Source organism: Kamptonema formosum PCC 10802 (genome assembly GCF_000332335.1).
Taxonomy (GTDB): Bacteria; Cyanobacteriota; Cyanobacteriia; order Cyanobacteriales; family Oscillatoriaceae; genus Oscillatoria.
Genome location: NZ_KB235948.1, coordinates 3,016,587 through 3,074,257 on the forward strand (window position 1 = coordinate 3,016,587; position 57,671 = coordinate 3,074,257).

At 53.8% G+C, this 57,671-nt stretch carries 47 protein-coding genes, 1 tRNA gene and 3 pseudogenes (1 of these 51 only partly in view); 26 read left to right on the forward strand and 25 right to left on the reverse strand.

The genetic code is table 11. The features are described from left to right. From OSC10802_RS54360 to OSC10802_RS0112945, 4 genes and pseudogenes are all read left to right on the forward strand, one after another. Positions 1 to 705 (forward strand): annotated as a pseudogene (locus tag OSC10802_RS54360) (hypothetical protein); the annotation flags it as partial. A gap of 161 nt (positions 706 to 866) precedes the next feature. Continuing rightward, the gene (locus tag OSC10802_RS0112935; RefSeq protein ID WP_017717190.1) at positions 867 to 1,433 is read left to right on the forward strand and encodes a hypothetical protein; all 567 of its coding nucleotides are present in this window, start codon (positions 867 to 869) and stop codon (positions 1,431 to 1,433) included. 199 nt (positions 1,434 to 1,632) lie between these two features. Continuing rightward, positions 1,633 to 2,019 carry a C6orf136 family protein gene (locus OSC10802_RS0112940; RefSeq protein ID WP_017717191.1) on the forward strand — a complete coding sequence of 129 codons (387 nt, stop codon included), beginning with the start codon at positions 1,633 to 1,635 and terminating at the stop codon, positions 2,017 to 2,019. 43 nt (positions 2,020 to 2,062) lie between these two features. After that, a complete protein-coding gene (locus OSC10802_RS0112945) occupies positions 2,063 to 3,250 on the forward strand; it encodes a TRC40/GET3/ArsA family transport-energizing ATPase (protein ID WP_017717192.1) in 1,188 nt (395 codons plus the stop codon). A 409-nt stretch (positions 3,251 to 3,659) separates the two neighbouring features. Here the strand turns inward: OSC10802_RS0112945 and OSC10802_RS39980 are convergent, their stop codons facing one another. The 5 genes from OSC10802_RS39980 to dnaA all read right to left on the reverse strand — a co-directional run bounded on the left by OSC10802_RS39980 (position 3,660) and on the right by dnaA (position 8,183). Beyond that, positions 3,660 to 4,010 carry a DUF5615 family PIN-like protein gene (locus OSC10802_RS39980; protein WP_232731670.1) on the reverse strand — a complete coding sequence of 117 codons (351 nt, stop codon included), beginning with the start codon at positions 4,008 to 4,010 and terminating at the stop codon, positions 3,660 to 3,662. A 34-nt stretch (positions 4,011 to 4,044) separates the two neighbouring features. Beyond that, positions 4,045 to 4,293, reverse strand: a complete 249-nt coding sequence (locus tag OSC10802_RS39985) for a DUF433 domain-containing protein (protein WP_369797117.1) — start codon at positions 4,291 to 4,293, stop codon at positions 4,045 to 4,047. An 81-nt stretch (positions 4,294 to 4,374) separates the two neighbouring features. Next, positions 4,375 to 4,518: a hypothetical protein gene (locus OSC10802_RS49695; protein WP_017717194.1), complete on the reverse strand. Its 144-nt coding sequence runs from the start codon at positions 4,516 to 4,518 to the stop codon at positions 4,375 to 4,377. Positions 4,519 to 4,818: 300 nt separating this feature from the next. Beyond that, positions 4,819 to 6,009, reverse strand: a complete 1,191-nt coding sequence (gene dnaN / locus OSC10802_RS0112970) for a DNA polymerase III subunit beta (protein ID WP_017717195.1) — start codon at positions 6,007 to 6,009, stop codon at positions 4,819 to 4,821. Positions 6,010 to 6,803: 794 nt separating this feature from the next. Beyond that, a complete protein-coding gene (gene dnaA, locus OSC10802_RS0112980; protein WP_017717196.1) occupies positions 6,804 to 8,183 on the reverse strand; it encodes a chromosomal replication initiator protein DnaA in 1,380 nt (459 codons plus the stop codon). Positions 8,184 to 8,404: 221 nt separating this feature from the next. Here dnaA and OSC10802_RS0112985 point away from each other — a divergent pair, with 221 nt between their 5' ends. Then, on the forward strand, positions 8,405 to 9,646 hold the full coding sequence (locus OSC10802_RS0112985; protein WP_017717197.1) for an HhoA/HhoB/HtrA family serine endopeptidase: 1,242 nt from the start codon (positions 8,405 to 8,407) through the stop codon (positions 9,644 to 9,646). Between the two features lie 187 nt (positions 9,647 to 9,833). Here the strand turns inward: OSC10802_RS0112985 and OSC10802_RS0112990 are convergent, their stop codons facing one another. Beyond that, positions 9,834 to 10,280: a hypothetical protein gene (locus tag OSC10802_RS0112990; protein ID WP_017717198.1), complete on the reverse strand. Its 447-nt coding sequence runs from the start codon at positions 10,278 to 10,280 to the stop codon at positions 9,834 to 9,836. Positions 10,281 to 10,466: 186 nt separating this feature from the next. Here OSC10802_RS0112990 and def point away from each other — a divergent pair, with 186 nt between their 5' ends. Beyond that, on the forward strand, positions 10,467 to 11,000 hold the full coding sequence (gene def / locus OSC10802_RS0112995; RefSeq protein ID WP_017717199.1) for a peptide deformylase: 534 nt from the start codon (positions 10,467 to 10,469) through the stop codon (positions 10,998 to 11,000). A gap of 237 nt (positions 11,001 to 11,237) precedes the next feature. Here def and OSC10802_RS0113000 read toward each other — a convergent pair whose 3' ends face one another. The 12 genes from OSC10802_RS0113000 to OSC10802_RS0113070 form a co-directional block, all read right to left on the reverse strand. Then, positions 11,238 to 12,587 (reverse strand): GH1 family beta-glucosidase, encoded by a 1,350-nt coding sequence (locus OSC10802_RS0113000; RefSeq protein ID WP_017717200.1) that lies wholly within the window; start codon positions 12,585 to 12,587, stop codon positions 11,238 to 11,240. Positions 12,588 to 12,669: 82 nt separating this feature from the next. Then, on the reverse strand, positions 12,670 to 13,041 hold the full coding sequence (locus OSC10802_RS0113005; protein WP_017717201.1) for a sulfite exporter TauE/SafE family protein: 372 nt from the start codon (positions 13,039 to 13,041) through the stop codon (positions 12,670 to 12,672). A 197-nt stretch (positions 13,042 to 13,238) separates the two neighbouring features. Further along, complete coding sequence (locus tag OSC10802_RS0113010) at positions 13,239 to 13,499, reverse strand: hypothetical protein (protein ID WP_017717202.1); 261 nt, start codon at positions 13,497 to 13,499, stop codon at positions 13,239 to 13,241. Between the two features lie 298 nt (positions 13,500 to 13,797). Continuing rightward, the gene (argS, locus tag OSC10802_RS0113015; RefSeq protein WP_017717203.1) at positions 13,798 to 15,555 is read right to left on the reverse strand and encodes an arginine--tRNA ligase; all 1,758 of its coding nucleotides are present in this window, start codon (positions 15,553 to 15,555) and stop codon (positions 13,798 to 13,800) included. Between the two features lie 390 nt (positions 15,556 to 15,945). After that, positions 15,946 to 16,278 carry a hypothetical protein gene (locus tag OSC10802_RS0113025; RefSeq protein WP_017717205.1) on the reverse strand — a complete coding sequence of 111 codons (333 nt, stop codon included), beginning with the start codon at positions 16,276 to 16,278 and terminating at the stop codon, positions 15,946 to 15,948. Positions 16,279 to 16,769: 491 nt separating this feature from the next. Beyond that, on the reverse strand, positions 16,770 to 17,933 hold the full coding sequence (locus OSC10802_RS0113030) for a DUF1822 family protein (RefSeq protein WP_017717206.1): 1,164 nt from the start codon (positions 17,931 to 17,933) through the stop codon (positions 16,770 to 16,772). Between the two features lie 5 nt (positions 17,934 to 17,938). Further along, positions 17,939 to 19,174: a sigma-70 family RNA polymerase sigma factor gene (locus OSC10802_RS0113035; RefSeq protein WP_026098430.1), complete on the reverse strand. Its 1,236-nt coding sequence runs from the start codon at positions 19,172 to 19,174 to the stop codon at positions 17,939 to 17,941. A 1,731-nt stretch (positions 19,175 to 20,905) separates the two neighbouring features. Continuing rightward, entirely contained in the window at positions 20,906 to 26,206 is a 5,301-nt protein-coding gene (locus OSC10802_RS0113050; RefSeq protein ID WP_017717209.1) for an nSTAND1 domain-containing NTPase, read from the reverse strand. 443 nt (positions 26,207 to 26,649) lie between these two features. Further along, a complete protein-coding gene (locus OSC10802_RS44320; protein WP_017717210.1) occupies positions 26,650 to 27,441 on the reverse strand; it encodes a glycosyl hydrolase 108 family protein in 792 nt (263 codons plus the stop codon). Positions 27,442 to 27,641: 200 nt separating this feature from the next. Further along, positions 27,642 to 27,992 carry a hypothetical protein gene (locus tag OSC10802_RS39995; RefSeq protein ID WP_017717211.1) on the reverse strand — a complete coding sequence of 117 codons (351 nt, stop codon included), beginning with the start codon at positions 27,990 to 27,992 and terminating at the stop codon, positions 27,642 to 27,644. A 652-nt stretch (positions 27,993 to 28,644) separates the two neighbouring features. Continuing rightward, positions 28,645 to 29,184, reverse strand: coding sequence for a Dps family protein (locus tag OSC10802_RS0113065; protein ID WP_017717212.1), 540 nt, complete (start codon positions 29,182 to 29,184; stop codon positions 28,645 to 28,647). Between the two features lie 358 nt (positions 29,185 to 29,542). Further along, entirely contained in the window at positions 29,543 to 30,427 is an 885-nt protein-coding gene (locus tag OSC10802_RS0113070) for a YihY/virulence factor BrkB family protein (protein ID WP_017717213.1), read from the reverse strand. Positions 30,428 to 30,493: 66 nt separating this feature from the next. Between OSC10802_RS0113070 and OSC10802_RS0113075 the strand changes: the two genes are divergently transcribed. Further along, a complete protein-coding gene (locus OSC10802_RS0113075; protein WP_232731671.1) occupies positions 30,494 to 31,288 on the forward strand; it encodes an SDR family oxidoreductase in 795 nt (264 codons plus the stop codon). A gap of 26 nt (positions 31,289 to 31,314) precedes the next feature. Here OSC10802_RS0113075 and OSC10802_RS0113080 read toward each other — a convergent pair whose 3' ends face one another. After that, the gene (locus OSC10802_RS0113080; protein WP_017717215.1) at positions 31,315 to 31,725 is read right to left on the reverse strand and encodes a hypothetical protein; all 411 of its coding nucleotides are present in this window, start codon (positions 31,723 to 31,725) and stop codon (positions 31,315 to 31,317) included. Positions 31,726 to 31,982: 257 nt separating this feature from the next. On the opposite strand from OSC10802_RS0113080, the gene OSC10802_RS49700 reads away from it, so the two are divergent. From OSC10802_RS49700 to OSC10802_RS0113130, 8 genes are all read left to right on the forward strand, one after another. Then, positions 31,983 to 32,186 carry a hypothetical protein gene (locus OSC10802_RS49700; protein ID WP_155967676.1) on the forward strand — a complete coding sequence of 68 codons (204 nt, stop codon included), beginning with the start codon at positions 31,983 to 31,985 and terminating at the stop codon, positions 32,184 to 32,186. Positions 32,187 to 32,249: 63 nt separating this feature from the next. Then, positions 32,250 to 32,804, forward strand: coding sequence for a 1,2-dihydroxy-3-keto-5-methylthiopentene dioxygenase (locus tag OSC10802_RS0113090; protein ID WP_017717217.1), 555 nt, complete (start codon positions 32,250 to 32,252; stop codon positions 32,802 to 32,804). Positions 32,805 to 33,016: 212 nt separating this feature from the next. Next, positions 33,017 to 34,174, forward strand: coding sequence for a RuBisCO large subunit C-terminal-like domain-containing protein (locus tag OSC10802_RS0113095; protein WP_017717218.1), 1,158 nt, complete (start codon positions 33,017 to 33,019; stop codon positions 34,172 to 34,174). 115 nt (positions 34,175 to 34,289) lie between these two features. After that, the gene (locus OSC10802_RS0113100) at positions 34,290 to 34,919 is read left to right on the forward strand and encodes an HAD-IB family phosphatase (RefSeq protein ID WP_017717219.1); all 630 of its coding nucleotides are present in this window, start codon (positions 34,290 to 34,292) and stop codon (positions 34,917 to 34,919) included. An 88-nt stretch (positions 34,920 to 35,007) separates the two neighbouring features. Further along, positions 35,008 to 35,637 (forward strand): methylthioribulose 1-phosphate dehydratase, encoded by a 630-nt coding sequence (gene mtnB, locus OSC10802_RS0113105; protein ID WP_017717220.1) that lies wholly within the window; start codon positions 35,008 to 35,010, stop codon positions 35,635 to 35,637. Positions 35,638 to 35,864: 227 nt separating this feature from the next. Next, the gene (locus OSC10802_RS0113110; RefSeq protein ID WP_017717221.1) at positions 35,865 to 36,905 is read left to right on the forward strand and encodes a patatin-like phospholipase family protein; all 1,041 of its coding nucleotides are present in this window, start codon (positions 35,865 to 35,867) and stop codon (positions 36,903 to 36,905) included. Positions 36,906 to 37,062: 157 nt separating this feature from the next. Next, positions 37,063 to 37,353: a hypothetical protein gene (locus OSC10802_RS49705; RefSeq protein ID WP_155967679.1), complete on the forward strand. Its 291-nt coding sequence runs from the start codon at positions 37,063 to 37,065 to the stop codon at positions 37,351 to 37,353. A 608-nt stretch (positions 37,354 to 37,961) separates the two neighbouring features. Next, a complete protein-coding gene (locus OSC10802_RS0113130; RefSeq protein WP_017717224.1) occupies positions 37,962 to 38,210 on the forward strand; it encodes a hypothetical protein in 249 nt (82 codons plus the stop codon). 5 nt (positions 38,211 to 38,215) lie between these two features. Here the strand turns inward: OSC10802_RS0113130 and OSC10802_RS0113135 are convergent. Continuing rightward, positions 38,216 to 38,287, reverse strand: a tRNA-Thr gene (locus OSC10802_RS0113135). Positions 38,288 to 38,330: 43 nt separating this feature from the next. On the opposite strand from OSC10802_RS0113135, the gene OSC10802_RS0113140 reads away from it, so the two are divergent. From OSC10802_RS0113140 to OSC10802_RS44325, 4 genes and pseudogenes are all read left to right on the forward strand, one after another. Then, positions 38,331 to 38,699, forward strand: coding sequence for a transposase (locus tag OSC10802_RS0113140; protein ID WP_017717225.1), 369 nt, complete (start codon positions 38,331 to 38,333; stop codon positions 38,697 to 38,699). Between the two features lie 77 nt (positions 38,700 to 38,776). Continuing rightward, a pseudogene (locus OSC10802_RS56450) lies at positions 38,777 to 38,860 on the forward strand (RNA-guided endonuclease TnpB family protein); the annotation flags it as partial. Positions 38,861 to 38,875: 15 nt separating this feature from the next. Then, positions 38,876 to 39,067, forward strand: a pseudogene (locus tag OSC10802_RS54365) (RNA-guided endonuclease TnpB family protein); the annotation flags it as partial. A gap of 182 nt (positions 39,068 to 39,249) precedes the next feature. Further along, positions 39,250 to 39,528: a zinc ribbon domain-containing protein gene (locus OSC10802_RS44325; protein ID WP_017717226.1), complete on the forward strand. Its 279-nt coding sequence runs from the start codon at positions 39,250 to 39,252 to the stop codon at positions 39,526 to 39,528. A gap of 242 nt (positions 39,529 to 39,770) precedes the next feature. Here the strand turns inward: OSC10802_RS44325 and pyk are convergent, their stop codons facing one another. Further along, the gene (pyk, locus tag OSC10802_RS0113150) at positions 39,771 to 41,561 is read right to left on the reverse strand and encodes a pyruvate kinase (RefSeq protein ID WP_017717227.1); all 1,791 of its coding nucleotides are present in this window, start codon (positions 41,559 to 41,561) and stop codon (positions 39,771 to 39,773) included. Between the two features lie 872 nt (positions 41,562 to 42,433). On the opposite strand from pyk, the gene OSC10802_RS0113160 reads away from it, so the two are divergent. Then, positions 42,434 to 43,393 (forward strand): ribonuclease Z, encoded by a 960-nt coding sequence (locus OSC10802_RS0113160; RefSeq protein WP_017717229.1) that lies wholly within the window; start codon positions 42,434 to 42,436, stop codon positions 43,391 to 43,393. A gap of 3 nt (positions 43,394 to 43,396) precedes the next feature. Here OSC10802_RS0113160 and OSC10802_RS40005 read toward each other — a convergent pair whose 3' ends face one another. Together OSC10802_RS40005 and cobU are read right to left on the reverse strand one after the other, a co-directional pair. Further along, positions 43,397 to 43,948, reverse strand: coding sequence for a hypothetical protein (locus tag OSC10802_RS40005; RefSeq protein WP_017717230.1), 552 nt, complete (start codon positions 43,946 to 43,948; stop codon positions 43,397 to 43,399). A gap of 734 nt (positions 43,949 to 44,682) precedes the next feature. Next, positions 44,683 to 45,270 (reverse strand): bifunctional adenosylcobinamide kinase/adenosylcobinamide-phosphate guanylyltransferase, encoded by a 588-nt coding sequence (cobU, locus tag OSC10802_RS0113170; protein ID WP_017717231.1) that lies wholly within the window; start codon positions 45,268 to 45,270, stop codon positions 44,683 to 44,685. 370 nt (positions 45,271 to 45,640) lie between these two features. On the opposite strand from cobU, the gene OSC10802_RS0113175 reads away from it, so the two are divergent. The 4 genes from OSC10802_RS0113175 (at position 45,641) to OSC10802_RS49710 (ending at position 49,157) form a co-directional block, all read left to right on the forward strand. After that, a complete protein-coding gene (locus OSC10802_RS0113175) occupies positions 45,641 to 46,585 on the forward strand; it encodes a glycosyltransferase family 2 protein (protein ID WP_017717232.1) in 945 nt (314 codons plus the stop codon). 115 nt (positions 46,586 to 46,700) lie between these two features. Next, a complete protein-coding gene (locus tag OSC10802_RS0113180) occupies positions 46,701 to 47,639 on the forward strand; it encodes a glycosyltransferase family 2 protein (protein ID WP_017717233.1) in 939 nt (312 codons plus the stop codon). A 471-nt stretch (positions 47,640 to 48,110) separates the two neighbouring features. Continuing rightward, positions 48,111 to 48,683 carry a hormogonium polysaccharide biosynthesis acetyltransferase HpsU gene (hpsU, locus tag OSC10802_RS0113185; protein ID WP_155968777.1) on the forward strand — a complete coding sequence of 191 codons (573 nt, stop codon included), beginning with the start codon at positions 48,111 to 48,113 and terminating at the stop codon, positions 48,681 to 48,683. 306 nt (positions 48,684 to 48,989) lie between these two features. Then, positions 48,990 to 49,157, forward strand: a complete 168-nt coding sequence (locus OSC10802_RS49710) for a hypothetical protein (protein ID WP_155967682.1) — start codon at positions 48,990 to 48,992, stop codon at positions 49,155 to 49,157. Between the two features lie 100 nt (positions 49,158 to 49,257). Here the strand turns inward: OSC10802_RS49710 and OSC10802_RS0113190 are convergent, their stop codons facing one another. Then, positions 49,258 to 50,643 carry a proton extrusion protein PcxA gene (locus OSC10802_RS0113190; RefSeq protein WP_017717235.1) on the reverse strand — a complete coding sequence of 462 codons (1,386 nt, stop codon included), beginning with the start codon at positions 50,641 to 50,643 and terminating at the stop codon, positions 49,258 to 49,260. 505 nt (positions 50,644 to 51,148) lie between these two features. Here OSC10802_RS0113190 and OSC10802_RS0113195 point away from each other — a divergent pair. After that, positions 51,149 to 53,503, forward strand: coding sequence for a hypothetical protein (locus OSC10802_RS0113195; protein ID WP_017717236.1), 2,355 nt, complete (start codon positions 51,149 to 51,151; stop codon positions 53,501 to 53,503). Here the strand turns inward: OSC10802_RS0113195 and OSC10802_RS0113200 are convergent. Next, positions 53,496 to 54,845, reverse strand: a complete 1,350-nt coding sequence (locus tag OSC10802_RS0113200) for a serine/threonine protein kinase (RefSeq protein WP_017717237.1) — start codon at positions 54,843 to 54,845, stop codon at positions 53,496 to 53,498. The genes OSC10802_RS0113195 and OSC10802_RS0113200 overlap by 8 nt on opposite strands. An 875-nt stretch (positions 54,846 to 55,720) precedes the next feature. Here OSC10802_RS0113200 and OSC10802_RS0113205 point away from each other — a divergent pair. Continuing rightward, positions 55,721 to 57,671: the beginning of a hybrid sensor histidine kinase/response regulator gene (locus OSC10802_RS0113205; protein ID WP_017717238.1), read on the forward strand. 4,073 nt of this gene lie beyond the right edge of the window; the window shows 1,951 of its 6,024 coding nt (coding positions 1-1,951); it begins with the start codon at positions 55,721 to 55,723; the stop codon falls past the right edge of the window.

Sequence of the window (57,671 nt, forward strand, 5' to 3'; positions counted from 1 at the left end):
TACGCTGTCAGTTCCTTCGCCCAAGTTCCGGGTTCGGCGCAGGTGGGAGTCAGTTCCTTCGAGACGGTTCCGACCTCCTATGCGGTGAGTTCCTACGCCGGGGTTCCGAGCTCCTACGCCGTCAGCTCCTACGCCGGGGTTCCGAGCTCCTACGCCGTCAGCTCCTACGCCGGGGTTCCGAGCTCCTACGCCGTGAGTTCTTACGAGATGGCTCCGAGCTCCTACGCCATGAGTTCTTACGAGATGGCTCCGAGCTCCTACGCCGTGAGCTCTTACGAGATGGTCACCGGCTCTGGCCAAATGATGTCCGAACAGGGCCTGAGCTCCTATGTCTTGGCTTCGGGACTGGGAATGTGGGCCATTCCTACGGTGTCCGGTCTTACCATGTCCGGCATTGGCTTCGCTGCCTCGCAACCGCCGATTCGCCCTCGCCAGTTCTGGCTGATTGCTGATGCTGAGCTGATTGTTTACGGCGCTACCGAACCTGATGCTACCGTGACGATTGGTGGGCGTCCGATTAAGCTGAATCCCGATGGCACCTTCCGCTTCCAAATGTCCTTCAAGGATGGACTGCTCGACTACCCGATCATGGCAGTGGCCGCTGATGGCGAGCAAACCCGCTCGATCCACATGCAGTTTACCCGCGAAACCCCATCACGGAATACAAACACCAAGGAAGAAGCTGTCCTGGAATGGGTGGGCTAAAGGGAATCAAGGATGAAGGCTGAATTCATTCATCCTTCTCCATTTCCACTTTTTCACCTTCCCCCGACTTCTGTCGGGGGATTATTATTGGAGCTATCAGCTATCAGCTATCCAAGCGTCACACTTCCATCTTCCTGTAAAATATAAAGCCTAAAATGCCTATGACTCCTGAAGAAATCTCCCACACATTACAGGAAATGTTTGGGGCTGCGGTTGAGATTCCGGCACCCGGTTCTTGGCAGGTAGAAACTGATAAGTTTCGCCTGTTAGTCTTGCTCTCCGAGGACCAGTCTTGGCTGCGGGTTTTGCTGCCGATTGCCCCCGTCTCAGAAGCGCAACCGTTTCTGGAACAGCTGATGGAAGCGAATTTTGATGACACGCTGGAAACTCGTTACGCCCTGCACCAGGGGGTGCTGTGGGGGGTGTTTCAGCACAGCCGGTCGAGTCTAATTCTAGCTGACTTTTCTGCCGCGCTCAGCAAACTCTTGTCGCTGCACGAGCGGAGGCTGTCTGACAGCTTCAACCGGCTGGTGGAAGATCGCATCCGCCAGATTGTCCGCACTGCGAAGCTTCAGGGGCAATCTCTGGAAGCGACGCTCCAGACTTTAGAGCGGTTCTATCAAGAAGGACTGATGGGCGATATGCAGCAGGGGGCTTCGTCTCGTGAAGCAACCCTGGCGGCTTGGCGGTATCAACTGGAACGGCTGTGGTCAGAAGAGGAACCCTAAACAATTTTAGTTTTTACCTTTTAGGTTTTCAAAAAAGGCTTACCCGTTCTCTAGTTACCCAAAGCGTTTTGGGTAATTCTCTGTTTTCCCTTGGCGCTCCTTCACAGCCGAGGTTGGCAAAAGTTAACATCTCCATTCTAACCGCTACAGGAAAGTGTCAAGCCTACAATCAGCGCGGCAGAACCTGCAAAATTGCCAAATGGACATCATCGAGATTCTCAAACAGGACTATCAGCGATTTCCAGCTGACCAGACTTACAGCATTTATGCTGAAGATGTCTACTTTCAAGACCCGATGAACCGGTTCCGAGGTATAGAGCGCTACCGGCAAATGATAGGGTTTATCGGCACTTGGTTTATTGATATTAAGCTGGATTTGCGCGACATCCGCCGCACCGGCAATACCATTGAAACCCGATGGACGCTCAGCTGGACTGCGCCGGTGCCCTGGAAACCCCGCATGGCAATCCCGGGCCTTAGTGAGTTAAAACTCAACGCACAGGGACTGATTGAAAGCCATATCGATTACTGGGACTGCTCCCGGGCAGACGTCCTCAGGCAGCTGTTGCCGGTGAAAAATCGCTAAAGTAAATAAATGTAAAGAATTTTCAGGCGGGGGTTGACTGTCCATGCGTTTAATTTTGATGACCGGCAAAGGGGGGGTGGGCAAGACGTCTGTGGCCGCTGCCACCGGCTTGCGCTGTGCGGAGTTGGGCTACAAGACGCTTGTCCTGAGCACAGATCCGGCTCACTCCCTGGCAGATAGCTTTGACATGGAACTTGGCCACGATCCGCGCCCCGTTAGGAAAAACCTCTGGGGAGCGGAACTGGATGCCCTGATAGAATTGGAATCGAACTGGGGAGCGGTCAAGCGCTACATTACCCAAGTCCTGCAAGCTCGGGGACTAGATGGCGTTCAGGCTGAAGAACTGGCAATTTTACCGGGCATGGATGAGATATTCGGCTTAGTCCGGATGAAACGTCATTACGACGAAGGGGAGTACGACGTTCTGATTATTGACTCGGCTCCCACCGGCACGGCACTGCGACTGCTGAGTTTGCCGGAAGTCAGTGGCTGGTATATGAGGAGATTCTACAAACCGCTGCAAGGCATATCGGTGGCGCTCAGACCTCTGGTGGAGCCGATCTTCAAACCGATTGCCGGTTTTTCTCTGCCGGATAAAGAGGTGATGGATGCGCCCTATGAATTCTACGAGCAGATTGAGGCCCTGGAAAAGGTGCTGACGGACAACACCCAAACTACGGTGCGGTTGGTGACCAATCCTGAGAAGATGGTGATTAAGGAATCTTTACGCGCCCACGCCTATTTGAGTCTGTACAATGTGAGTACGGACTTGGTGGTGGCCAATCGGATTATTCCTGAGTCTGTAACCGATCCGTTCTTCCAGCGCTGGAAGGAAAATCAGAAGCAGTACCGGCACGAGATTCACGAGAATTTCCGCCCGCTGCCGGTGAAGGAAGTTCCCCTGTATTCTGAGGAGATGTGCGGTTTGGAGGCGCTCGACCGGCTGAAGGAGACGCTGTATCCGGATGAAGATCCGGCGCAAGTTTATTATAAGGAAACCACACTCAGGGTGGTGCAGGAGAAGAATCAGTACAGTTTGGAACTGTACTTGCCGGGTGTGCCTAAAGGGAATGTCCAGCTGAGCAAGACGGGGGATGAGTTAAACATCCGGATTGGGAATCACCGGCGCAATTTGGTGCTGCCACAAGCGCTGGCGGCTTTGCAGCCGGCGGGGGCGAAGATGGAGGATGACTATCTGAAGATTCGCTTTGCGGATGCGGCTAGGGTTTAGAGCTGATGCATGAAAGTAATTGTTGAGCCTGAAAGGGGTCCAGAAACCGGGTTTCTTGAAGAAACCCGGTTTCTTGTGCCTTCACTTTTTCAAGCTAAATTAGTTCTTAGGCTTTCGCCTCCTGACCGAGATGTTGACAGACTCGGTTGTTTATGCTATGAAGGATATTGTAAAATATTGCCAATTTTCAGGAAGTAGAATTGCGGTTTTCGGCGTTGCCCCTGAGTGAGAAAGGGGTGACGCCTTTGAGGTTTTTGGGGGAGTTATTTGGGGGGTGAGGCGAGGGTGCCGGTAGAGCCGGTGTGGGCATTTTATGCCATGCCGGTGCTTACCTCTAAACTTGCAGCCCTAAACTGCAGATGATTAGCCACAGCAACCAGTTCTTCCTCAACCTCAATCATAAAGCCAATTACTCAGAAATTCTACCTGATTCTGCATTTCCTCCGCTGACGCACGCCGCAATTAACCTCAGGATGCCTCTCATCTGAGTTCCTATTGAGTAACCCTGTTGCGACAAAATAATGCCGGCGTGGGATTGTCCCTGTTCAAGCAGAGTGGTGTGCAGCCGGTAAAAATCCCTGATATTGAAGCTGTAAATGACACGATTATTCGCTTGCGCCCAATTCAGCTGTTCTTCATCACTGCGTCTGAGCATTCCGGCTTCGGCGACAGTAATCACATCCACACTGCGAGCGCGCAAACCTTGCAGCAGTGCTTCCCGTCTCGCGTCTTCATCCAGGTACAGACAAATAGCGCTCATGGTTGCTGAACCTTTTTTTTACTGTGCAGTGCCGCTAACCGCAAATATTCTGCCTCTTCCTCCGCCAAATCTGCTTCAATCTCATTGCGGTTGGCGTGGCAGTAAGCCAGCGCTGCGTAAACCTGTGCCAGCGTGGTCCCATCTCAGAGACAATCTCTTCCGCGTGCAAACCTTGCTTGTACAAAACAGCAATACGCCGGACTGATGTGCCGGTGCCGGCAATGATAGGACGCCCCCCGCGCAGTTGGGTATCTCTTGTAATCAGTGTGCCGATATCCACCACAGTTGCCAAGGCTTTTCCCTCCCGTATCTGTTCCGCTCAGATATTCTATTGTAGCATGTTCATCGCATTTGAGGCAGCGCTTTAGATAAATTTTACAGTTAGGGCTGTGAAATTCTGCCGGTCGCCCATAAGAAAATCGGCTTTCAGAGATTGGCAGTAGGGGCGCGGCACCGGCAAGCCCCTGGATTCGGGGATCATAGCGGTTTTCAGTTGGATGAAGTACATACCAGAAACCCGGTTTCTAAGAAACCGGGTTTGTCAGTACCTCACTCAGATGAAAACCGCTATCAGCTATGAGAGAATCAGTTTAGACTAAAGCCCTCACTCAGCAGGCAGCAAAAGTTCTCTCACCGGCAAGTCCGCACATCTTGGCCGGTTTGCGCGCTTCAGCCGGTGCGACGAGCGAGCGCAATCTCTTGCCATAAAAAAAGCCCGCCGGCGCGGGCTAAAGTTTGTGTAGCTGCCGGTTTCAAACGGTGGGGCTAAAGCCCAACTACAAACGGTGAGCCGGCTGCAAAGATTTGGTCACGCTCTTAACTGCACCGGCATCACCAAAAATGTCTGTTTCTGACCGGAAAGAGGTGTCAGGATCACCGGACTTGTCATGTCATTGAGCTTCACCGTCACTTCTGAACTGGACATGGTTTTCAAAATATCCATCAGATATCTCACATTGAAGGCAATTTCTTTCGGCTCATCTCCCGAAATCTCTGCCGGCAGTGCCTCGCGCCCGCTGCCAACATCCTGAGCCTCTACAGACAAATAAATCTGCTGGCTGTCGCTGTCAACAGTACACTTGACAATATGGTTTTTTTGGTCAGCCAGCACTGCGATGCGCTCCAAAGCGCTCAGAAGCCGCCGGCGCTCCAAATTGATTTCGCTTAAGAACTGATTGGGAATCAGCATCCGGTAATTCGGGTACAGCCCCTCCAGTTTTCGACTGGTCAAGCGCTGAGAGCCCAACTCAAACACAATTTGACCCCCATCCAAATGGAGAGCGACAGGTTCAGGAGACTGTCGCATCCCTATCATCCGTTCGAGTTCTCGCAACGCCCTTGCGGGAACCGTCACTTCCAATTCTTCTACCTTGCTGCCCTCCTCATACTCTTCCTCCTCGTCTTCACTGGCGTTGGTAACTGTTTCCACCACAGCTAGCCGGTGCCCGTCTGTAGCGGCAAATTCTATGCCGTCTTGCTGGAGTGTCAGGTGCACGCCGGTGAGCACCTGTTTTGTTTCATCCGGACTGCTGGCGAACAAACAGCCCCGGACTCCTTCAATTAACGCTTCTGCCGGCAGATAAATGGCTTCGCCCTCTTCAATCACCGGCAGTGCTGGAAAATCTGCCGCTTCCATTCCCCGCACGGTGTAGCTTCCTGAAGTCGAGGTCAGGGTGGCAATAATGCTTGTCTCCGCCCCTTCGCTCTCTCCATCCTCCGCTCGGTCTTCCAGGGTGATTTGTCCCTCCGGCATTCTGGAAACGATCTCGTTCAAAATTTTGGCCGGCAGAGTGATTTCCCCACTCTCCTCCACTTGTGCGGCAAAACTGGTGCGAATCCCAACAGAAAGGTCAAATCCAGTTAGCTGAACCTGCTGCGTTTCTTCATCAGCGGTTAAAAGCACGTTTGCAAGCACTGGATGGGTTGGGCGAGAGGGAACGGCTCGACTGACCAGTGAGAGATTGGTACTGAGGTCACTTTGGGCACAAACCAGCTTCATAACCTTTCTTTGGACTTGTTGAACGGACTGCACGCGCTTCCGGGCAAAAATTGCCTGGAAGCAAATCCTAGCATGTAGGGCGGGCGTCGGGCGTGAGGATTTTGGATGCTCGGATTTTGGATGCCCGGATTTTGGATTTTGGATTGGGCATGGGGCATGGGGCATGGGGCATTGGGTCACTTAAGCTGTTGCGCATTTAATTTGCTCTAGCTACATCTATGTATCGCTGGCATGATTTCGTAATAACGGCGCTAGGGAGGCTATGTTTATTTTATGCAAAAAGCAACTTAAAAGCCTAACCGCTTGTTAGCGTCTCTCCTAAGCCCTAAGCCCTAACCCCCAACCCCTAACCCCTAATGAGATGTGCTGTGGAAACTGTGGAAAAAGTTTAGAAACCGGCTTGTTGCGTAAGTTTCAGCCCTTCCCTTCCTGTGGAAAACTTGTGGAAAACCTGGCAGGCTTTTCCACAGGCCAGGGTAGATCGTTGAGGTTTTCCACCGAAACTAGGGGGTTTTACACAGATTTTCCCCAGCTTTTTCCACAGGTGCCGCCAGCGTTACTGATTCCGCACACTCAACATGTTAAGTTATTATACTTTGAATCTGCTTGTTTTAGGAAGGGGCAGAGCCTCCATAGTTGCGTTAATTGGTATAGCCTGGGGACGAGGTGATAGAGATGGATAGAGTAAATTAAATGCGCAATAGCTGAATTTCTATCCAGAACACCGGCGGGGCGAAGGGCGGAAAGCCCCTACCCTCGCTGTCCTAACGAGCCCTATACAGCCGGACGCTGTATCACGACTGGTTTTGGGAGCGACTGGCAAAGTTGATGCGGTCGCTCAGCTGGCGCAGGGTTTGCGCCAGATTCGAGTCCGTTTCCTTGAGCTGGGCAATCTTTTCGCAGCTGTAGAGCACGGTGGTGTGGTCTTTGCCGCCAAACTCCTCGCCAATCTTGGGCAAACTCAGCTCCGTGTGCTGGCGCATCAGATACATTCCAATCTGGCGAGCTTGGCTGATTTCCCGCCGGCGGGAGCTCCCTTTCAAATCCTCTATAGAAACATCGAACATATCCACAACAGCCATCATAACGGCTGCCGGTGTGGCTTCCACCTTTTCTGTTGGGGGGTTGACAATCGGGGCAATATTCTCCACCGTCATCGGCAACCCGGAAATGGAAATATACGCCACCGCCCGAATCAAAGCGCCCTCCAGCTCGCGAATGTTGGAGGTGTAATTAGAGGCTAAATATTCTATCACATCTCGCGGCAGGCGCATATTCTCGCACTCTGCCTTTTTTTGCAGGATTGCCATCCGCGTTTCCAAATCAGGGCGCTGGATATCGGCAATCAGCCCCATCGAGAAGCGAGAGCACAGCCGCTCTTGCAGGCGCGGAATCAGGTTTGGCGGGCGGTCGGAGGCGAGAACGACTTGCTTGCCGGCTTCGTGGAGGGTGTTGAAGGTGTGGAAAAACTCTTCTTGGGTGTATTCCTTGCCTTCAATAAACTGAATGTCGTCCACCAGCAACACATCACCGGCGCGGTAGTGCTCCCGAAAGCTCTGCATGCTGTCCTTGCGAATGGCGGCAATCAGGTCATTAGTAAATTGTTCGGTGGAGACATAAAAAATCTTGGCGTCGGGGTCAATCTCCAAGCGATAGTGGGCAATGGCCTGCATGAGGTGGGTTTTTCCCAAACCGACGCCCCCGCACAGAAACAGGGGATTAAACTCCCGTCCGGGAGATTCCGCTACCGCCAGAGCGGCGGCGTGGGCCATGCGATTGTTGGGGCCGACGACGAAGCGGGAGAAAACATACTTGGGGTTGAGGTCGGTCGGTCGGGGCCGGTGGCTGTGGGCCTGTTCGGAGAGGGCTGCCGGTGGGGATGGCCAGCGGAATTCGGCCTCACCGGCACCGCCGGCAAGCTCTCCCTGGACAGTGGTGATATAAATGTCCACGGGATGCCCCAGAATGTCCTGCACGACGCCGGCAATGGTTTTGACGTAATACTTCTGCAACCAATTGCGGGCGAAGGGGTTGGGGGTGCGAATCACCAGACAATTATTTTCCAACTGCTGGGCGCTGGCTGTTTTGATCCAAGTCTCAAAAGTGGGCCGGCTCAGCTGCAGCTGCAGGCGTTCTAGGACTTGATTCCAGAGACTTTCAAGGGTAATGGCCACCGCTCACCTCCGTGAACCGTCCGACAAAATGAGTTTAACAAAGACTTTACTGAACGGCGCACAGGACCGGCAGAGGTCTTGGGCCCGCCTCGCCATGCTGCCCCGGAGTTCTCATTTAACTATAATAATAAAGTCAAGGCAAACAGCGCGCCCGCCCCCGGGCCAGAATCGAGTCAGGCACATTTGTTCTCGGAAAAGCAAGGCAGCTGAAAAGGGGTGTCATGGATATTCCCGGAAAAACCGATAAAGACGGCAAATTCTCTTGGAAGCAACCGGCAATTTACCTGTTGCTGGTACTGGTGGCAGCAAGCGGAACGTTTCTGTTCGCTCGCTTCCTAAAAGCCAATCCCTGGCTGCTCTCCCCAGACGCTCGCGGGCCACAACCCCTCAAGACTGAGCCGAGAAACCGCTCAAACAGTGCCAGGATTGCCCAACTGCTGCCACTGAGCCCCGGGAACAATTTTATTGTGGCCGCAGTGGAAAAGGTGGGACCGGCGGTAGTGCGCATCGACGCTTCCCGAACCGTGGCCCGCAGGCGGCCAACCAGGTTTGAAGATCCCATGTTCCGGCGGTTTTTTGGCCGGCGGGTGCCCGAAGAGCGCCTGGAGCGAGGCAGCGGTTCTGGCTTTATCATCAGTCCCAACGGCGAGATTATCACCAACGCCCACGTGATTGATGGCGCTGACCGGGTGGAGGTGACGCTCAAGGACGGTCGCAGCTTCACCGGCAAGGTGCTCGGGACAGACCCGGTGACCGATGTGGCGGCGGTTAAGATTGATGCCACTGACTTGCCGGCGGTGACCATAGGCGATTCCGAACAGCTGCACCCCGGAGAGTGGGCGATCGCGATTGGCAACCCCTTGGGTTTGGACAACACCGTCACCGCCGGCATCATCAGCGCCACCGGTCGCTCTAGCAACCAAATCGGCGTCCCTGACAAGCGCGTTGGCTTTATTCAAACGGATGCGGCGATTAATCCGGGGAACTCCGGGGGCCCGCTTCTCAATGCTGCCGGTGAGGTGATTGGCATGAATACGGCGATTATCAGCGGCGCTCAAGGGCTGGGTTTTTCCATCCCGATTAACACCGTTGAGCGCATCGCCGAGCAGCTGATTGCTAAGGGAAAAGTTGAGCATCCTTTCTTGGGCATCGAAATGGTGACTCTGACCCCCGCAATTCAGAAAGAGATTAACGCTGATCCCAACATTGGCATGCGCGTGGAAGTTGAGGGGGGCGTGTTAATTCGCAGGGTGATTCCCGGATCGCCGGCAGCTCAGGCGGGTGTGCTGGCGGGCGATGCGATCCAAAAGATTAACGGTCAGCCGGTGGCTGCGGCGGAAACCGTTCAGCAGATTGTGGAAAATAGCAGCGTCGGTGCCCGGTTGCTTTTGCAACTCAACCGCAGCGGTAAAATCCTCAATTTAGAGGTGCGACCGGGCCCGATGCCGGTGCTCCCTGAGTAGCCCGGGGAAGCAGAAAGCAGGGGCAGAGGAAAAATTGTAATGATGAGCAGTTAACCGAACATGCTATAGCAGTTCTAAATGATTTGCGCAACCGCGCTTGGCCCAGACCCCCGGTTTCTTAAAGAAATCGGGGGTCTGAAATTTCCACGAAGGATTTAGACGCACTATATAAAGACCGGCTCTTTTATCAGGGTTCATGAGAAGCGCTCCAGGGATTGGGGAGCTTTAGGTTTTGCCATTGAGTCTGTAAGGAGGTGAGATCCGCAGCGCTGGGAGCGAACTTCAACCCACCGAAGAGCAAAGCCGCCAAAAGAACTGCAATGCAGGAGGTCAGATAAACAGGGCGTGACATCCGTGCCCGGTCTTGCTGCTGCCTGTTGCCACGGAGACTGTCCCAGCGTTTGGCTCGCACCGTCACTTCCGTTTTAGCAACGCTGATCAGTTCCAGTTGGCCCAACTCCCTGAATGCCTTGAGAATCTCGCGCTCACTGTAGGGAAAATCCCTAAACTCCGCACTCCAGGCTTGAAAGTCTCGCAAGTCCAGTTTTATAATATTATTATTTTTAGTGGAAACTTTCTGAACAATCCACTGATACAGTAGACCAGCACACGGGGTCAGATTTTCTTGTAGCATTCGCGTTAAGGGAACTCCGTCTTCCCAGTATCATAGGGCTTATATATCTTTCCCACTGAGCTGACGCCAAGCTGCAGGTCTGGCAAAAGTTGTAACAATTCGTAAGATAAGAGGCAACTGCGCCGTGCCGGTGGCACTTCCCCAACACTCTTGTCTGTTAATGTTATAATCTAGGAGTGATGCCCCATGACTGAAATACTGCCCATCTCGCAACTGGGCAATCCAGTGCTGCGCCGGCAAGCGGTGCCGGTGGAGCGCGTCAGCGACTGGCGCATTCAAAAGCTGATTGATGACTTAATCGCAACCGCCGGCAAAGCCAATGGCGTCGGGATTGCTGCGCCGCAAGTGGCGGAATCTCATCGCTTGTTTATCGTCGCGTCTCGCCCCAGCCCGCGCTATCCCTCCGCGCCGGTGATGGAACCGACGGCGATGATTAACCCTCGTATCCTCGCACACTCAACTGAGGTCGTCAAAGACTGGGAAGGCTGTTTGAGCGTTCCGGGAATTCGCGGGCTGGTTCCCAGATATCAGGCGATAGAGGTGGAATACACCAGCCGGGAGGGCAAGCTCTGCCGGCAAGTCCTGGCAGATTTTGTCGCCCGAATTTTTCAGCACGAATACGACCATCTGGATGGTATTGTGTTTTTAGATCGGGTGGGGAGCTCCCAGGAACTGATGGCTGAACAGGAATACCAGTTGCGGATTGTTCAGAAGCAGTAATATCGGCTGAAGAACCCCACCCCCCAACCCCCTCCCCGCAAGCGGGGAGGGGGAGAAAGAGGGAGAAAGAGATGGGGGTTACATAAACCCGCCCCCACCACACTTGTCAAGAAACCTGATTTCGGAGGAGGGAACAGATTTCCCTTGAGCAGACAAAACTCAGCAAAAAAAAACGATGAATGAAACAATAAGCCAGAATTTCAGAAAGCAGGGTGCGCCGCAGCGATCTTTAAAACTTTACTCCTGAACCGCGTTACCGGCAATCACCTCACTGTACCAGAGAGCACTCTGCTTGGGAATGCGCTCCTGCGTTTCGCAATCAACCCGCACCAAGCCGAAGCGCGGCGCGCAGCCGTGAGCCCACTCAAAGTTATCCATCAGACTCCAAACATAATATCCGCGCACATCGACGCCTTGCTGAATCGCGTCGTGCGCCGCCATAAAGTGATCCCGCAGGTAATTCACGCGCCCCCAGTCCGCCACAAAACCGCTGGCGTCGGGGGTGTCTTTGAGAGCGCAACCGTTCTCGGTGATGTATATTTTGGGGCTGCCGAAGTTTTCTTTAATATCGAGCAACACTGCCAATAAACCGGCAGGATTGACGCCCCACCCCATCTCAGTTCGTCCCCAACCCGGTGCGGAAACCGGCTGGGAAACGTGCTTGAGCAAACCGCCCCACTGGGCAAAAGATATGGTTTCGGTGGTATAGTAATTCACGCCCAAAAAGTTCACCGGCTGCCTGATTATCTCCATGTCGCCTTCTTGTATTTTTGGCGCATGGGAGCCAATCCAGTCGAACAGCATTTCCGGGTAACTCCCTTTGAACAGCGGCTGCAGGAACAGTGCGCTATTGTTCTCGTATACGCGCTGCGCTGCGGCGCGGTCCGCCGAGCTGTCGCTTGCCGGCAGGTAGTGGCCAAAGCTGAGCACAATGCCAATCTCGCCAGATCCGCCTTCCGCGCGAAACGCCTGAACTGCTTTGCCGTGCGCCAGCAGCAGGTGATGCGCCGTCTGGTAGGCTTGGGAATAATCGGCAATTCCCGGCGCAAAAATGCCGTAGGCGTAACCGAGGAAGGCGAGCACCCACGGCTCGTTGTGGGTGGACCACATGGCCACGCGGTCGCCGAGCCGGCGGAACACCACACGCGCATACTCGGCAAACCAGTCGGCGCTGTCGCGGTTTGGCCACCCACCGGCATCTTGAATCGCTTGGGGCAAATCCCAGTGGTTGAGGGTGGCGCTGGGGGCAATACCGGCTTCCAGCAGCTTGTCAGCCAGCCGGTCGTAAAAATCCAGCCCTTTTTCGTTGACATCTCCGCGCCCTTGTGGTATAATGCGCGGCCAGGAGATAGAAAAGCGGTAACTGTTCAGCCGGAGTTCTTTGATCAGGGCGACATCTTCCGGCATGCGGTGATAGTGATCGCAGGCGACATCGCCGGTGTCGCCGTTGAGGATAGTGTGCTGCCGGTGGGTGAACCGGTCCCAGATGCTTTCGCCCTTGCCATCTTCATCCCACGCCCCTTCAATTTGGTAGGCGGCGGTGGCTGCGCCCCAGAGGAAGTTTTCGGGAAATTTTCGCAAACTCATAGCAATTTGAGATTTGAGATTGGCGTAACGTTCAGAAGTCTGAAACCGGATTTATTGGAGAAACCCGGTTTCTAAATCTCAGTCACCTAAAGAATAAATACCGAGTCCCAATGACCAGGAGAAAGATGCCGTAGAGTTTTTTCATCGTCTCGCTGCTGATGTAGGGCTGATTGGCGAATATCGCCCCGAAAAGGTTGCCAATGACCAGACCAAGAGCAATCACCAGGGAATACTTAATATTGAGGTTGCCCTTCTGATAGTAGACAATGGCGGCCAGAATGCCAATGGGCAAAATCTGAGCGGCAACAGAAGTGCCGGTGGCGAACTTTTGATCCATGCCCAGCAGAAGCACCATTGCCGGCACCATAATTGCGCCGCCACCAATGCCGAACATACCGCCGGCAACGCCGGCAACTAAACCGATGAGGAGGAGTGAGAGTAAAATGTTAGGCATGCGTAAAGTTTCAATTTTTTCAGAAGGTGAAAAATGACAGCCAGCCAGGTGTTATAGAGCGGAAGTCTGGGATTAAAAATCGAGGAAAAGAAACCGGATTGTTCTGACCGGCGTTCTAGTGGCAAAGGGGAGGAAGGGGGGGCAGCCACCTGGGGAGCCCCTACTTTTTGGCAGTGCCCCAGAAAGGATAAAATAGTTTAGGAAAAATTCTCCTCCTCCAAATAGTCTTCCTCAAATTCTTCTTCCTCTTCAAATCCAAATCTTTTGGCGACGGCGGGATCGGAAGTGAAGAAGTGAGCGTAGTCGTCCTCAGCGCCTCCCTCCAGAACAACGCCGGCGGAACGCATCGCGCGCAGATCCTCGACTGCGGCTTCCAGCCCGTCTATCATATCGTCAATGGTTTCCGCATCAGTCGTCAAAAACTTGTTGCGCCAAGTCAGGTAGTATTTGGGACTCATTAGCTACTCCTTTCAATCAATTGACATTCTAGGGGTTGGGCTTATAGCCCGCTGAGTTGACACCGGCTCGCAGATTGCCGGCGCACCGTTGGTAGTTGGGCTTTAGCCCCAAGGTTTGTAGTTGGGCTTTAGCCCCACGGCTTGTAGTTGGGCTTTAGCCCCACAGTTTGTAGTTGGGCTTTAGCCCCGCCGGTGCACCCTGGAGAGGTTGTCAGGGGCACCGGCAGGCGCGGGGGGGCACCGGCAGGCACGCTTTCCTGCCCCTATAGACAATATGGCATGCAACGCCAAAGAGGAATCACATCCGGTCGAGGACTTGAATTCCCAACAGCGACAGTCCCAGCTTCAGGGTTCGCGCCGTCAAATCGCACAGCGCCAAGCGGGATGTGCGCTGCGGTTCATCCGACTGCAAGACGCGACACTCCTCATAGAACTTATTGAACTTCTGGCTGAGTTCAAACAGATACTGGCAGAGGCGATTGGGCAGCAAATCATCCTCAACCTGGGCGATAACTTCGCTCAGCTGCAATAAATGCTTCGCCAGTACGAGTTCGGTTTCCTCCCCCAACAGAATTTTGGCGTCCGATCCCAGACGGTCGAAATCGATGTTACCCTGCCGGCTGATCCCCCGAATCCGCACATAGGCATATAACATGTAAGGAGCCGTATTGCCCTGCAAAGCCAGCATCTTGTCGTAACTGAAGATGTAATTGCTGTTGCGGTTTTGACTCAAGTCGGCATATTTTACTGCACTGATGCCAACAACCTTGGCAACTTCAGCGATAAATTCCTCCGACTCCTCGCGCCCTTCTTCCTGGAGTCTGGCTTCCAAATCCGCACGCGCCCGCCCGACGGCTTCATCCAGCAAATCCCGCAACCGCACTGTTTCCCCAGAGCGAGTTTTCAGCTTCGTGCCGTTTTCTCCGAGCACCAGCCCAAAAGGAACGTGCACGACTTGCACGCCTTCAGGAATCCAGCCGGCGCGTTTTGCCACTTGGAAAAACTGGGCGAAGTGAGTGGACTGACCGGCATCGGTGACGTAGACAATCCGCTTTGCCCCGTCTTGCTGGATGCGGTAGCGCAGCGCTGCTAAATCTGTCGTGGCGTAGTTGTAGCCGCCATCGGATTTTTGCACGATCAGCGGCAGGGGCTGTCCCTCTTTGTTGGTGAAGCCTTCCAGAAAAACGCACTTTGCGCCTTGATTTTCCACCAGCAAGCCGGTTTTTTCCAAATCTTCCAGCACTGCTGGCAGCAAGGGGTTGTAGAACGATTCGCCGCGCTCTGTCAGGCCAACGTTGAGGATGTCATAAATGACTTGAAACTCGCGGCGGGATTGCTCGCAAAGCAGCTGCCAAGCGCGGCGGGTGTCTTCGGCCCCGGCTTGCAGTTTAACTACTTCTTTGCGGGCGGTTTCTTGGAACGCTTCATCCTCATCAAACCGCTTTTTTGCTTGTTTGTAAAAGCTGACTAAATCGCCTAAATCGAGGGCGTTAGCTGTGGTGAGCGCTTCTGGGTGAACTTCCCGCAGGTAGGCGATCAGCATGCCGAACTGGGTGCCCCAGTCGCCGACGTGGTTGAGGCGCAGCACGTCGTGACCTTTAAATTCCAAGATGCGGGCGATGCAGTCTCCGATAATGGTGGAGCGCAAGTGCCCGACGTGCATTTCTTTAGCAATGTTGGGGCTGGAAAAATCCACCACTTCCCGCTGCGGCGTTTTTGCCAAAGGCACTCCGAGGCGCTGATCAGCTCCCACAGCCATCAGCTGGCTTTCCAGATATGCCGGTTTGATGGTAAGATTGATAAATCCGGGGCCGGCGACTTCTGGAGGGGCGCACAAATCGCTGACATTGAGATGTTTAACCAGCTGTTCTGCGATGGCGCGAGGAGGTTTCCCCAATTTTTTGGCTAGGGACATGGCCGCATTGGACTGGTAGTCGCCAAACTTGGGATTGCTGGCGGGGACGAGCATGGGATCGGTGCCGGTCATTCCGTCGCCAAAGGCGGCGGTGAAGGCTTGGTCAAAGCGAGCTTTCAGCTGTTCGAGGGTGGAGTTCATGATGCGAGTCGGAAGGCTAGACCAAAGAGCGGTTAGCGTGCGGGTCGTGCTTATCTAATGTAGCAAGCTTTCGCCGCAAACATCAAAGCTGCCTCACCCTGCAAGGGGGGGCAATCGGGTAGCCGGCGCGCCAAAGGCTAGTGCCGGTGGCAGAAAAGGGCGAACTCCACCTTATTTATTATCTTTTTTTTGCCGTTTATCTGACCTTGAAAGCCCGGCTGTTATTAAAGTTCGGCTGGTTTAAATTTGTCCAAAGAGCGTTAAATATTTACGGCTCGTCGGGAAGCTGGGTCGCTCTCGCTCTCCGCTAGAATAGGGGCGGGGTTCCCCCGCCGGGAGAGCCTTCATAAATTCGGTTTCTCTGGCAGGTATGCGCAATCCCTTATATTATTAGACAACAAGTTTGATAAAGCCCCGGCGCACGCCGTAAAGGAGGCGGTTTATAATCGCGTGATGCTCTTCGGAAATTGAGTCGTTTAAAAGTACAGCCCTAATCCGCTGCCGGTCGATGGGAGTGAGAAAGCCAGAGAGAAGGACTTGGCCAAATAGATCCTCTAGAGAGAGGGCAGATTGCTGTTTTAGATAGGGAAAGGTGCGAACGGGATTTTGCATGAGCATAAGATTCACCTCTTTCAACTCGTTGCTACTTTTATCTTGTCGCGCCGTTCCTGCAATGACATCAGCAGAAGTGCTAATTTTGGTTGAGCGCTTGTTCCGCAGCATCCCTATCCGTACAATCCGGGAAACACTATCCGTAAAATTACGTAAATCCGCCGGCACAGTTGCGTGTGGCGAGTCGCCCTGACGCCGGTCAGGCGAAGTGTTTGCTGCGCTCCACCTGTGCGGCGCAACCCGTTAATATTCAGTGCGCTCTATTGCCCTGAATGCTGGCTAATTTATAAAGGAAATATTAAATTTGCCTGCGCTGCCGGCAGGCGCAGCTTTCCAGGAATTTGACCGTCTGTAGGGCTTTAGCCCAACTACGAACTTTGGGCTTTAGCCCAACTACGAACTTTGGGCTTTAGCCCAACTACGAACTTTTGGGCTTTAGCCCAACTACGAACTTTGGGCTTTAGCCCAACTACGAACTTTTGGGCTTTAGCCCAACTACGAACTTTTGGGCCTGGGATATCGCGTTTCTCCTTTGGATGGACTACTGCCCAGAAACCCGGTTTCTTTAAGAAACCGGGTTTCTCAGTCCCGTTCTATGCAATTTAGAAGCGCAAGATTTCTCGGTCGTAATTTTCGGGAAACGGTTCTGTCTCCCACACTAATCCTTCTCCCGGAGCCAAAGACACCTCGATGTAAAGCTCGTCTCGCGCCAGTTCTGCCACATCTTCATTATTGTCAAAGGCTTGCAAGTCTTCCGTTAAAATTCTTAACTTAAAGCCGCCTGGAATTAATCCACCCGGAGAGGTATTTCGCAGTTGAAAGCGCCAAACCGGCGGGTCGGAATCATCTACAGGAAAGACGCGCAATTCATAGGACTGACCGGCAATGAGCAGTGGGCGAGAGACGGCCCGCTCTGCCGGTGATTCTTCTCCTCTAGATCCTGCAACATTTGCCTGAAGCTCAAGGAGTCCCCAGCCGATATTTTCGGCTAGGTATGAAACCCCAGAACTCAGCCAGTTTTTGACAGACCGCTGCTCTGGCAATCCCAGACGCCGTTCGTACAGCTGCTGTCGAGTGCCGCCATGTTCCAGCAAGGCTCCCCACAGTTCAAAAGGGACGGCCAGTCGAGGCTCATAAATCTCAGGATTGCCCAAACGCAGGAGCAAGTTTTCGGCTTGGTTTTGCGGTAAAATAGGCAGAGGTGCGAGCGCCGCACGGGTTGTTTCTTGCGGACACAGCTGGCGCGCCACCCACAGGACATTCAGGTCGAGAATTAGCTCGTCGGACGGCAAAGAGTAGGTGCGGTCGCGGCTATCGTAGGTGCCGGCTGTTTTCAAGTGTTCGTGAGTGGTATATCCCCAAAGGAGCACACCTCCTTCATCCGGATTGACTTGCGCTGCTATATAATAGTCAGCCGCCCAACTGGGAATATCTACCCATTCTTGCGGGACGCGCAATTCGCTCAAGTCGATGGTATCGGTAGGAATGAATACCAGTCGAGCGTTATCTAATTCAATAGCCGTTCCAGTGACGGCTTGCCAAAAACTGAGCAGCGCTGCCCGAGATGGCCAAGGCTTGGCTGCCGGTGCGTACTCCTCTTGCACCCAGGGAAGCACGGCACTGAGGGTGAGTTGATTGAGATAGGCATTCCAGCGACAGTTTGGCCAGACAAAAGATTGACTTTGCGGCCAAGCGCGAGTTATATCTTCGCGGGCCAACTCTAGCCAGACTTGGGTGGGTTCAAAAATAAGCGTCTCCTCACTCATAAGAGCTACTCCATTTCAGAGGACAGTTCAGGTGGCCTGTAGTGGGAATTGAGCCAGCCTTCTAGAATTTGGCTGATATCTTTTAATAGGTTTGAAGCCAGAGAAATATGCAGGGCATTTTGGCTCCACTGCGCCAGCGCCAGCAGCAGGGTTTCCCTGGATTTGGTAAGCCGGCGAGAAACAGTGTACTGCTTGATTTCCAGCTGACGGGCTATCTGCTGTTGAGTTAAGCCTTCACCGTAGTAAAGTTGCAGCAAGGTTTGTCCTTGACTGTCGAGACTGTTGAGCGCGGCGGTTAAAGCCGCACGCATCTGGGTTGCCAGCGCCAATCGATTCTGTTCTTCTTCCCGGTCAATGATTTCGGTGAGTAAAGATTCTGAGAGACTGTCTGGAAGATCGGAGAGGAACTCATCAGAATCGTCTCCAGACGTAGGCGCATTTAGGGAAACCTGAGCCGGATATAGATAGGAGCGAGCGGCTTTGGCGCAAGTCAGCAGCCATTTTTCCAAGAGATCGGCGCTGCACTTGGGAGCGGATGGGCTGAGTTCGTTCAGGCGCTCTTTGTTGTAAAGATTGGCAATCGCTTCCTTTGTGGCGCTATCCGGTGGGGGGAGTTGGCGAGTTGCAGTGGCTTGCGCCGGCGCGTACAGGGTTTTGAAGCATTTCCAGGCTAAAACGTAGCTAGCAATTTCTTCGCCTGACCGGCCAGCCTGCTGTAAAGATTCCACCAGCCGCTTCTGGCTGAGCCGGCGCAATAGGGCCCAATTCGTGGAAACATCGACCTCCTGGCGCTGTCGCAGCTCGTTGCGCAGCGCACTGCTGAAAATGGCGCTGGCATAGTTTTTCAGGCTGTATCCCTGCGTTGGGTTAAATCCCTTGAGGACAGTATCGACCGCAGAGATGGCCATCTGGAAACAGTCAGAGAGCGCGTAGTGGGTGCTGGCCAAGGTGGCCGAGGTTTTTTTGGCCGTCCAGTAACAGGATTCTTGCAAGTAAGCCGTCAGGTGCGAGCGTGCGAGAGTTGTGCCGGCATGTCCCGCCTGAGGTGCCGGTTGAGCTTTCCACAGTTTGTGCCAGTACAGCGCCCAAAAATTTTCCTCTTTTTCCGACCTCTGCAATTGCTCTAGGCAGTTTTGCATACTCCGGCGCAGTTTCGGGTCGCTGGCCCAGCCGGCGGGCAGCTCGGCGTTAAATTGCAGGAACGTGGAAAACATGTCAATCAGGCTCTGACGGGGACGCATATATCACACGCTTCGGGTTGAGTACGTTACACAATTACCGGATGAACCCCACCCCCCAACCCCGTCCCCGCAAGCAGGGAGGGGGAGGTGAGAGGGGGTTAAGTGCATAAGGAAGCAAAAGCAAACCTATGAACTGGATGAAGGGGTTGTTTCAATCCCGTTCCCGGGATTCAGCTGGCCAAAAATCTTCTGCTTCTACCCCCTGGTGAAATCATTGTCGCATTGATATGGGCTTCTTTGCGCAACCGGGATGCTCCCGAACTGTTCACTCAAATATAGTACAGCGGACAGCCAAGACTCATCCAGGACAGTTGCGTCCAAGCCGCCCCGCCCGAAGCGCCCCTCCAACTGGAGGGTGGACTGAGGGAGTTGCGGGGGGAGAGTCAGATTCCTCCAAACTGGGGTAGCCCCTGGAGACTGCGGAAGAGGTGACTGGGTAATGGCCCAGAGCCTCAATCCCGCTCTCCCCAGCAGAGGCCAAGCTTCCCCTGAAGCGCTCGCGCCCCTCCTCCCAGGGAGGTAGAAGGGAAATACCTCTTCAGGAGGGAGTCAACTGGATAGTGTTGCGTGCCGGTGTATTAAGGATCTGCCAAAAATGGGAAATGGTGCATATGCCAAACCTAACTGATAGCCTTCTTAATAATCAAGTTCAAGAAACAACAGAAAATCCGTGTCCCCCAGGAAGTACAGACCCTCCATGCAAAAGCGAATAATCTCAGAAAAAAACAAACCAAAACCCGTGATTAATGACAGGTAATGCGCTCTGCAAGGGTGAGATTATAGCGCCGCAAGCTATATTTTTATAATTCCCCTCTGCCCGATGCCCTATTCTCTCATAAAATTAAGTGAGAGGGCACAACGGTAGCCCCCAGCCCCTGGAGGGATGGCGGGGGAATCGCAGACAGCGACGTCTCAGTTTGAGCCAGTCGCTTTCGAGGGAACCCCGCTCATCGCGGAGAGTTCTATGTCCCTGGAGACTGCGGAAGAGGTGACTGGGTAATGGCCCAGAGCCTCAATGCCGCCCTCTCTAGCGGAGGCCAAGCTTCCCCTGAAGCGCTCGCGCCCCTCCTCCTGGGGAGGTAGAAGGGAAATACCTCTTCAGGAGGGAGTAAACTGGATAGTGTTGCGTGCCGGTGTATTAAGGATATGTCAAAAATGGAGAATGGTGATATGTCTAACCAAACTGATAAAGGGGCTAAAAATCAAGTTCCCGCAAAGGACAACTGCGATCCAGGCCGTACAGATCAAGGATATCTAGTAATGCCACCTAACCCAAATGCAAATGACGACTGTTCTCCAGAGCGTACAGAGCCATCATATCGAGTATCAAACTTACAGGGTTCTGAGCCTTAAAGTTTAAGGCCATGAAAGTCCAGGCGTATTTCAAGTGTGCTCTTATAGCACTGGCTATATTGTTCTAAATGACCTCAGCCAGATGCCCTCTTCTCTGAGAGAATTAAGTCTGAGTGCAAAACGGAACAGCGAGAAACCAGGTTTCTTTAAGAAACCTGGTTTCTGTCTCTGGCCATGTCCAGCTTAATTATGCAGGCCCATTCTAGCTGAGGCTTCTCCCTCTGATAGCAGAATTTAACTTTGACTCCAAAGCTCTAATTTTTTAATAAAGCCTTAAGTTATCGAATCGTCCTTTCAGAGTCAAAGTTTCCGCTTGTGAGTTCGCCCGACTCTGTTTCATTTCGGAAAAGCTTATAATGTAAGGGCTTTATAGATTTGTCACTGAGGCGAGCGATTAGCTATCAAACCGGAACAGAGTTGGCGATCCTCTGGGCTGACCTTGGGATTGGTCTGAAGATAATCGCCCAGCCAATCGCAGGCACGTCTTAAAAGAGAATCCAGCTCCAAGGGCTGTAATTGCGCAGTGTCAATGTTCCAGATTTTTACGGTGTCGTTCAAACTGGCCGTGGCGAACTTCTTGCCATCTGGACTGAAACTTATGCTAATCACCCCAGCTTGATATCCAGACGAGAAGGTTCTTAGCAACTTACCGTCATTAATTCTCCAGAGGTAGACCTTTCCGTCTTCATCGGCTGAGGCTAGCGTTTTTCCATCTGGACTGAAACGCGCGTCCCAGACGATATTTTTAGGTTCTGAAAAACTTTGAAGCTGGTGCCCGTCGCTCATTCTCCAAAGCTTAACAGTTTTGTCATCACTGCCACTGACGAGCGTATTGCCGTCGGGACTGAAACTCACACTATTGACCCGCTCGCTATGTCCCCGGAGAGTGTTTAGCAGTCTGCCATCGCGGCTCCAAAGTTTGACTTTTCCGTCATTACTAGCCGAGGCGATGGTCTTGCCGTCGCGACTGAAACTGACACTCTTGACTGGGCTATTTACCAGGAAAGTGTGGAGTAAATAGCCGTCTTTCGTCCTCCAAAGTTTGACAGTTTTGTCATTACTAGCCGAAGCAACCATCTGACCGTCGTGACTGAAACTCACACTATTGACACCGGCGCTATGCCCCCAGAGGGTGCGGAGTAAAGAGCCGTCGCGACTCCAAAGTTTCACAGTGTTGTCAGCACTTCCTGAGGCGAGGGTATTGCCGTCGCGACTGAAACTGACTCTATAGACTGCACCAGCATGCCCCTGGAGGGTGCGCAGTGGTTTGCCATCGCGGCTCCAGAGTTTGATGGTATTGTCCTGACTGGCTGAAGCGAACTCACGGCTATCAGGACTGAAACTAACACTATAAACCTTTTTACCATGCCTGACCGAAAAGTTATCGATCATCTTCCAGAGTTTAATGGTTGTGTCCATACTAGCGGAGGCGATCGTCTGACCGTCAGGACTGAAACTCGCGTCTCTGACCTCAGCGCTATGCCCCTCAAAGGTGCTTAGCGGGCTAGAATCGCTTATTTTCCAGAGTTTTACTGTCCGATCTCGACTCGCTGAGACAAGGATCTGGCCATCGCAGCTGAAACGCACGCTATTGACTTCATCCGTATGCCCTGTCATGATTCGCACTGGGGAGCCATCACTACTTCTCCAAAGTCTGACGGTTTTATCAGCACCGGCTGAAGCAATCAACTGGCCATCTGGGCTGAAACTTGCGCTCTTAACCCAACTGCTATGCCCTTTAAGGGTTTTGATCAGCTTCCCGTCGCCAGTCCTCCAAAGTTTGATGGTGCCATCATCACTAGCGGAGATAATGGTCTGGCTATCGGGACTGAAACGCGCACTATTGACATAGCCGTCATGCCCTTCAAGAGTTCTGATTAGGTTCCCGTCGCTAGTCCTCCAGAGTTTTATGGTTTGATCAGCACTAGCTGAAACAATGATTTGGCCATCGCGACTGAAACTCACACTATTGACTCCTTTTGTATGCCCTGTAAGAGTTATCAGCAGCTTGCCGTCGCTAGTATTCCAGAGTTTGATGGTTGTGTCACCACTCGCCGAGGCAACAATTTTGCTATCAGGACTGAAACTCACTCCCCAGACTCCGGCGCTATGACCGGTTAAAGTTCTGATAACCTGACCGTTACTAGCCCACAGTCTGACGGTTTTGTCTCTACTGGCGGAAGCAATCATTTGGTCGTCAGGGCTGAAAGCCACGCTATAAACCTCATCACTGTGGCCTTCTAATCGGTTGCGCTCTTGAATGTCATAAACTACTTTTTCAAGAACTCTTACTGTTTCGCCTTGAGTATCTTCGGGTACAGATACTAATAGATTCCCAAACCTTTTCATCCGCTCGATCTGTCGCCCTGCCTTGACACCGGCAGCGAGGGCATCCAGTTGCTTGTGCAATAAAAAATTGTTCTCAGACAGAGGATTTAATGCCTTGATCTCTTCAAGCTTAGTTTTTAGGCTTTGCTGAAAAGCAAAACCGCCCAACCCCAAAGCTCCCACGGCAAGAACACTAATCACCGCGACAGCGGTTCGAGCCTGTCTGAGTCTTCTTCTGTCCTCGAATTGCTGCCGCTTTTTTTCCTCCAAACAAGCTGCAACAAACAGGAGGACATCTTCCGATAGCTCGTCGGTATAATGGACGTACATATCCTCGGCTTCCTCCAAACGCACTCCCGGCAACAAAAAATCTGACTGTCGCCCGTTCTGTTTCCACTGTAGGGCTGACTGCGCCAGCTGGCGCTGCACTCTCAAACGATCGCGGTTTTCCTCCAACCACCACCGCAAAGTTGACCAGTGGCGAATCAATATCTCGTGAGCCACCTCTACGGTCACTTCCTGTTTCATTTTTTGCAGGATCTGGTCTTCTGGCTCTACCGGGGTGGCGTCCGCATCTCGGCTGCTGCCAACCACTGCCTCCTCCGATTCTGCGCTCATCACTATGAGCTTGGCCGCAGTTAAGGCTTGCAGCGTTTTTTCTACCAAATCGGGTGAATATTTCCTCACAGCCAGTTCGGATTTGAAGGCTCGCCGGCGGGTATCTTCTTTCCCCTCGCCTAGCTGTGTCAGCGCCAGAAAAATCCACTGAGCGCAGTCTCGGGCTTCCGCATCTAAACTGTCATAAACGGCTTGCGCCTTTCGCTCTAAGGCTCCTTGCAGCCCGCCAATTTTTTGGTGATACGCCTCAAGCGTCAACTCGCCCCCCTGCCGGCAGTCCCACAATTGCTCTAAAACAAACTGCAGCACGGGTAAGTCGCCGGGTGAGCGGTTGAGTTCCTGCAACAGCACGTTCACGAGTGCCGGCTCGACCTTTAAGCCCACTTTCTCGGCTGGCTTGACAATGGCTCGGCGATAGTCATCGGCTGTCAGGTAAGGCGGGACTAATATGCTAGACTGCTGTAAAAGTCCAACCAGTGCCGGCACTTCCAAGCAAGAGGTGATAAAATCCGCTCGCAATACCAGCACTAATTTAAAGCGGTCGCCGGCAGAATCCAAGGCTCCCAAAAGAATGTCTAAAAACACCTGCCGGTCGGATGCTGTCGCTAGGGTAAAAACTTCCTCAAACTGGTCGGCAACCAGCACCACCATTGGTTCGGGGCGCGAGCGCAACCAGCAGACGAATCCTTCCACTCCCTGATACAGCATGCCCTCCAGTTGCATCTGCTCTCTGGCGCGTTCTTCTTCGGTTCCCGCGCCCGCCAGCCGGCAAGATAGAGCCTGAAGGGGACGGGCACCCGGACGAAAGCTTTCGACCCACCAGGAATCGCTTCCTGGCAACTGCACTCCCTGCTGCAGCTGGGCAATCAATCCCGCATGAACGACAGAAGATTTGCCGCTTCCAGACGCCCCGACTACTGCTAGAAAAGCTCGGCGATTCAGTTCGCTGACCAGGTGCTGGGTGAGAGTTTCCCGTCCGTAGAAAAATTGTGCGTCTTCTTCCTCAAAAGCTTGCAACCCCATGTAAGGGCAAACCCCCACATCACCGGCTGCTGTTTCGCCCTCTCGCCACCCGATTTTTCCGGGAATAACTTCAATCACGCCCTTTGCGCCGGAGAGCCAGATGTGCAGCGAGATCCCTGTCCCCGCCAGATTGATTTGCAATCGGGAAATCCAGCCGGCTACCGGCAATCCCACTTGCCGGTCGGCGGTTTGCAGCGTTTCCAGCAATGCTTGGGCAAATCGTTCTGGGTTTTCGGCGGGTGCTGCAGCTGCAATTAACAACTGTCCCCCTTCGGGTTTGAGTTGCAAATCTTCTAGCCAGTCGGAGAGCGAACTGGCTCCAGGACAGTCCAGTATGACGATTTGTTGAGCTGTTTGTGACCGGCGCAATTCTTGTCTCAACCAAGAGCTGCTGAGTCGCACCTCTTCTGATAATACCATCCACACTTCCCCTTCCAGAGTCCGCTCAATCCGCCCTCGAAAGTACAGCAAAGCTGTTTCTGTGTCTGCAACTGCTGGCGTGTGACGCGATTCGGCTTCGGACTGCGATTCTCCCGCAACAGCGACGTGCGAGCGCAGGCAATTTTGGATAGCGGCTCGCACTTCTGAGTGCGTTCTTGCGTGCCGGTGCCAATACTCCAGTTGAAAATTTCCCGCTTGGCGCAGCAGTTTACTTAAGGCCAGGGAATTCTCGCCGCCGGACAGTCCTTCTACGACCACTGCCAGTCGTGAGGGGTTTAAATTTGCGCTGGTGGGTTTCAATCCCAGAATCAGCTCCCCCACTCCTTCTACAATTCGTTTGGGAGTTTGTAAGGGATATTCCGGATACAGCTTAGTTTCGCCGCGACTGCGCTTTTGCTGATTGATCAGTCGCAGTTGCTGGTTCGTCTTGTCGATGTATTGCAGGGTCTTGTGATAGACATATTTATAAAGTCCATCGGCGTCAATGACGCCCTGCTGGTCGGCAGCTTCACCCAGCAGCCCCCGCATTAAGTAGTAAGTAAACACTCCATGCCCCAATTGTGGAAATTCCCACGATCTCTGGGTGCGATCGCAGGAAAGCAAAGCATAAAACCCCTGACTTTGAGCCGCCCGTTTCTGCAAAACGTCTACCAATTGAGAGGACGGATTGAGCAGAGAAGCGCCGGGATTGATTTCGGCTTCTCTTTCCCCCCTGGAACCTGCCAGCATCGAGCCGCTACTCTGGGCGGAATCGCTCCTCTCCACCGGCTGTCCCCGCAACATCATGCTGCCACTGTGACAGGCATCCAGCCAAATTAATTGCTGGCTGGCTTTACAATTCCCCAACAGGTTTAACAGTTCTGGCAAGCTCAGACCTGTATTGAGCGGGTCGTCCTTCTGAGTGTCTTGCAGGCACAAGATCGCCTGCTGACTTTCTCTGTCTAGCAACCCGTGCCCGGAAAAATAAAACAGGACGGTATCTTGTGCCTTGGCTGCCGAAACAATTTGCTTGAGACTGTTGTGGACTGCCTCTAGCCTTGGGGGAAGTTCCGCAAAATCGTGATGAATAATAAGCTGCTTTTGAGGAAAGGCCAGCGTGGCTTCGGCTAAGGCTTCGCCTAACCCCTGACAGTCCAAAGCTGAATACTCTAAAGAAGGCAAGCTTTCGTCCTGGTAGTGGTTCGCACCTACCAGGAGAATCCACAGCTTGGCTTGGCCTGTTTTTAATCCCTGCGCTGACTGACTCGTCCTGACGCTAACTGGAGACATTGTATCTCAAGGTAGATAAATTTTTCTTGGTCAATTAGCTGCCAACTAAAAACGGGACAAAAAACCGTTTTTTTCCGGCAGCATCTCATTTTCCCATTCTCCCGGAGGCACCGGCTCCACAGAACAGGGAAGCCGAAAAACCTTTCTTCGGGAGTCCGGGCTGAAGGCAAGACCGGCCTGGCTTAAGTGGGTGGCCGCTGGCTCTGATTGTACCTCACAGAAAAGCTTTCAGGAGCGAAGGCTTGTCTGCGATTTTTCTATCTTAACACATTATATGGGAAATCCTTTCCCTTGGCAAGTGGCAAGATGAAATTCCCTCAAAGCCTCTCGCTGGAGGAATGTCCCAAGGTTGGGCTGATCGCTTATTGAGAATGGTGTCAGTACGCAATCCTGCCCCAAACTTTAAGCGTTAGCTGCTATTACGAAATTCCAACCGGCTCGACTTACAGATTGAGAAGAAATTCTCTCAAATTTTCAGCCCGATTCAGCCAGCCGGCCAAAAAAACCTCTTGCTCTGGATTATTTTTAACCCATTGCTTGTGGTAACGGATTCTTCCTTCAATCATCTGTAGGGCGATTTCTTGGCTGTTGCTAGACAGCCAAGCCATTTCAGTTTCGGTTCCAAAAATGCCGTCAGCGGTAACACCTAGGGCTTCCTGCAAAAACTGGATGGCACCTTTGACGCCAAACATAACTGCTGTATCAAACTGCACTACAGCTAGAGGCGTTTCCATTAACTCAGCATGAGAGCGCTGCCAATACCGCTTGGAATATATCTCGTAAACCTCCCCATCTGTAATAAATTTCACACTTTCATAGGGGAGGTTATTGCTGCTTCTGTATGAATTGTAAGTAGCTTGTGTAATCCCCTTATTCGTCGGCCCACCCAGATCGATGGGATGATTGACATAGCCCCCTTCCCACTGCAAAGTAAATTTCAGGGCAATTTCCAGAGCGCTATTTTCATCAGTCTTTACTGTGGGGGATAATTCAATCAACTTCTTGGCGAAAGTAGGGCCAAACAAACCCGTCTTACCGTTGTCGAGGAAAACGTTTTGGCTGAAACCGATTATAGCTGCCTGGGTTAGGGGGTCGAAGGACCCATCAAGTTTCGACTCCTTCAACAAACCAATTTCACTGAGTCGCTTTTGGATTTCGCGCACTAATTCATGGTCACTGCCGAGGGTCTGCCAATCAAGCACTTTGCTGTCTTTAACTAGGGTTGCAAGTTTCATCGCTGCACCTCACTGATAGAGAGTTTAGAATTCTCAAAGTATTTCAATCCCTGGGGGAGGGGAGAAACCCGTTTTTCGGAACTGCAACGGGTCTCTCGCAACCGCTCTCAATTACATCGCAGGGAAAGTCTTGGCTAAATCGTCGCCGGGAATAATAGTTGTGCGGAAGAGATATCCGCTGTTGCTCTGATAGCTATCGTTTAAGAGTTGGAAATTTTAGGAAAGTCGGATTGGTTGGGTCCGGGAGCCCAATTCGGGGTGTAGACTGCTTCTTTGGCTTGGACACGACCGACAACCGCTCCTCCAGCGCCACAGAGAATAATCACGATATTGACGGTATGGTCAACGGTGAGTTTGCCTTCTTTTACAGCGCTCCCTACAATCGGGGCAATAGCCGCTGTGGTGGCAAAAACTATTCCCCAAAAAGTTTTGCTCTGAAACAGGCTTTTGGCGGCACTATTATATAAGGTTGGCGGGTTGATAGGCTCTGGCGCTGAGAGATTTTGAGAGTCATCAAACGGATTGCTGTCAGAACTTTTAACTGTAGTCATATCACATTTATTGGGTAGTATTTTGGGAGTTCGTTATTGGATTCGGCTGCAATTTGGAACCTTGCGCTCGAACCTTTAACTGTTGATTTATTAGATTAGGCTCTGCTTTTTTATGCACGCGCCCCCAAAAAAGAGTTAGGGAAAATGGCTGAAAGTTCGCTGGGGAAAGCTTTTCGGGCTTTTCGCCGCTGTGAGGGCCATCGCAATTCCCCGCCACTGCCGGTGCCTAGTTTGTAGTTGGGCTTTAGCCCAAAGGAAAGTAGTTGGGCTTTAGCCCCACCGGCATCTCGTCCGCGGAACCCGCCCTGGCGCGGGACAAACCTCTCCCCCCCACCCCCCTTTCCGGGGTGGGTTTTTCAGATGTGGGGCATTTTTAGGCAGAGGAGCAAGGGAGCAGGCCGGCAGGGCGGCAGCGGGGGAGCGCAGGAGGCTGCCTTCAGCTAAGCCCTCCCTTTTGATTATCATTAATTAGAGCTTATTGCGAATTGGCGGGCAGTACGCATAAGACACCCGGTTTCTTAAAGAAACCGGGTGTCTCAGTCCCTGACAAAGGATGAAGAAGGCGCTTAGCTGAAAGACAGCTTGTAGGGTGGGAGAAGCTCAACCGCGCAACCCACCCTACTTAAGTTAGCTTCGCTCTAATAATAAAAAGCTAGACGAGAGCAGCAGTTGCGGTTTCTGATTTTGGCTGCTCGCCGTCTGGCGAAATCCCTTGCCCTTCAATAAACGAACGCAACATCCAAGCCATCTGCTCGTGCTGCTCCATAAAACCCGTCAAAAAGTCTGCTGTTCCTTGGTCGTGAAATTCTCCAGAACACTGGTCCACATGCTGGCGAAGGTTGCGGATAATCTGCTCGTGGTCGTCTACTAAGCGAGCCACCATTTCTGTGGCTAAAGGCAAGTCGCCGATGTGTTCTTTAATCGAGGCATATTTCAGGAAGCCTTCAGCCGTGCCGATCGGATAGCCGCCCAAAGATCGAATCCGTTCGGCAAGAGCGTCAATGTTAGCGGTTAAGGCATTATAGTGCTCCTCCCACAACTGGTGCAGCGAGCGAAATTGCGGGCCCACAACATCCCAGTGGTACTTCTTGGTCTTGATCAGCAACAGGTAAGCATCTGCCAGATCGTGATTCAATAAGTCGGTGACGCCCTGAAGCTGCTCATCAGTAAGACCTATGTTTAAATTGCGCATGAAAGACTCCTACAAACGGTGGGTTATTCCCTTCATTTCATCAAATTAATCTGTCGCATAAATCAGTCGTAAGGAGGATAATTAATGGTGCGGAATAGAACAATATATCTGCTGCCGGCAGGACTCGAATTTTCCTCGTTTAGTATAAAGGAGCCAGCAACTTAAGCGGGGACTTTCCCTCACGCCCTACCCCCTCTCGGCAAGCAAAGCGGGGGGCGGGCGAGCCAGCGGTCAAGCCCCTGCTACCCACAGCCACCGGCATTTTTTTCGCCTGTCTACCCAGCGGTACAGCCGGCGCACTTTGCGGATAAAATCTTGCTGTGCCGGCGTGCGGCGTCAGGGTTGGGCGGCAAGCGAGTCAGGAGTCAGAACCCAGCGCCTTTAGCTCAGCGCGGGAGACAATCTGGGAGCCATACCGGTTCGCGTACACTTGGGTAAATTCAGCCCCCCAGAACAGAATGTGAGCCGAATAATAAATCCAAATCAAAATAATGACGAACGAGCCGGCTGCGCCGTAGGCGGAAGCGATACCGCTATTGCCGAGATATAGCCCGATCAAAAATTTGCCGGCAGTAAACAGCAGCGACGTAATCGCCGCGCCAATCCAAACATCACCCCACGCCACTTTGGCATCGGGCAAGATTTTATACATCAGGGCAAACAGCAGCGCAATCGTGCTAAACGAGACAAGCCCATCTATCCAGTGCCAGACGCTTACCGGAATTGCCAGCCAGCTATTAAACCACTGGCCAATCGCAGCCAGCGTGGCGCTAACTATTAGCGACACCAGCAGTAAAAAGCCGATCGCCAGCACCATTGCGAAGGTCAAAACGCGGTCTTTAATAAAGCCTATCACCCCGCGCCCGGGCTGGGGCGAAACGTGCCAGATAATGTTGAGCGACTCTTTGAGCTGGGCAAACACGCCGGAAGCGCCTAGCAACAGCGTGGCGACGCCAATCAAGCCGGCAATCGTGCCCGACTGAGGCTTGTAGGCATTTTGCAGCAGCGCTTGGAGAGCTTCCGCACCCTCAATGCCGATTAAATGTTTAAGTTCGCTCACCACCAGACCTTGCGCCGCTTCCGGGCCAAATGCCAAACCGGCAATGGCAATCGCGATAACCAGCAGCGGTGCGATAGAAAACACCGTGTAATATGCCAGCGCCGCCGCCAAGAGCGGCACTTTATCCTCTTGCCACTGCACAAACGTCTCTTTGAACAGCAACCCAATAGCCTTTAGATTCATCGACTCTGCTCCTTTCGGTGGATGAATTTTATCCTGAGAGCCGCTTTAATGGCTTCTAACTGAAGGATGAAAAAAGCTATGCAACTCGCAGGTAAAGTAGCGCTGATCTCGGGAGCCGGCTCCGGTATCGGTGAGGCGGCAGCAAAATTGCTGGCAAAAGAAGGCGCACTGGTGGCGGCGCTCGACCGTACAGAGGATAAATTGAAAGCCGTTGTGGCGCATATAAACCGCGCCGGCTCACAAGCCATGCCGGCTGTCGCCGACATCTCGCAGCCCGAGCAAATGCAGCAAGCTTACCAGAAGGTTATCGAGCAGTGGGGCCGGCTCGACATTGTATTTGCCAATGCCGGTATTAACGGAGTCTGGGCACCCATCGAGGAGCTAGCGCCAGAAGAGTGGGACAAAACCATTAACATCAACCTCACCGGCACCTTCCTCACCGTCAAATATGCCGTGCCCTATCTCAAAAAACAGGGCGGCTCAGTCATCATCACGTCCTCCATCAATGGCACCCGCGTTTTCAGCAACACCGGCGCGACAGCTTATTCTTGCACCAAAGCCGCCCAGGTGGCCCTTACAAAAATGCTAGCCCTCGAACTCGCCAAGCACCGGATTCGCGTCAACGTCATCTGTCCCGGCGCGATCTCAACTTCTATTGATAAAAACACAGAGCTGCGCCATCTGGAAAAGGTCAAGGAACCCGCTGAATATCCAGAAGGAGAAATCCCGCTGACTGACGGCAAACCGGGGAGTTCCGAACAGGTGGCGCAATTAGTGCTATTCCTGGCGTCGGACGCTTCCAGCCACATCACCGGCACTGAAATTTGGATCGATGGCGGCGAGTCACTCATCATCGGTTGAGCCCTCTGCCAGACGGGTAGGGTGCCTCACTCAAGCACCCTACTTTTGCCGCCCTCACCCGTCCCCCTTATTAACAAAACTTCATCCTCACTCGCAGAGCGCCCTATGACTGTTACCGTATCCGTTTCTTCGCTTATCTCTTCTAAAAACTCTTTCAGCCCCAACACCGATTCCATCTCTCCTGTTTGAATTGCCCGACCTATTCTAGGAGTTACCTGAACTTGTATATGCTTATTTTGCGACAGCCGTAAAGGATTATCTTTCGCCTTCTCAATACAGCTCCTGATGGCTCTTCTAGCTTGTCCTGTAGCGAAGTATTGCCCCACGGCAGAACGAGAAATCCTTCGCGTTTCAGCGTCACATCCTATCACGCCCGACATGTGAACGCCCAGAACTATCATGTCACCTATCAGCTTTGTCTCGTTTTGTTTATTCATTGCTTTCCAGAAACAAAGGCTCCCACCTATTAAAATTTAAAATCACCCCTCTCCAATACACCCGCTTATATAGGATAGCCTAGCTGAGAGGAAAAGTCCTCTGTAAAAGGTTAGATACAGGGGCACAGCTGAGGCAAAATTCCCCAAATCTAGCGGGGCGACAGTTAGGGAAAACAGCTGCATGAAGCACTCAGGCATGCTGCGGCAATCCGCCGCGCCCATTTCGGTTCCCCAGCTGGAGGGAAAGGCAGACAGGGGTGCCAGAGAGCGCGGCCATTTCCGGTTGGGATGCCGGTGCTGGCAATTCAATCGCCAGTAACGACGCCACATTCATGCGCACCTATATTTCGCACCCCGGTGCCGGCTTGACCGGAACGCCGCCTCCTGTCAAACTAAAAATCCCAAATCTAAAATCAATAGCAGGGCGAGAGCGGCAATCGCCGGCGCAAAGCAATCTTTGATACAGTTGAGATTCCCCTGCCCAGCTCACCGATCCTGTTCCCACAGCCAACCAAAAACCTGCTATGGCCATTCTGCGACTCGAAGACGGCACCACTCACACCAACCTCACCGACATTGAGCGCCAACTCGCTTCCCTGAACATCCAGCTGAGCCGGTGGCCCGTCGGAGACGACCCCCAAACCCGCGCCCTACTCGCCAAAGACACCCTCACCGACAGCGAAAAAGAGCAACTCCTGCAATCCCTCGACCGCTACTTTGACGAACTCAAGCGCACCGGCGGCTACCAGTCTCGCGACATCATCGCCCTGCACCCAGACGTGCCCAATCTCGACACCCTGCTGTCCAAATTCAACCGCTCCCACACCCACGCCGATGACGAAGTGCGCTACATCATTGCCGGTGAGGGCGTATTCGGCTTTGTCCGCCCCGACGGCACCCAAGTCGAACTCACAGTCCAACCCGAAGAATACATCAACGTCCCCGCCGGCACCGAACACTGGTTCCACCTCACACAAACCCGCCGCATCAAAGCCGTGCGCTACTTCACCGGCACCGAAGGCTGGGTGCCCGAATACACCGGCACCCCCATCCGCTTGAGCCCCCTAGCCACCGTCTGAGCCTCTAACTAGAAAATGTTTGTAGTTGGGCTTTAGCCCTACCCGCTCGCCCGCAGTGGGACAGTTCCCCTAGGGACAGGCGGGACGCCTGTCCTACGCCTTTTTTCCCAGAAACGAGAATCTTTCTCCCCCTCCCCGCGTGCGGGGAGGGGGCTAGGGGGAGGGGTTCAGTGCCCCATGCCCCACGCCCAATCCCCAATGCCCCCTTCTCCATGCCCATCGAAGTTGACTACCGCTTCCCACCTGGCGTAGATGCCGGCAAACAAGCCAAAATAATTGCCGTCGGGCAAACCGCCGGCACCTGGGACGCCCGCTTCTCCCACCGCGCCGAGTCCCTGCGCTCCCATCTCGGCGAAGTCCTCACCACCGGCACCGAACCCACCGGCAGCAGTCTGGCCACAGTCCGCTTCCCAGAAGCCAACGCCGAAAACGACATCCCCACCCTGCTCACCATGATTTTCGGCAAATACTCAATGGCAGGGGCGGCAAAAGTAGTGGCAGTGCGCCTTCCCGAAACCTATGGCCAGCCTCCCAAATTCGGCATCTCTGGCATCCGCCAGCGCCTCGGCGTCCCCGACCGGCCCCCCATCATGGCCATTTTCAAACCCGCCCTCGGACTCTCAGCCGACGACCACGCCGCCATCCTCAAAGAAGTCGCGTTTGCAGGGCTAGATATTATAAAAGATGATGAAATAATTGTCAACCGCGCCGGTGCGCCGGCACTGGAACGACTGCACGCCTGCCTTTCAGTTCTGGATCGCGTCAAGCAGGAGACGGGGCGCACAGTGCTGTATGCGGTGAACGTCACCGGCAGATCGCCCCTGGAAATGGCCCGACGGCTGGTGCGGGAGGGAGCCAACGCCCTGCTGCTCAACGTTCTGTCTTATGGCTTCTCAGTGCTGGAGCAGCTGGCAGCCGATCCAGAAATTAATGTGCCGGTGTTCGCGCACCCCGCCCTTGCCGGTGCGCTGTGCGGCGCACCCGAACACGGCATGGCCTACTCGGTGGTGCTGGGAACTCTCATGGCGCATGCCGGTGCGGACGCAGTGCTGTATCCGGCGCACTACGGCAGTCTGCCCTTTGACCCACAGGAAGAAGCCAAGATTAGAGATATCCTGCGCCAGCGCAACGTCTTTCCTGTGCCCTCCGCCGGCATCCATCCCGGAGTCGTGCCCAGAGCCCTGGCGGATTATGGCCAGGACGCCATCCTCAATGCCGGCACCGGCATCATGGATCACCCCGATGGCCCAGCTGCTGGGGTTCAAGCGTTTTTTGAAGCGCTGAAACTGGCGGCACCGGGGGAAGCGTTTAATTTGGAAACCGTGCCGGTGGGAACGCTGCGCACTGCTTTGGAAAAATGGGGCGTCTAGATTTCATATAAAAAGGATGACGTAGGCACAGGCGTCTCGCCTGTGCTCGTGCAGCAAGAAACCAGGTTTCTCGCCCCCATTCAGGCTAAACAATTACTTGACAAACACGCTCACAGTGAAACGAGTAGTATTTTGTGATTTCGACGGCACCATCACCGCAGAAGAGACATTCGCCGGCATGCTTAAAGCATTCGCCCCAGAGCTTTCCGCGCAGATCATGCCAGAGATGTACACCTTGCGGATGACGCTGCGGGAAGGCGTGCGCCGGTTGCTGGAATCTATCCCCTCGGCGCGATATGCGGAAATTCTCGACTACGCCCGCCCAAAGGCCATGCGACCTGGCCTCGAAGAACTGCTGGACTTTCTCGACGCCGAGGGAGTGCCGTTTGTGGTGGTTTCCGGCGGGTTGCGGGGGATGGTGGAGACGGTGCTGGGCCAGCTGGCGGAGCGCGTCCATGCCATCTACGCGGTCGATGTGGGCACCACCGGCGAATATCTGCGCGTCGGCTCGGAGTTTGAGGGCGGTACGGAATTGGTGTCCAAAGTGCGGGTGATGGAACTGTACCCAGCAGATGAGGCGGTGGCGATTGGGGATTCCATCACCGACTTGAATATGGCCATGCAAGCGCCGGTGGTGTTTGCCCGCGACCGGCTCACCCAGTACCTGGACGACCGGCAAAAGCCTTTCATACCTTGGAATGATTTTTTTGACGTGCGAGAGATCCTGTCGCAGCGCTGGATATGATATAAAAGTTATTCTCCTCGCACAGACGCGACAGGTCCGGTCTGAATCGCGTCCGCACACTGTTCTGGACTGTCAATTATTGCCTCAGATGAACACCGATCCGCGTCCTGGTCTGGTTGCTGCTGCCCGCTGCTTTTACGGGCATGGCTGGATGCTAGGCACCGCCGGCAACCTCTCCGCCCGCCTGCCTGATGGCAGCTTCTGGATTACGGTTAGCGGTCGCCCAAAGGGTGAGCTGCAGCCCCATGACTTCATCCGCATCGCCCCGGATGGGGAGGTGCTCGACCGGCACCAGCAGGGCGACAAACCCTCTGCCGAAACCAGCATCCACCAGGCGATTTACGGCTGTTTCCCGGAGGCGGAAGCGTGCTACCACGTCCACTCGATCGAGGCGAATTTAGTCTCCCGCCTCGCCACAAAAGATGATCTGCCGTTGCCCGGTATTGAAATGCTCAAGGGGCTTGGGGTGTGGGAGGAAAACCCCAAGGTGGCGATGCCGGTGTTTGACAACCATTTGTACGTGCCTCGGATTGCGGCGGAGATTTGCCAGCGCTTTCAGGTGTCGCCCCCACAGGTGCCGGCGCTGCTCATTCGCGACCACGGCATCACCGTTTGGGCTCCCTCACAGGCAGCCGCCCGCCACTATGTGGAGCTGGTGGAGTATATCTTTCAGTATATGGTGTCCGCTCGCCAGGTTGGCTTTTGCGATATCCTGTGATATAATATCCGGTTGATTAACTTGAATCAGGAAACGCCGGCGGGCAATCAGTGACTCCCAATGCCCTTTTGCGTGATGCCCAATCCCCCCCAGCGCGATATGACAAGTATTCAACCGAACTTGATATCACTGACTCGCCGGCGGCAGAGTGTCGCCCCCCACACCGGCACAGGGCGGTCCTGCTAGGATAGCAAAAAACACAAATCAGCAAGGAAGACGAGACCGGTATGTCTAAATTCATCAGAATCCTCTCGATTGATGGGGGTGGCATCAGGGGGATTATTCCCGGGCAGATATTAGCCTTATTGGAAGACAAACTCCAGAAGCGCACCGGCAACCCTGAGGCGAGAATAGCCGACTTTTTCGATTTTTTTGCCGGCACCAGTACCGGTGGGATATTAACTTGTATTTACTTGTGCCCTGACCCGCAAAATCCCGCCAGACCTCGCTTTAGGGCCAGCGAAGCGGTGGAATTTTACCAGGAAAGAGGGAAGAAAATATTCAGCCGAAATCTGTGGCAGAAAATTCGGTCTTTGTGGGGCATAATTGATGAGAAGTATTCGGCAGAGCCTTTAGAAAAATTGCTGGCCAACTACTTCCTTGATTTAAAGCTGAGCGATTTGCTGAAAGCTTGTTTAATTCCCGCTTATGACATACACAAAAGGCGAGCTTTCTTTTTCACACAACATGATGCGAAAGTAGATAAGAAATCTGATTTCTTTATTCGGGATGTCGCGCGGGCAACGTCAGCAGCCCCAACCTTCTTTGAAGTGGCGAAAGTGACTTCACTGGCGAATAATTTCTACCCGTTAATCGATGGGGGAGTATTTGCCAATAATCCAGCGCTTTGCGCTTATGCGGAAGTGCGGACGAAACTAAAAGACAAGCTGAGTGAAGCCGAACCAGCCTCAGGCAACCCAGCAGAAAAAACTGCGGTCTTGCTCTCTCTGGGGACGGGAAATCTTAAAGAAAAATATGACTACGAAAAAGCGAAAGACTGGGGAAAGATTCAATGGGTAAGACCTGTGATTAATATCACGATGACAGGCGTTGCGGAAACGGTTGATTTTCAGGTCAATCAGGTTTTTGATGCCCTCAATAAACGGGAACAATATCTCAGGATAAATCCTGTGATTAGGAATAACAGCCCTATGGCTGTAATGGATAATACGTCCGACGAAAATCTTGATATTTTAAGCAAATTTGGGGCTGAAATAGCGCAAAACTACAGCAAGAAATTGGATGAATTTATAGAGTTTTTGCTGTGACCGGCACGAGCGCGGGCTGGCCTGCTTGAGGCTCCGCAACGGGCCCGCCCGACTGCCGTCCCTACCTTTGGACAGAGAATAATCTCAGACAGTCCTGATACCAAAGATAGATCCGGAAAGGATTGCTCGACAAGTCGTGGAGCAATTTCAGAGTTCTATGTCCAGATTACTCACAGGTGCGGTATTGCTGGGGCTGGCTCTCGGTGTGCTGATCTGGCGAATCCGATACCACCGGCGGGGGAGTTCCCAGCGGGAAGAAGTGAAATGTCCGCTTTGCGGGAATACTTTGCAGCGCTGCCGCCGCCGGCACAGGGATTATCTGATCAATTTGCTGGTGCCGGTGCGCCGCTACCGCTGCAATTCCCCGGAGTGCCGGTGGGCGGGATTGCGGATTAGATGTCTTAGCCACAGCAAGACAGAAATCGCCAATGCCCGTGAATCCGGGTGAAAACTTTGCGATTGTCCTGCCGGTGCGCTTCAGCGGTTTGGGGAGATCCCAAAACCTAGAGAGTGATACCAATCTGGGATTTTAGATGCTGGATTTTGGATTAAAAATCCGAGCGTCAAGGGGTTTTGGTCGTGCGGAAAAAATACTTATAGCAGTAGCCACTTAGGTTCGTACATTTCGGCCTCTTTTGCACCCCCGCACTCCCGCTCCTATTGTCCTAACCCATATTACTACTGGGATATAGACGTAGGTACGGCGTAGCGCTAACGCGCCGCTGCGCTAACGCCCGGCCTGAAGGTCTAATGTTTTAACCTAAGTGCATACTGCTATATCTGTCAACCCGCCCCCACGCTTTCATTTTGTTCTGCGCCAGCCAGAAAGAAAGGGGATAAGGGTGCCGGCACTTCTCTTACCACAAAGCGAGTATTTTGTCAAGACCTTTTGAACGCCGGCAGTGCTGGACTAACATAAAAAAGGCACAGCCGGCTTGTGGGGTGCCGGTGCCGGCAGCAACGGCAGCCGCGCCAAAGCCAAAACGCCTCAGCTAGGAGCGACCCCGCGCAGCCGGTGCCCAAAGTTGGTTGGGGCGATCCACCCCAGGCCGAGAAATGAAAAGCCGCCAAATGCAGCCGGCACCGACCGCCCCGCAGAGGATACCCGCCATGCAGCCAAATAGCGACGATACCCGCCAACCCCCCCTCTCCTCAGAGACGGACAGCCCCAACCTGGACTCGCCGGAATTCCAGCGGGGATACCGGGATGGGTACACCCACGAATCCCAGCAATCCCAGCATCCCGACTACCTTGCCGGTTATGTCCACGGCTCAAAAGACCGCGTGCTGTACCGCGACTGCTGACACAAAGCCGATGGTGGGACTCGAACCCACGACCACCTGATTACGAATCAAGAGCTCGACCTCTGAGCTACATCGGCACTTTTTTATACTATAGCACGGGTTTTTGGTAAGATCAACATCATGATAGTGCTGGAATACAAGTTGCGAGGAAAAAAACAGCAGTTCTTGGCCCTTGACGAGGCCATCCGAACCGCTGTCTTCATTCGCAACAAGTGTGTCCGGTACTGGATGGAGCGTCGGGGCGTCAAGCAAGCCGACCTCCACAAGCTCTGCGCCCAACTGGCCAAAGAATTTGAGTGGGCCCGCAAGCTGAACTCAATGGCCCGCCAAGCGAGTGCCGAGAGAGCCTGGTTCTCCATAACCCGCTTTTACGCAAACTGCAAAGCCCACAAACCCGGTAAGAAAGGATATCCCAAGTTCAAAAGTCGGGGTGATTCCGTAGAGGTAAAATTTAGTCTTGAATTTCTTGCGCAATCCTACAGAACGTGATACAATAAAAACAGAGCTCAAAATTGATATAGCCCATCAGTCAGAGCCGAAAAGGTGAGTCGCGACTTCAGTTACTGCTTGATTTTCTGTCAGCCTTCGAGACTTCCGACACGGTTGCCAAGGCCAAACGAAAAATCATATCTAAAACAGTCAGAGCGATGATGAAGAACGGCTATGTCAGCACCCGATTGGGTGGTTCAAAGGCGTCTCATCTGCGTATCCCAGTTGCGGATTTACGCGCTTCACGAGACTAGAATGGTGCTTTTGGGATTTTCCTGAAAGCTTTGCGGGATACCGCCTCTATCACTTTTACCGGTGATAGTGCTATCGTTGCATTGTCCGGGAATACCTCGAATAATGTCGCGTAAATGTATCAGACAGCGCAGGGATTTTGCTGTCAAGACGGCAATGGCGTTAGTAAAGTCGGCAGACTTGATTGTTTACGAAGACCTGAAAGTGCACAACAAGCGTCAAAAACCACTTCCTCGCTAAGTCCATATACGATGCAGCGTGGACACTGTTCATTCGGTGGGTCGAACACTACGCCAAGATGCACCGAATTGTCACAGTGGCAGTCCCCCCCCACTACACCTCGCAGGAGTGTTCGGGTTGTGGGCATCGCGCCAGAAAAAGCCTGAGCGACCGCACCCACCAGTGTGCCAAGTGTGGGCTGAGGCTGCACCGCGACCACAACGCTGCCATCAAAATTAAGCTCAAAGGGCTCCTGATTCTGGGATCCAGTACCGCCGGGCAGGCGGGAACTCACGCCTGGGGAGAGATGGCCGCTACTTTGCAGCGGGAAACCGCTGCGGAGCAAGTCAGCTCGTAGAACCAGGAATCCCTACCTTTTGGGAGACTGGGAGTGTCAAGAAGCGGTTGCTCTGCCACTTACTACCTCTCGCGGGGATGGGGAGTGTCAAGAGTCAAGAGCTCTACCACTTAACACAATCTCCCGGGAATGGGGAATGTCAAGAATCAGGTGCTCTACCTCTGAACGCGACACCGGCACACAACGGCAGCCGCAGATTATAGCATGATTGCTGGAAATTGTCACCCAGCAACCAAACTATATCAATTCGCCAGCACCGGCTCTGCACTCGTGAAGCCGATCGCCCCAGAATAAACCAAGCCCCGCTGCATGTCAAGCGTCAGCATCGTACCGTCCCGAATAATTTTGGTAGCATTCTTCACCCCCAAAATCACCGGCACCCCGAGGCGCATGCCAATCACCGCCGCGTGAGAGGTCAGGCTTTCCTCCTCAGTAATCACCCCCGCCGCCTTGCGCATGGCCTCCACAAAATCCGCACTGGTGCGGGGAACCACCAAAATCTCGCCCGGGTGGAAATTGCCCACTTCCGCAGCGCTTGCCGCCACCCGCGCCCGACCGCTGACGGACCCCTGGCCCATGCTAGTGCCCTTGCCCAGCACTGCGGTCACCACCTCAACCTTAATCAAATCGGTTGAGCCGGCAACGCCTTGCAGCGTCCCCGCCGTCATCACCACCAAATCCCCATCCGACACCAAGTGCTTCTCCTGAGCCACACTGATAGCCGCTTGGAAAGTCTGGGCCGTTGAGGGCAAGTCCAGCACCAGCAGGGGCTTCACCCCCCACACCAGCTGCAATTGCCGCGCCACCTCCACATGAGGCGTCACCGCCAGTACCGGCGTGATCGGTCGGAACTTGGAGACGTTCCGCGCCGTAGCGCCGGTTTTGGTCAGCGTCATAATTGCCGAGGCCCCCAGCTGCTGGGCGATCTGGCCAACGGCTTGACTGATAGCGTTAGGGATCGACCGGCCCGGGGCGTCGCTGGCCACATTGCAGGTAATTTTGTCCCGCTCAATCCGCTCAGCGATTCTAGCCATCGTCTCCACAGCGGCGACCGGATATTTGCCCACGGCTGTTTCATTAGAGAGCATCACCGCATCCGTACCGTCGAGAATCGCATTCGCCACATCCGAAATTTCGGCGCGAGTCGGGCGGGGGCTGCTGACCATGCTGTCTAGCATCTGGGTTGCCGTAATCACCGGAATCCCCAGCCGGTTGGAGGTAGCAATCAGGCGCTTCTGCAAAATCGGCACGTCCTCTGCCGGCAGCTCCACCCCCAAATCGCCCCTGGCCACCATAACCCCATCGCACAGGGAGAGGATGGCTTCCATTTGCTCAATCGCCTCGTGCTTTTCAATCTTGGCAATCACCGGCACCCGCTTGCCGGTGCTGGCGATAATCTCTTTAATTTCCAGCACATCTTCCGGGTTGCGGACGAAGCTGAGGGCCACCCAGTCCACGCCCTGATCCAGACCGAACAGCAAATCCTGCCGGTCCTTGTCGGTGAGCGCCCGAATCGACAGGTAAACCTGAGGAAAATTAACCCCTTTATTGTTAGAGAGCGTGCCGCCGACCACCGTGCGGCAGTGCAGTTCGCGGGCGGCGCGGTCAACTTTTTCCACGCGCATCTCGACCCTGCCGTCATCGAGCAGAATCACAGCTCCTGCCGGCACTTCATCCGCCAGGGGCTCGTAGGTGACAGAGGAGATGTGCTGCGTGCCGGGAACGATCCGGCTGGTCAAAATGAAGGGATCGCCTTTTTCCAGGACAATCGAGCCGGTTTCAAAGCGCCCCAAGCGAATTTTCGGCCCTTGCAGGTCTTGCAAAATGCCCACCGGCTGGTTGAGTTCGAAAGAAGTCTGCCGGATTAAGCGAATATTGCGCTGGTGATCTTCGTGACTGCCGTGAGAGAAATTGAGTCGCAGAGTTGTAGCGCCGGCTTGTATCAGCGCCCGCAACACTTCGGGGCTGCTGGTTGCGGGGCCAATCGTGGCGACAATTTTAGTCCGGCGCAGAGAGGAACGCAGATGTTGCATGAATAAAAATCCAGTGCGGGGTAGAGCGGAAAGGATTCCCCTTACGTGTTTCAATCCCGAAAAGGGATTCAATCAAGCATCCTACTCTACGCGCAGATAATTCTACAACAACAATCCCCCCAATGCCTGACAGGTGGCGCGGCGCGAGGAGTTATCGGGCTTTTTTGATGGCCTGCGAGTTCCCTGCCCGGGGGGGGAGAGATCACAAGTGTAGGTGTTCTGTAAAACCCTTATCCCACATGGATTTCAGCCATAAAGTCCCCTCAAGCGATCGAGTCCGGCGCAGTTCTGGGGCTGCATGGTTTTCAGGGGCCCCCCAAATGCCAGCTTCAGAGGGGATTTCACCTTTGCCACCGAGATCCCACGCGCTCTCTGTTCGGTTTACCGCATAAGGAATTACGGGAAACCGAAAAAAGAGAGCAGTTTCAGGCACACCGGCAACCGTCACCCCCCCAAAATGCCACCCAAGAGGGAATTTCACCTTTGCCAGCGAGCTACCACTCGCTGGCTGTTCGGTTTACCGCATCAGGAATTACGGGAAACCGAAACAAGAGAGCAGTTTCAGGCACACCGGCAACCGTCACATCCCAAAATGCTAGTTTCAGAGGGGGGACAGGCCGAACGCAGCCCTACGCCTTTTATCCCAGGCCACGGATGTCCTAAGCAATATGACTGCGGCTATAACAGTAGGTGCACGCCTAACACAGAGAAAAAACCCACCCCCGAAAGGAGGGGAGAGGGGCGTCGCGGGCCGCCCCCTGGCTCGCCGGTGCTAGAATGGGTGGCGGGAGAGCCGGTCTAAAAGCGCCACCCTCAAGGCGGCTGTAGCGTTTAACCCCAGTTCAGCGGATTGCTCAAATTTCACAAAGCGAGTGCAGATTACATTTTTAGGAACTAGCTCTGGTGTCCCGACCCGGTCGCGCAATGTCTCCGGCGTCGCCTTGCGCCTGCCCCAGCGGGCGGAATTCTGGCTGTTTGACTGCGGGGAAGGCACCCAGCACCAAATCCTGCGCAGCGACCTCAAAATCAGCCAGCTGACTCGGATTTTTATCACCCACACGCACGGAGACCACATTTTCGGCTTGATGGGCCTGCTAGCCAGCGTCGGGCTCGCCGGCAATCCCCACCGCATCGATATTTACGGCCCAAGTGGGCTGAGTGACTACCTGCAAGCCTGCCAGCGCTACTCCCACACGCATTTTTCTTACCCGATTAAGGTGCACAAAAACCAGCCCGGGGTAATTTATGAAGATGAGGAGTACACGGTTAGCTGCGGACGCCTGGAACACCGCGTCACCGCCTTTGGCTACCGGGTGACGGAAAAAGACCGGCCCGGACAGTTCAATGTGGAAAAAGCGAAGGAGCTGGGAATTCCTGCTGGCCCTCTCTATGGCCAGCTGAAGCGGGGCGAAACCGTGACTCTGCCAGACGGGCGACAATTTAATGGGGCAGAGTTTTGCGGACTGCCGCAAGTAGGCCGCAAAATTGCTTACTGTACGGACACGGTTTACTGTGAGGGGGCCGTAGAGCTGGCCCGGGATGCGGACGTCCTGATTCACGAAGCCACTTTTGCCCATCAAGACGCCCAGATGGCCTGCGACCGCTTGCACTCAACTTCGACGATGGCGGCGCAAGTGGCTCTGCGGGCGGGGGTGAAGCAGCTGCTGATGACTCATTTCAGCCCTCGCTACGCGCCGGGGAATGATATTGTCCTCGACGATTTGCTGCAAGAAGCCCGCGCTATCTTCCCCAATACTGATATGGCTTATGATTTTCTCACTTGGGAGGTTCCCCGACGCCAGACGCCAGAACTGGCCGCAACGAGCCCTTAGGAATTAGTTAGCGGCTAATCGCTCGCTGGCCATATGGTGAGTGTGGCAGGTGTTATGACAGACCGGCAGCTCCAAGGGAATCACCACACCAGGGGCGGTTTTGCTTTCGGCAGCACTCTCCTCGCCGTTATCCTCCTGGGAAACCACTGCGAGCAAGCGGTGGCGAATGGAGCTCAGATGGTTCTGAGAGTTCACCGGCTCTCTCGGCATGGGAACCTCTGTGTTTGGCCAACTGGGTAAATCGTTGCACGGACAGGATGCCGCTGGCATGCCCACCGTCCGGATGGGGAGGGGCATGGGGCAGCGAGCGCACTGAATTATTTCCCACTCTGGCGTCAGTAACTGGGCGATGGTTTCTGAGGTGCCTTCCAAGTAGCAGTCTCCCGATTCCGGAGAGGTAATTCTCTGCCAGCACGCTTCAAATTGACGGCTGTAATGAGCGCCTCTAAGTACCGGCACAGGGAGCAAAGCTTCCTGTCCGTTGTTTGCAAAAACTTTCTTTCCCAGCTGAAACCAATAGGCGAGATATTGTCTGACTTGATTTGCGGATGCCATAACTGATTAGACTTGAGTTCATCACAAAAAAAGATGGCTGCAATCCTGTTCGGCTGCGGGCGGATGCGACGGTAGCGCATCTGGCGGCGGCATTTATTCTTGTCTCTCTATACTTGGCACTCGGCGGGATTTCGCACTCCTCCCAATGGGTGAATAAAACTAGGCAAACTGCATTTATTTAGCCTCAGACCGTTAGAGGAATCTTGGGGAAAATCTTATCAAACACCGAGCTAAGATTATTCTTGCCAAAACTTGGTTACTCCTCACGCCGGCGATGTTGACTGTACCCGAAGCCGTATTTTCTTATGTCTGGTGCTTAACGATTTGGAAAATTTACCGAAATAAAAGGCCAGAATCCGGCCTCTCCCTCTGTGGGGGGGCTGGCGGTCGTTCGCCAGAGCGCCAGAGATCCCCCGCTCCTGAGCTCCCCTGAGCGGAGCCGTTTTGCCCAACTGGGATGTGGCCATTTTGTCCCGGCTGCTACCCCTGACCCTGAAGGAAAATACTGCACGTTCCAACGCAGGGTGAATGAATCAGTCGCTCACCCGTTCTTTACAAAAAGTTAAAAATATTCTTCATACTTAGATTTTCGCTATCTGTCTTGAGGGGACAGGGGTGGCGGGACCGGATGCTGCCGGTCGGACAAATCACCAGAATGTAAGGCTCCTAGTTCTATGCTAGCTCTTGCAAAGGATAATCCGCTCAGGACAGCACTTTAAATAATGCAACATTTTTTAACCTTGTGGGGGGCGGGTGCTATCAGGCGGCAGGGGCGAAGCGAGGGCGCTGAGGTTGAGAGCGTGACCGCCGGCAACGAGGTAAACGGGATTGGCGATGGCACCCAAGCGGCGGACGAGCAGGCCAAGCCGGTCGCGGAACAGCCGCCCGGCTCGATAGGCCGGCACGACGCCCCAGCCGGTTTCTTCGGCAACGAAAATTACCAGTCTGGCACGAGTCCCCTGGAGACTGGCGAGCAACTCTTGCTGGGTTCGCTCCCAGCCGGCAGTGTCGAGCTCTAAGAGGTTGGCAACCCACGTTCCCAGAGAGTCAACCAGCAAGCCGGTTGCCACTGGCGCGGCGGCGATGGCGGCAGGCAGCTCGGCAGGCACTTCCAGGGTAGCCCAACTTTGGCAGCGGCGCTGCCGGTGCCCTTCAATGCGCGCCTGCCACTCCACATCCGCTGGGTCAGCCACAGCCGTAGCCACATAGAGCACCGGCAAGCCCGCCTGCATGGCCAAGCTTTCCGCCCACTCACTTTTGCCAGACCGGGCCGGGCCCGTTACCAAAATCACTTGCCTTCCAGGTGCAGCTTCAGGGTTCATCAAGGTTAAACTGGAGATTGATTTTATTGGGGTGATGGGTGATTTGTCCCCCGGTGTGCGGCTCAGGCGCGATTGGCAAGGGAGTCGGGACAGCATTCGTGGGGAGAACCCTGTGTGCTTCTCCCTGCCCCTCACCCCCAGAGGGGGCCGGCGCTCTCCCCAACAAGGGCTGCCCCACACACTTCTAATATCCATTTCGGCTGAATACCCCTAATATAGTTGAGTGGGGGCATTGGGCACTGGGCATGGGGCATTGCTCATCCTCCTCTCCCAGCTCAGAATAGAGATTAATCAACCGGAAATGAGATAATTTCCCACTTTTGCTACAGACTCAAAACAAACCGCTAACAACTCCTGACAGATTCAGTTTATGCCGGCTCCCCTGGTTTCTGCGATTATCTGCACCCACAATCGGGACACCTATTTAGGCGCTGCCACTGACAGTTTGCTCCAGCAGGATTTCCCAGATTTTGAAGTCGTGGTGGTAGATAATGCCTCAACTGACCGCACTCGCTCTGTCGTGGCAGAAAGACTCTCCGACACGCGCCTGAAGTACGTTTACGAACCGGCAGTCGGTCTTTCTGTGGCTCGCAACACCGGCGCAAAAGAGTCGCGCGGCGGGATTCTCGCCTATCTCGACGATGATGCCGTTGCTAGTCCGGGCTGGCTGAGCAGCCTCTGCGCAGCGTATCAAAGCAACGAAAAACTGGCAGTTGCCGGCGGCAAAGTCACTTTGCTCTGGCCACCGGGACTGCACCCGCCGTCGTGGCTGTCTGAGGGACTCGCCGGCAACTTGGGCGCTTACGACCTGGGGGATGAGGTCGTTTACATCTCGGAACCGGGACTGACGCCCAGAGGCTTGAACTACTCTATCCGCCGGTCATTCCTGGAGCAAATTGGCGGCTTTGATATTAATCTGGGTCGCATTGGCAAAAAGCTATTATCAAATGAAGAACTGCAGGTAACCGAACTGGCCCTAAGGCTGGGCTGGCAGGTGGCCTATCTCCCCGAGGCCCTTGTGGCCCACAACGTGGCTCCAGAGCGGATCAACCGGTCGTGGTTTTTGCAGCGGGGCTGGTGGCAGGGCATTAGCGAGTGCTACCGGGAACAGCTGGCCGGTCGCGCCGGCATCAGCCAGCTGGCGCGAGGGGGGGAACGGTTTGTGCGAGGGCTTTACAAGTCTGTTAAATATTTTAGCAACCCCGCCCAGCGCTTCGACAATTTTGTGTATGCCTGCGGTCAAATTGGCTATTTAAGTGCCGCTATTAACGGCATGATCTTCCCGCAAAAATCGGCAAACCGCCAGCCAGAGTAACGTAGGATTTTGAGGTGACATTGAAGGGAAGCTCCCCCTGAAGGGCATCTAAAATCAAACAGCTATTGGCTAAGAATCAGTCCACAACCCAGACTTCCTGTTCAAACTCCCTATCATGACCTCCAAACAGTCTAAGATTCCGGTATCAGTTCTAATTCCCGCTAAGAACGAAGAGGCAAATCTGCCGGCTTGTCTGGCCAGCGTGGCTAGGGCTGATGAGGTGTTTCTGGTGGATTCCCAAAGCGGCGACCGCAGCTGCGAAATCGCAGAAAGTTACGGGGCAAACGTGGTGCAATTCTACTTCAACGGGCGCTGGCCAAAAAAGAAAAACTGGTCGCTGTCAAACCTGCCCTTCCGCAATGAGTGGGTGCTAATTGTCGATTGTGACGAGCGCATCCCTCCGGAACTGTGGGACGAGATTGCCGGGGCTATCGAGAATCCAAACTGTAATGGCTACTACCTCAACCGGCGCGTGTTTTTCCTGGGCACCTGGATTCGCCACGGTGGCAAGTATCCCGACTGGAATCTGCGCCTGTTCAAGCATGAAAAGGGACGCTACGAGAACTTGAGCACGGAAGAGGTGCCCAACACTGGCGACAATGAAGTCCACGAACACGTGATTTTGCAAGGCCAAGTGGGGTATCTAAAAAATGATATGATCCACGAAGATTTTCGCGACGTTTACCACTGGCTAGAGCGCCACAACCGTTACTCCAACTGGGAAGCGCGGGTGTATTACAATCTGATCGCCGGCACCGGCGACGCCGGCACGATTGGTGCCAATCTGTTTGGAGATGCCGTTCAGCGCAAGCGCTTTCTCAAAAAACTTTGGGTGCGGCTGCCGTTTAAACCGACTCTGCGGTTCATTTTGTTTTACGTTATTCAGCTAGGCTTTTTAGATGGGAGAGCCGGCTACATTTACGGGCGGCTGCTGAGTCAGTACGAGTATCAAATTGGGGTAAAATTATATGAGTTGAGCAAGTTTGGCGGTCAGTTGAATGTCTCAGCTGCGCCGGGACAAAAGCCGCAAGCAGTCCCCGTGAAGGAGTCTTGAAACAGGTTCACAGAGAGGGCTAAAGCCCTCATCTCATAAATCCCATAAAAAAGAATACAGGCAAGATGCCTGTCCTGCAGCTCCCTGCTGCCCGATAGGAAAAAACCATATTGCGGCCATCCTAGCGGACTGAATAGGATACCAAGTTGAGATAGATAAGCTGTTAAGCTAATAATGCTGCTTATTGAAAAAAGGAGGCAGAGCCTCCTGAGGGGCGTTCCCAGGCTGTAGCCGCAGGCTTCCCGCAGGGTGCCTGGGAACGAGGGTGTAGAGATGAATAGCGCAAATTTAATGCGCAACAGCTTAGTATTGTTTTTCGCACAAGGGAACCCCCTTGATGGCCGACTTTATAATCCAAAATTCAAAATTCAAAATCAAAAATCCAAAATAAGTATGGCAGGTTCTGTGAAAGCTTCTCACCCCGAACCGGATGGGGGGGCAAAAGATGCCGGCGATTCCAGTCCAGCAGAAATGCCGGTGCCCGACGCAAAACCCTGGGTGGACATGCGCAAATACGACCAATCTTGGTTTGACAGGGGGCGTGCCGGCTGGTTTATTTTGCTCTGGTGGCTGGTGCAAGGGGTGGCTTTTCCTCTCAGCCCCCACTTTGCTCACGGGTTCCGCCGGTGGCTGCTGGGGCTGTTCGGCGCTCGCATCGGTGCCGGTGTCCTCATCCGCCCCACGGCGCGGTTTACCTATCCCTGGAAAATTGAAATTGGAGATTTCAGCTGGATTGGGGATGATGTGGTTTTATACAGTCTCGATCGCATCCGCATTGGGGAGCACTGCGTGATTTCCCAGGAATGCTACCTCTGCACCGGCAGCCATGACATGGCCGATCCGGCTTTTGGGCTGGTGACTGCGCCGGTGGAAATTGGCAGCGGCGTCTGGGTGGCGGCGGATTGCTTTATTGGCCCGGGGGTGCGGATTGGGGCCAATGCTGTGATTGGCGCTCGCAGCAGCGTCTTCGCCAGTATGCCGGCGAGTCAGGTTTGCTGGGGCACTCCTTGCAAACCCAGATATCCCCGGGTGATGAAGGGCTGAGCTGAACGCGACGCCGGGAGAGTTCCCTGGCAACACCGGCTTGCCTGCGATGGGGACGGACGAACTATTTATCATTTAATTTGCAAAATACAACGTACTGGCATCCTTTCAGAACCGTTACTGTTAACGATTTTGCGGCTCTTAAAAAGCGCATTACAGGGGTTTCGCTCACGAAGATTATGTAAATTAAATGTGCGATTTTTTGCGGCTTGGGCGCTTGCCAATATCTCTGTGGACGCCGCTGTGTGGGGGCGGACTGATAGATCGTCTTTAAGAACGGCAGATATAGCAATAGACAGCTCAGTAATGGACACTGGTATACATGTGCAGTTTGACATCCCAGCCCCATCCTACGAGTCGGGCGGAGCCGCTCGCATACTGTTGGCAATCTGCAACAACTTTTTCAGTGCCGGCATCCCCGAACTCGCCTGCAGCCGGTGGCGAAGGCGAGGGCCCACCTCCAAAATCCGGTGAATTACATTTTGAAAAGCATGCCGCGCCGGCGGGCAAAAGTCTGCTGTATAGAGGCAGACTCAAGTCTGCCGGCTAAAAGTCACACAACCGGAAAGCGATCTCACTCGTTCATATTCCTGTAAGTCGCCACAGCGGAAGGCGAGATGCGATTCAGGTAGCGGAAAATCCAATACTTGAACACGGTGTCCAAAATCACTGGGAAAGTCGCGATAAACAAAAAGATAAACGATCGATTCTCTGGCAGTCCCAAATGTCGGGAGATGCCTTCGAGAATCACTTCCCAGCCGTGGGGCGAGTGGAATCCCACGAAAATATCCGTAAACAAGATAATGATAAACGCCTTAGCGCTGTCGCTCAGCCCGTAGACGATATTGTCCATAAACGACTTTAAAACTGTGATTTCCCGCTGGCTGTTAGCGATGACGAAGCCAAAAGCGAAAAGCGACAGCAAATCCGAAAAAACATTCTTGATTGCGCTGGAACTTTCGTGGCGGAATTTTTCGGCAATTTCTTCTGCCTCTTCCCTCACCTTTTCTTCTATTTCCTCCGGCGAGATATGAGGGATAGCCCCCACTAGCATTTTAAATTTGAGCTTTTCTTCAAAGTGCTGCAATTCCACGAAGGCTTCCTCTTCCATTTCCTCGTTGATAAAAATTTCAGCGTGGTGGGGGTCACGAACGCGGTCAACAATCGGGCCCACGATGAAATTCTTAGAAATCTGGTGCGTGAGGAGCGGAATCAGAATCAGCAATAAAATGAACTTGAGCGAAACGACTGTTTGAGTTTTGGAACTGCGAAAATTATCAACAACTTCTTTCTCTGATTTCGGGTCGAGCTCTCTCTTGAGCCGGTCGAGAGTTCTCAAAATTGACCTCGGCAAGAAACTGGTTTCAGAGATGGTGTCAGATGTTTTAACTCGGCTAGCGCCAGAGGAACGTGCGCTCGCAGCGCTGTTTTGTGCCGCTTTAGAGGTTGGCTCAACCGGCACAGGGCTGTATGGCACTAAAGATGTGGACGGCGTTGGCGGGGGGGGAGCCGCTGTTGGTTGCGAGCTAGCTTTCTCAGGGCTGTACCCGGACAAGACCCGATCAATAAAATTCAGCTTCTCCAGAATTAATAACTCTTTCTCCTTGCTCTCTGGGGTGCGCCAGTCTGGGGGACTGGCCGGCGTGTCAAACAAGATGGCTTTGGGAGTCTTGCCGGGAGCGCTTTCAACAAAGGAGCGGGTGAGTTTGAATTCAGACAGTTTCAGCCGGGCCTGATTTAAATTTTTATTCAGCTCAGCCTGAAAGTACGCCTGGACGCTGTCGCTGTGGCTAGCTGATTCTGGGGCAATTTTTTGGCCATTAAAATGCTCATTCTCGATGGCTCGGATTCTCAAGGCGGCATCATAAGCGTCATCCAGCGCTCTTTCCGGGGTCTCGGTGAGCCACTGCCCGGCTGACTGCATGACTCCTTTAATCGCTTTAAACAGAGGTGTTTTCATGGCAAAAACTTGCTGCGCGTCTTCTGTTAGTGTAGATACATTAAATCAGGAAATGCGGCTCCGACTGATAAAAATATGGAAAGCCAGCCTCCGCTTGTCTTTATAGGAGTTCAGCCATTAAAGTCTGAAAGGTTGATGCGGTAAGAATTTCACAGATTTTCTTAAGGAAGCGTCTCCGGAACGAATCTCAGTAGGGGTGGTGGGGCATTAGCCCAACGACAAACGGTGGGGCATTAGCCCAACTACAAACGGTGGGGCATTAGCCCAACTACAAACGGTGGGGCACCGGCAAGCCAGCAAGCCCCGCTGGAAGCGGGCTCCACTCCCCTGTCTCTTGGAGGAGCGAAACACCAACAGAACAGGACTGACTGGGTTGTGGCTTCATAATTGGTAGTATAGCGGTGCTGCCATGACAATCCCCATACGGGCGAGAGGGGGAAATTGGGGGCTGCCGGCAGCAACCAAGCGAGCTGATGCGGAGGAGACGAGAGTGGAGGCGCGTTCAATGTGGATTACTGGCCCAACTCGCAGCGGCAAGACGGCTCGCCTGGTGCAGCAGTACCGCCTCTGGGCGGAGATGTTCGCTCGCGAGATGTCGCCTCTCGACCGGCTCTCACTGGCCACAGCTGCCGGTGTTCCAAAACAGGGGCTCTCGGGAGCGGGGGGGCAAAGGAACAGAAGCAGCCAAAACCCAAAATCCAAAAACCCAAATCCCAAATCCGACGACCTCCCCCCCTTACCGGGCGCGCCAGGGATGTTAGTCTTTGCGGCCAATGGCTGGGTGGAACTGGCAGACCTGCTCGCAGGTGCCACCCCCGAGCCCTTCGCGGTCCACTCTACCACACCCCTGCGCTTTTTCCGGGATGAAGTCATCCTGTTCTGGCCATTATTAATCCAGCAATTAAACCTGAGAGCGCAATTCCCCTTGCGACTGCGCCCGGAAACCGAGCAGGAATTGGCCACTCAGCTGTGGCGTCCGGAACTAGAGGCAGGAACGTTGCGCCCAGAGGGAGTCAGCGAGTCGCGCCTGGTTCGCCGCACCCTGGACTTGCTGCAGCTGGCGGCGGCTAGCGGCACGCCGGTGGAAGACATCCCTGTGATTTTAGGGCAGGGGTGGGCAGAGCGCGAACAGTCCCCCGGGCTGCCGGCGGGCGCGGGTGAGTTGCTGCGGCGCTGGCGGAGGTGGTGCTTGGAGCGGGGGTTGCTCACTTACGGGATTATTTGCGAGCTCTACTGGCGTCACTTGCTGCCCGATCCCACCTACCGGCAGCACTTAACTCGGCGCTACCGGGCGGTGCTGGCGGATGATGTGGATGAATACCCGGCCATCGCCCGCCACCTGTTCGACTTCCTGCTGGATGCCGGGTGCGCCGGCACGTTTACCTACAATCCCGAGGGTGCGGTGCGGCTGGGACTGGACGCAGACCCGGAATATCTGGCCGGTCTGGCCGGGCGCTGCCAAATAGAACCCTTGAGCGGGCGGAGCGGTTTAGCCAAAACCCTGGGAGATCCGGCGGTGGAATTGGCGCTTAATTCCCTCACCGTCCAGCCGAATTCCTTCCCCCTTGAGGATTCGGTGCGGTTAATTCAAACCACCTCGCGGGCGCAACTGCTGCGGCGAACCGCCGAGATAATTATTGATGCCGTCAAATCGGGACAGGTGCAGCCCCAAGACATCGCCGTGATCACCCCCGGTTTGGACGCCATCGCCCGCTACACCCTGATGGAAATTCTCGGCAGCAAGGGGATAGCGGTGGAGCCCCTCAACGAGCAGCGCCCCCTGGCCAGCTCGCCGGTGATTCGGGCCCTGCTGACGCTGCTGGCTTTGGTCTATCCGGGACTGGGGCGCTTGGTGGACCGGGATGCGGTGGCGGAAATGCTCGTGGTGCTGAGCCGGCAATCTCCAGGGAGCACCGGCTCTATTGCCCAGACGCGATTGCCCCTGTCTGGCAGCGGGGGAGAAACAGGGGATGAAATTTCACCCTCGCTGTTTGAGGCGTCAGACTTCACACTTCAAACCCGCTCACCGCTGACTGCTGACATTGACCCGGTGCGGGCCGGCCTGCTAGTGGATCACTGCTTTTACCCAGATATAGAGTGCCCCCGCTTGCTGCCGGTGACGGCGTTTCCCCGCTGGGACCGGCTGGGATACCGGGCCACCCGCGCCTACGAGGAGATTGCCGGGTGGCTAAAAACACAGAGATTGCAACTGGAACAGCAGCTTATTCCCAGTCCTGTTTCGGTTATCGACAGAGCTATCCAGCAGTTTATGTGGAGAGGCGGCCATCTCCCCTACGATCAGCTGACGGCTTTGCGGGAACTGATTAAGATTGCCCAGCACTACTGGGAAGTGGATGGGCGACTGCGCCAAACTCAAGAGCGCACCTGCGGCGTAGGCGCAGGCGTCTCGCCTGCGCACTCTACCGGCGTTGAGCAGTTTATCTTGCTGCTGCGCCGGGGAACTATCAGCGCCAACCCCTACCCGAAACTGCCGGTTTGGCCGGCTGGCGGCGCTGTTACCTTGGGCACGATTTTTCAGTACCGCTTCAATCGCAAGTTTCACCGCTGGCACTTCTGGCTGGATGCCGGTTCGCCTTTGTGGCAAAGTAGCGGGGAAGCGGTGAGATTTGGCGCTTTTTTGTTTCTCCAGAGCCGGTTTGGCCGGCCTTGGGGCGAGGAGGAGGCCATTCTGGCTGACGAGGGGCGGCTGCGGCGGATTTTGCTGGATTTGCTGGGGCGTGCCGGTGAGCGGCTTTTCCTCTGTCACAGTGACCTGGCTGTGAATGGCCAGGAGCAGACTGGCCCGCTTTTGTCTTTGGTGAATGCGGCTATGCCGGTGTCTGAGCCGGTGCTCATTTGAGATTCAGCCAGGTTTGGATTTCTTGTGCCAGCCAGGCGCACTCAACCTCGCTCAGTCCCTTACCGAATGAAAGATCGTGTCCGGATTCTCCCCGGAGGAGGACTTTTGGATTGCCTTTGCCGGTAGAGCAGCAGGCGTACCAAATATCCGACATTACCCACTTTTTTTCATAAATTTTCCGGCCAAACCACCGCCACTCCATTTCAAAACGGTTGCTGTTCCGGTTGAGTGAAATTTGAGTGTGCTGGCCCCAAAACCGAATACAGTCCTGAACTGCGCTCCACAAAAAAGCCAAAGCTAAAACCGCTATCACAAGAGATATAGCTTTCAATAAAGAGAAAGTTAAGAATAATAATGCGCATAATTTTAGGGAAAATTTGAGAATAAAAAACAGTGGATTTTTATGAGTCATCCAGCCTTCGGGAATGAAAATTTCTATGATGTCCGGAGACTTATTCACCACCACGCGAGTGTTGCGGGGCGGGCGAATTTTCCCAGTGGGGGGAGAGGAAGCCGGTTGAGAGGTGCTTTGCGCAGTAACGCCAGATTGGAGAGCCGCCAGCGCAACACCGGCACTGATAAATCGCCGCTCCAAGGCGGGTTCTGTCAGGTGTCCGATCCAGCTGGCAAAGCTGGGACTCAGGCTAACCCTGTCGCTAAATTGAATCCGCATGTCGCGCTGGGGCAAATCTGCCGGTGAGGTGCCGGTGGCGAGATGAATTAAAGTGGCTCCCAAGGCGTAGAGATCCGATGCCGGCACAGCTCGCCCGCCGAACTGTTCCACCGGCGCATACCCGTAAGTTCCCACCACAGTAAAGGTAGCTCCCTCCGCCGCCGCCTTGTCTTGCACTGCGCCAAAGTCTACCAGATAAACCCGCTCGTCCTCACCCCAGATTAAGTTGCTGGGTTTGATGTCACGGTGGAGTACCGGCGGATTCAGCTCGTGCAGGTAAACCAGAATTTGCAATAGGTCTTCAGCGATTTTGCGGAGTTCCGTTTCGGTGAACTTTCTGCCCTGATTCAGCAATTCCTTGAAGGAAGTACCGGGGATATATTCCTGCACCAAGCCGAACCAGAGCGTTCGGTCATCGATAGAGAAATAATCGCGATATTTTGGAATGCGGGTGTGGGAAAGCTGTTGGAGAACCTGCGCTTCTCGCTCAAAGAGTTTGAGGTCATCCCACTGGACATCGCCGCCAAAGGACAGCAGTTTGACAATCACTGGCTCCCCTGCGGGCTGTGCTGCCAAATCCTCAGCCAGCCAGGTTTGGCGACCGGCATTCTGTCCTAATTTTTGTTGCAGTTTGTAACGTTTGTGCAATACTTGTCCGGCTTGCAGCATAATGTTGCGATTCCTTAACGCGCTAGAAAGAAAGGTTTGCAGTGGGATGGGTTCCGGAAAGCAGAACCCACCCTACCAGGCTGCCAGGTTTTTACTAATTTTATTGAGCCACCGGTTGAAACCGAGACGGAGGTTTGGATATGAAGAGTTAAGAAAGAGGTGAGAGAGACATAGCCTGTTTAAAAGCGGGTTTGGGGGAGCGGAGGGGGACTTGTCTGTCAAACTGGAGACTTCGATGAATCGAGTGTAACACAGAGGCGATATGAACAACAAGCTATGAGGCTGCTATGAAAATGTATTATTCAGTTTTAACGTGGGCTGTAAGTGGGAAAAGGGACCCATGTCCTTTTGGCAAAGGAGGGGCTGTCAAAATCGAGGTAACGCTTGCGCCAAGAGAAGCGATCCTGTAGGTGAAGGGGGAGACAATGGCTTCACGAGCTGAGGCTCAGGGGGCTGGCTGACTGTTGGGCCGGTGGGGGTGGATTGGTGGTAGCGGATATCAAAGCAGCGATCTCCAGGAGCGTGACCTGTCCACTTCCTTGAAACTCTGACAAGAGAGGCGCTCTAGCTGTCTGAAGTCACCGCGAGCCAACGTTAATGGGCTAGAAGGGCGCAAACTTTTTTGGGGCCGGCATGGCCATTGCTGCTTTTCAGATCGCAAGCTTTTTCCCTTTGCAGCTTAGTAAAATTACTTAAAGATTAAATTTTGTTAAAAAGCGTGAGAGTTGTAAAAGTTAAGGGCATTATATAGAGAGGATGAGAGCAGGAGATGTCCGGTCAAGCTCGATGGCTTGGCGCGGCATGCCGGTGAGTGTGGGACACGTTTAGCGGGCTGCCTCTGACTGGCTTTCTTTGTACAGATCGGGAGAAGCTGAATGAACATCACCCTACGGGGATACCAAATCATAGAAGCCATCCACACGGGAGTGAGAACGGTCGTTTATCGCTGCCGGTGGGAGGCGGAGGGTGCCAGCGCTATCATCAAAACCCTAAAGTCGGAGTATCCGACGCTGGAGGATATTACCCGCTTGCGGCACGAGCATAAAATCCTGCAAGGGCTCGACAGTGAGGGGATTGTCAAAACCTATGGCTTAGAAAGCTCTCAAAATGGCTTGGCCCTGATTTTAGAAGATTTTGGGGCGGGCTCGCTGAAAAATTGGATGAATTCTCTGCCGGTGCCTGCAGTTGAGTTTTTGGGGCTGGGGATTCAGCTGGCGTCCGCTCTGGGGGAGCTTCACAAAAATCAAATTATTCATAAAGATATAAAGCCGCACAATATTATCATAAATTCGGAGAGCGGGCAAGTCAAAATTATTGATTTTAGTATTTCTTCGCGGTTGGAGAAAGAAAACCCGACACTCAGCCATCCTGACTTGCTGGAAGGCACGCTCGCCTACATGTCACCGGAGCAAACGGGCAGGATGAACCGGTCAGTGGACTACCGGACAGACTTTTATTCGCTGGGCGTTACATTTTATGAAATGCTGACGGGGGAGTTGCCATTTAACGCCAGCGATCCGATGGAATTGGTGCACAGCCATATTGCTAAGATGCCGGTGCCGCCTCGCGCGCTGAATCCGGAAATCCCAGAGGCGATTTCAAATATTGTGATGAAATTACTGGCCAAAACTGCAGAAGACCGGTATCAAAGCGCCCTGGGGCTGAAGTTTGACCTGGAAACCTGTCTGGTGAAGCTGCAAACTGTTGGCGCAACTTTCGACTTTACAGCCGGCAGTGCCGATAGAGCGGGGCAATTGCTGATCCCGCAAAAACTGTACGGGAGGGAGGCGGAAGTTGGCACGCTTCTGGAAACGTTCGAGCGGGTTTCTGCCGGCAGTGCCGAACTGATGCTCGTTGCCGGTTATTCCGGCATCGGGAAAACCGTGTTGGTGAGTGAAGTGCACAAACCCATTGTGCGGCAGCGCGGGTATTTTATTGCGGGGAAGTTTGACCAGTTCAAGCGGAATATTCCTTACGCTTCCTTGATTCAAGCGTTTCAGTCATTAATCCAGCAACTGCTAACCGAAAGTGAAGCGCAAATCCAAAGTTGGAAAGAAAAACTGCTGGCGGCACTGGGAGGGAACGGGCAAGTCATTATCGACGTGATTCCGGAAGTCGAGCTGATTGCCGGCAAGCAGCCACCCGTAGCGCAACTGGGGGCGGCTGAATCGCAAAACCGCTTCAGTCGGGTATTTAAACAATTCATCGGCGTATTTACAGCAAAAGAACACCCCCTCGCTGTTTTCTTAGATGACTTGCAGTGGGCGGATTCGGCATCGCTGAAATTAATTGAACTGCTGATGACCGACAGCGACAGCCAATATCTGCTGCTGATTGGCGCGTATCGAGACAATGAAGTTTTTCCGACGCATCCTACGGTCCAGACAATTGAAAAGATTCGCCAAGCTGGTGCGACTGTAAACGATATCGAACTCGGCCCGTTACAGCTGGCTCACGTTGAAGAATTAATCGCTGATACTTTAAATGAGGGGGTTTCGGTTAAGCAGCTATCAGAGTTACTGTTCAACAAAACTCAGGGGAATCCCTTCTTCTTAACGCAACTGCTGAAAACCCTGTACCAGGAAGACCTGTTAGTCTATGACATATACTCGGGCGGGTGGCAGTGGTCCCTGGCGCAAATTCAAGCCATTGGCCTTACCGACTATAACGTTGTCGAGTTGATTGCCAGAAATCTTCGCAAACTGTCAAGCGAGACGCAGGAAGTTTTAAAGCTGGCAGCTTGTATGGGCAGCACGTTTAACTTAGAAGTTTTGGCCACTGTCAGTGAGAAATCCTCCTTAGTGACTGCAGCGCAGTTGTGGCCGG

Bases quoted from the DNA above. Each gene is read 5' to 3' on its own strand.
- OSC10802_RS49695 (WP_017717194.1), bottom strand. From the start codon at position 4,518: ATGTACTTCATCCAACTGAAAACCGCTATGATCCCCGAATCCAGGGGC.
- OSC10802_RS0113050 (WP_017717209.1), bottom strand. From the start codon at position 26,206: ATGTCTCCAGTTAGCGTCAGGACGAGTCAGTCAGCGCAGGGATTAAAA.
- OSC10802_RS0113000 (WP_017717200.1), bottom strand. From the start codon at position 12,587: ATGAGTTTGCGAAAATTTCCCGAAAACTTCCTCTGGGGCGCAGCCACC.
- OSC10802_RS0113095 (WP_017717218.1), top strand. From the start codon at position 33,017: ATGCCCATCGAAGTTGACTACCGCTTCCCACCTGGCGTAGATGCCGGC.
- pyk (WP_017717227.1), bottom strand. From the start codon at position 41,561: ATGCAACATCTGCGTTCCTCTCTGCGCCGGACTAAAATTGTCGCCACG.
- OSC10802_RS0113075 (WP_232731671.1), top strand. From the start codon at position 30,494: ATGAAAAAAGCTATGCAACTCGCAGGTAAAGTAGCGCTGATCTCGGGA.
- OSC10802_RS0113065 (WP_017717212.1), bottom strand. From the start codon at position 29,184: ATGCGCAATTTAAACATAGGTCTTACTGATGAGCAGCTTCAGGGCGTC.
- OSC10802_RS0113005 (WP_017717201.1), bottom strand. From the start codon at position 13,041: ATGCCTAACATTTTACTCTCACTCCTCCTCATCGGTTTAGTTGCCGGC.
- OSC10802_RS0113025 (WP_017717205.1), bottom strand. From the start codon at position 16,278: ATGCTGCGGAACAAGCGCTCAACCAAAATTAGCACTTCTGCTGATGTC.
- OSC10802_RS44325 (WP_017717226.1), top strand. From the start codon at position 39,250: ATGCACCGAATTGTCACAGTGGCAGTCCCCCCCCACTACACCTCGCAG.
- OSC10802_RS0113110 (WP_017717221.1), top strand. From the start codon at position 35,865: ATGTCTAAATTCATCAGAATCCTCTCGATTGATGGGGGTGGCATCAGG.
- OSC10802_RS39980 (WP_232731670.1), bottom strand. From the start codon at position 4,010: ATGAGCGCTATTTGTCTGTACCTGGATGAAGACGCGAGACGGGAAGCA.
- OSC10802_RS0113200 (WP_017717237.1), bottom strand. From the start codon at position 54,845: ATGCTGCAAGCCGGACAAGTATTGCACAAACGTTACAAACTGCAACAA.
- OSC10802_RS0113035 (WP_026098430.1), bottom strand. From the start codon at position 19,174: ATGCGTCCCCGTCAGAGCCTGATTGACATGTTTTCCACGTTCCTGCAA.
- OSC10802_RS0113195 (WP_017717236.1), top strand. From the start codon at position 51,149: ATGTGGATTACTGGCCCAACTCGCAGCGGCAAGACGGCTCGCCTGGTG.
- OSC10802_RS0113130 (WP_017717224.1), top strand. From the start codon at position 37,962: ATGAAAAGCCGCCAAATGCAGCCGGCACCGACCGCCCCGCAGAGGATA.
- mtnB (WP_017717220.1), top strand. From the start codon at position 35,008: ATGAACACCGATCCGCGTCCTGGTCTGGTTGCTGCTGCCCGCTGCTTT.
- OSC10802_RS0113080 (WP_017717215.1), bottom strand. From the start codon at position 31,725: ATGAATAAACAAAACGAGACAAAGCTGATAGGTGACATGATAGTTCTG.
- OSC10802_RS49710 (WP_155967682.1), top strand. From the start codon at position 48,990: ATGGACACTGGTATACATGTGCAGTTTGACATCCCAGCCCCATCCTAC.
- def (WP_017717199.1), top strand. From the start codon at position 10,467: ATGACTGAAATACTGCCCATCTCGCAACTGGGCAATCCAGTGCTGCGC.
- OSC10802_RS49705 (WP_155967679.1), top strand. From the start codon at position 37,063: ATGTCCAGATTACTCACAGGTGCGGTATTGCTGGGGCTGGCTCTCGGT.
- OSC10802_RS0112935 (WP_017717190.1), top strand. From the start codon at position 867: ATGACTCCTGAAGAAATCTCCCACACATTACAGGAAATGTTTGGGGCT.
- OSC10802_RS39995 (WP_017717211.1), bottom strand. From the start codon at position 27,992: ATGACTACAGTTAAAAGTTCTGACAGCAATCCGTTTGATGACTCTCAA.
- cobU (WP_017717231.1), bottom strand. From the start codon at position 45,270: ATGAACCCTGAAGCTGCACCTGGAAGGCAAGTGATTTTGGTAACGGGC.
- argS (WP_017717203.1), bottom strand. From the start codon at position 15,555: ATGAACTCCACCCTCGAACAGCTGAAAGCTCGCTTTGACCAAGCCTTC.
- OSC10802_RS0113010 (WP_017717202.1), bottom strand. From the start codon at position 13,499: ATGAGTCCCAAATACTACCTGACTTGGCGCAACAAGTTTTTGACGACT.
- OSC10802_RS0112940 (WP_017717191.1), top strand. From the start codon at position 1,633: ATGGACATCATCGAGATTCTCAAACAGGACTATCAGCGATTTCCAGCT.
- OSC10802_RS0113070 (WP_017717213.1), bottom strand. From the start codon at position 30,427: ATGAATCTAAAGGCTATTGGGTTGCTGTTCAAAGAGACGTTTGTGCAG.
- OSC10802_RS0113175 (WP_017717232.1), top strand. From the start codon at position 45,641: ATGCCGGCTCCCCTGGTTTCTGCGATTATCTGCACCCACAATCGGGAC.
- OSC10802_RS0113090 (WP_017717217.1), top strand. From the start codon at position 32,250: ATGGCCATTCTGCGACTCGAAGACGGCACCACTCACACCAACCTCACC.
- OSC10802_RS0113180 (WP_017717233.1), top strand. From the start codon at position 46,701: ATGACCTCCAAACAGTCTAAGATTCCGGTATCAGTTCTAATTCCCGCT.
- dnaN (WP_017717195.1), bottom strand. From the start codon at position 6,009: ATGAAGCTGGTTTGTGCCCAAAGTGACCTCAGTACCAATCTCTCACTG.
- OSC10802_RS40005 (WP_017717230.1), bottom strand. From the start codon at position 43,948: ATGGCATCCGCAAATCAAGTCAGACAATATCTCGCCTATTGGTTTCAG.
- hpsU (WP_155968777.1), top strand. From the start codon at position 48,111: ATGCCGGTGCCCGACGCAAAACCCTGGGTGGACATGCGCAAATACGAC.
- OSC10802_RS0113030 (WP_017717206.1), bottom strand. From the start codon at position 17,933: ATGAGTGAGGAGACGCTTATTTTTGAACCCACCCAAGTCTGGCTAGAG.
- OSC10802_RS0113140 (WP_017717225.1), top strand. From the start codon at position 38,331: ATGATAGTGCTGGAATACAAGTTGCGAGGAAAAAAACAGCAGTTCTTG.
- OSC10802_RS0112945 (WP_017717192.1), top strand. From the start codon at position 2,063: ATGCGTTTAATTTTGATGACCGGCAAAGGGGGGGTGGGCAAGACGTCT.
- OSC10802_RS0112990 (WP_017717198.1), bottom strand. From the start codon at position 10,280: ATGCTACAAGAAAATCTGACCCCGTGTGCTGGTCTACTGTATCAGTGG.
- OSC10802_RS0113190 (WP_017717235.1), bottom strand. From the start codon at position 50,643: ATGAAAACACCTCTGTTTAAAGCGATTAAAGGAGTCATGCAGTCAGCC.
- OSC10802_RS44320 (WP_017717210.1), bottom strand. From the start codon at position 27,441: ATGAAACTTGCAACCCTAGTTAAAGACAGCAAAGTGCTTGATTGGCAG.
- OSC10802_RS0112985 (WP_017717197.1), top strand. From the start codon at position 8,405: ATGGATATTCCCGGAAAAACCGATAAAGACGGCAAATTCTCTTGGAAG.